The sequence below is a fragment of the Nocardioides sp. NPDC004968 genome (genome assembly GCF_040608935.1).
Classification (GTDB): domain Bacteria; phylum Actinomycetota; class Actinomycetes; order Propionibacteriales; family Nocardioidaceae; genus Nocardioides.
This window is the reverse complement of sequence record NZ_JBEXJF010000015.1, coordinates 55,924-111,362: the sequence shown is the minus strand read 5'-3', so window position 1 is coordinate 111,362 and position 55,439 is coordinate 55,924. Positions and strand designations below refer to the sequence as shown.

The window sequence follows — 55,439 nt, the reverse complement described above, 5'->3', positions numbered from 1 at the left end:
CTGACCCGGTACGCACCTGAGGCTCCGACGCTGATGGGAGCGGTGAACCTAGCGTCCCTCAATCTCGCCAATGCGCTCGGCGCGATCGGCGGCGCCCTCGTCCTCAACGCCGGATGGGGTCCACTTTCGACCGCTTGGGCCGGTCTGGCGCTCACCGCGGCGGGTCTGCTGCTCTTCGCGGTCACGGTGCCTCGCGTGGCCCCACCGCAACCGCTGACCGCCTCCATGTCCGCGACGGCCTGAGGATCCGAACATGCTGTCGTATCGCTCAGAGGACTCGTTCCTGTCGATCTGCTCGAAAGGATCCATCGCGTCGGTCGGCAGGATCGGCTCGATCGCCTCAGTCGGATCCATCGGCGCCGTACTGTCCGTCGGGTCCATCGGATCGTGGGTGTCGTCGATGTCGATGCTGAGCTCTCGGAGCAACTGCTCCATCCTCAGCCGACAGAGCAACTGCTCGGTTCTCAGTTCGCTGAGCAACTGCTCCATCCTCAGCCGTCGAGCCACCTGGGCCATCCTGAACCGCGTCGTCCAACGACACCTCACCAAACCCCCACTTCTGTCGCCGAGGACAGGCCGTGAAGGCGCGCCGCCCGCTCGCCGCGCGAGCAGGCATCCGCGCGCGCTGGAACCCGACCTGGTCGCGGCGACCGAGCATCGACCTCTCGCACATTCCGACATCAAGGAGAACAGATGAACAGCAACAACCCGACCGTCATCCTCGTCCACGGCGCGTTCGTCGACGGATCCGGATGGCAGCCTGTCCACGACATCCTCACGCGCGAGGGTCTCGAGGTCCTGATCACCCAACACTCGACCCGGTCCCTGGCGGAGGACGTGACCGAGGTGCAGCAGGTCATCGAGGCCCAGGACGGGCTCGTGCTGCTCGTGGGTCACTCGTACGGCGGCGTCGTGATCACAGAGGCGGGAACACACTCGCAGGTCGCCGGTCTGGTCTACGTCGCGGCATTCGCGCCCGACGCAGGTGAGTCCGTCGCATCCATGCTCGCCGAGCCTGACCCGGACGCGCCGGCGCCGCCCATCGTTCCCCGCAAGGACGGATCGCTCGTCCTCGAACGTGACCGCTTCCACAACGCGTTCGCTGCCGACCTGCCCGCCAGCCAGGCGCGTTTCATGGCCGACTCCCAGACCGCATGGGGCGGTGCCGCCTTCAGCGGCGGGGTCACCGAACCTGCCTGGCGATCCAAGCCCAGCTGGTACGTCGTCGCCGCCGAGGACCGGATGATCCCTCCGGCCGCTCAGGAGGGTATGGCCGCGCGGGCTGGAGCCTCCGTCGAGACAGTCACAGCCAGCCACTCCGTCTACGTCTCGCAACCCGAAGCTGTCGCCGACCTGATCCGACGTGCCGCCAAGACGGTCGACCTGTAGGGACCGGGCCGCACACATCGCACCAACACCGAAGGGAACACCCGAACAATGAAGATCACTCTCCGCCGCAGCTACGCCCTCGTGGCGATGCTGCTGGCTCTCGTCGTCACGGGCTCGATGCTCGCAACGACGAGCACCGGCGCCTCGGCGACCGGCCATACACTCTCCAAGACAGGCCAGCACGGCTCGAACGTGGGGGCCAAGCCCACGATCGTCATGGTCCACGGTGCCTGGGCCGACGCCTCCGGTTGGCAGGATGAGGTCGGCGAACTCGTGGGCAAGGGCTACCCGGTCATCGCACCGGCGAACCCGCTGCGGGGACTCTCCACCGACGCGGCGTACCTGCGCAGCATCCTCGAGACGATCCCGGGTCCGATAGTCCTCGTCGGTCATTCCTACGGCGGCGCCGTCATCAGCAACGCGGCAACCGGTCTGCCGAACGTCAAAGCCCTCGTCTACATCGCAGCGTTCGTCCCCGACGCCCACGAGCCGGTCGCCCAGCTCGTCCAGCAGTTTCCCGGCACCATGGTCACCGAGGACGCACTGGACCCCCGTCCCTACCCGCTGCCCGGTGGAGACGTCGGTGTCGATCTCTACCTGAAGGCAGGCATCTTCCACGACGCCTTTGCCGGCGACCTCCCCCGCAGCACCACCCGGGTGATGCAGGCCTCCCAGCGTCCGTTCTCACTGGCGGCGTTCACCGAACCGTCCGGGGAGCCCGCGTGGAAGACCATTCCTTCCTGGTATCTCCTGGCAACGGCTGACAAGACCATCCCGCCGGCGGCGCAGGAGTTCATGGCGAAGCGGGCAAGTGCCAAGATCGTGAGGGTGAGGTCGTCGCACGTGGCACACCAGTCACACCCGCGCGAGACCCTCGCCCTCATCGAGAACGCGATTCGTTCGGTCCGCTGAGAGACCTCGCCGAGTCGGCTCTTCCGGCCCCTGCCGGACGAGCCGATAGGCAGAACCACCGGCCGCCTACTCGATGGCCCGTCCGAGCAGCCACATGACCTCTCGCCGAAGCAGGAGGCGCCGCGACGGTGAGCGGTAGGACTCGACGTCGTGGCCCAACGAGTCATACACGGACCGACGTCGACCGTTGTCGCGCAGCCAGGCGGCGGGGTGCCGGACACCGCTCTCCTCGTGCGCGAGGAGGATCGTTGACCCGTCCGCCCGCTCGACGTCGCAGTAGCGCTCGTCGCGCGCCAGGACCACATCGAGTCCGGTCGTGATCGGGTGGTTCTCGACCACGTCGAAGACGCTGTCCCCGAACGGCGGATGGCTGGAAACACCCGGGACCCATCTGGCGCCCAGCAAGTCTGCCCAGTAGGGGCTGTCCGCGAACGTGTTGGCCGACTGGTGCAGGCCGAGGATCGGTCCGCCTGCGTCGGCGTAGCGGTGCAAAAAGGAATGGTGGGCAGCCCAGGCCTCGTCGTCACCGTCGTACGCCGGGTCAGGACGCCCACGGCCGCAGTTCACGATCACCAGCGAGAAGTCCTCCACGTCGGCAAGCGCGGACGGAAAGCTGCTGCGTACCTCGACCTCGCCGACCAGGTCCGCCACGAGCGTCGCCACCTCGTGCGAGGTCGCGGCGTGGTCGTGCCACGGATCGGCGTACCGCCCTCGGCCCGACAGCACCAGCACGCGTTGACTCGACACGCTCATCGACCACCTTCAGTCCAGGAAATGGCGCAGCGCCCCTTCACAACGGGAACGATACCAATTACTGTCGGGTGATATCAATCACACGCGATGATATCGCTTGGTCGATCACTCCCCGAGGAGCACATCATGTCCCCCATCCAGTTCAGCCGGCGCAGCGTCATCCAGATCGGCGCGGCCAGCCTTGCCGCAGCCGCCGTCGCAAGCAATCGGAGCAGCGCGAGCGCGGCACCTCTCAACGAGCCGCAGGTCACCGATCTGGGACCGGCGGTCGTCCAGTTCTCGCTGATGAGCGCGACCCTGGTCGGAGAGACGCTCTACATCGGCTCCCGCAACCTCGACCCGGTCAAGATCATCGGTCTGCACGTACCGACCGGGCGGGTGACCCGCAGCAGCGTGCTCGGCACGGGGCACAGCATCCAGACGATGGCCGCCGACCCGAGCGGCCGCTACCTCTACGCCGGTGTCCTGCAGTCGTCGACCGGTCCGCAGCCCAACCTCTACCGGTGGGACCTGACCACCCCGGAGACGCCGGCCCAGGCGATCGGTCGCATCGGCGACCGCGATGTCCGACACCTCAGCGTCTCCCCCGACGGCCGGCTGTACGCCGTGGGCGGCGGCAGCGGCACGGCTCCCGCCTTGTGGGAGTACGACCCCGCCACCGGCCAAGTCGTCAACCTCGGCGTCCCTGACGCCAAGGCCACCTTGGCCCGCGCGGTGGCCGCGACCGAGACGACGGTCTTCTTCGGCGCCGGGAGCACCCTCGGTGGCGGCGGAAACGTGAGCCGAGCCTGCCTCTACGCCTACGACCGCGCCGCCAAGAGCTTCACCCAGATCACCCCGGCCGAGATGCTGCCCGACCCGAGCATCCGCGACCTCGCGGTGGCCGGCGGCCGGCTGCTGGTCGGGTCCGCGGCCTCGACGGAGGCAGCAAAGGTCGCCTCGATGGACCTCGACGACCTGACCTCGTACGACATCGCGACGTCGATCGGCAAGACGGCCAAGAACTTCTCGACCCTCGGCGAGGGCGTGTACTTCGCCAACGAGGCCGGCATCTGCCGCTACTCCCGCGAAGCCGGCTCCGTCGAGCAGATCACGCTCACCGGCCCGTCGCTCGGCGAGATCTGGGGCGTGGCGCGCTACCAGGGCGGCCTCCTGGTGACCTCGGGCTATGGCTTCGTCGCGAGCATCGATCCGGCCACCGGGGCGTCCACCCAGACCGACCTCACCGAGGCCGGCGCGCCGGCGGGAGCCCAGGTCGTGATGAGCATCGCGGCCGGCGCCGGGTATGTCTATGCGGGCGGCAACGGCGTCATCGCGCGCCACGCATTCCGCGACCGTTCGGTCCTCAACCTCCAGGCACCGGGCGAGGCCAAGGACGCCGTGATCGTGGGTGGCACCCTCTACACGGGCCAGTACAACTCACAGGGGATCTGGGCCCACGACCCCAGCTCGGGTGAGTCGATCAAGCAGGTGGCCACCTTCCCCGGCGAGCAGAACCGGCCACAGGACGTCTGCTGGGACGACGTCAACAAGCTGGTGCTCGTGGCCGCCCAGGCGGACACGGAGGGCGGTGGATCGCTGTGGACGTACGACCCCCGGACCCACGAGACGACGTGCCGCATCAACCCGATCGACGCACAGCAGTACCTCCGCGCCGTCGCGACTCGCGAGGGTGTGGCCTACGTCGGTGGCAGCCTCCAGGGAACCACCGGCCCCGGAACCGTGGTCGCCCTCAACCCGGTGACGGGCGAGGAGCTGTGGCGCCAGGCGCCCCTGCCGGGCGCGAGCGTCTCGGCGCTCGCGACGAGGGGAAAGCATCTCTACGGGCTCACCCGCAAGGGCGGTCTCTTCGTCATCGATGTGACCACGCAGAAGATCGTGCACACCGCCGACATCCGTACGGTGGGCACCGGGTTCATGGCCCTGGTCACCAACCGGGGCGTCGTCTATGCCGCCTCGGAGACCAACGTCTTCTGCTTCGATCCCAAGACCTTCGCCGTGTCGGTCGTGCTCGCGGACACGAAGGGCGGCTGGTACAGCGGCTCCCACATCGTCAAGGACGAGCAGGGCTTCCTCTACACGTTGCGCGAACGAAACCTAGTTCGGATCAACGACATCGCCAGGGGCTGATCGCAATGGCCACGACGATGCCCGCCAGACTCCCCATCTCGACCATCGCGCTGCTCGCAGCGGCGGCTCTGCCGACGATCGCGCCTCAGATGGCCCAGGCCGCACCAGCGCTCGCGCCCGGATCCGGGCACCGGACGTGCACGAGCGCCCAGCTGGACGTCGACTACGAGTCGGGCACGACGGACTCGGGGATCGAGGACCTGACGACCACGCATGCCCCGGCCGCGGATGCGTCGTACGTCGTCCAGGGCGGCGCCCACGGATCAACGCACGCAGTGGCGCACAAGGTGACCTTGGGCGACCCTGGCTACTTCTCGAACGGCGCGTATCGCAGCGAGAGTGCGACCGACCTGCATGAGGCGTCACGCTTCAGGCCGGGCGACACCGATCGCTACGAGTTCAGCACCAAGCTGCCCACCGGCTGGGAGGACTGGAGCGAGGGCGAGTCCGCCAACGGCGAGATCATCTTCCAGGCAAAGCCCGCCAACGCGAACCAGCCGTCATGGCTGATCATGACCAAGCGCAACGAGATCGCGTTCAGGTCACCGGTGCCGAACCTGCAGTACGCCTTGGTCGCGGACTACCGCCCCCACATCGGACAGTGGCTGGACTTCCGGATCGACGTCGGCTGGGCAGCTGACGCCACCGGCTACTACCGCGTGTGGACCAGGCTGCCTGGCCAGTCGACCTACCGCAAGGTTCTCGAGCTGAACGACCTGGTGACCTGGCAGCCGGCGAATCCCGCCGACTTCGGCTACATCAAGTGGGGTCTCTACCGCGCCGCGACGTCACTGGAAGACGGCGACGTGCCGACGCGGGTGATCTACCACGATGACGTACGCGTGCTGGACGGGCCAGGCGCGACGGTCAGCTGATCACCAGATCTGCGTCCGGCTCTCGTGCCCCCACCTCGGCTTCGCTGCCGCACGAGAGCCGGACGCGCAGCTCCCCCCGCAGCATGAGGTAGTGCTGCGGCCGCGCCGGATCGGCAAGTCGCTGGACGAGCAGGGTGACGGCCTCGGCACCCACCGCCGCGCGCGGAGGGGCAACGGCCGACAGGGGCGGGTCCGCGAGACTGGCAAGCTCGTCGTCGTACGCCATGATCGCCAGGTCTTGCGGCACCTTGATGCCGTCGGCACGCAGCCGGCTCACCATCGGGATCGCCAACGAGTCGTTGTGGATGATGACCGCGTCGACGCTGCCCGCCCTGACGTCCGCGGCGAGCTTCTCGCAGGCCTCGTCGAAGGCGCGCTCGTCTCGCTCCTGCAGCACCTCGCCCACGTCCGGCGACGTGGCGCGCAGACCGAGTGCGTCCAGAGCGGCCTCATATCCCTGACGGAGTCTCGGCGCAGTCCTGGTGTCCAGGCTGACGAGACCGATGCGACGACGACCCTGCTCGGCCAGGTGGCGAACCGCCAGGTAGGCCCCGTGCTCATGATCGGTGGCGACGTGCTCGACGGCATCGGTCTCGAGACCGATGCGTCGCTCGGCGAGCACGACTGGCACCGGAATGCCGGCGAGCCAGTCCCGGGTCTCCTGCGACGTGCCCGGATCCGCGATCGTGGTCAGGATGAGTCCGTCGACCCCTGAACGGAGCAGCTGGGCGACCTGAGCGCGTTCCTCGTTGACGGTGTTTCGGGAGACGGCGAGCAGCAGCCGTGCACCCAGCTCGTCTGCCGCGGCCTTCGCGCCTTCCACTACCGCCGGGTAGTAGTACGACGCGTGGGGAACGACCATTCCCAGCGTGAACGTCGCGTCGCCGGTGCGAGCGGTGACCACACCCGAGGCGACCACCGAACTTCCGTCCGAGTTGGCCGGGGCGGCACCGTGGTCCGGGGCGCTCGCCCGCGTCGCTCCTCCGTGGACGCGCCGAATCAGCCCTCGGCGGGCCAGTTCCCGCACGTCCACGCGCAGCGTCACCGCCGCGACGCCGATCTCCTCGGCGAACTCACGGATCGAGATCGATCCGCGCTCGTTCACCGCCGAGACGATCGCTGCCTGTCGCTCGTCCGCACGCATCTGCTCGGTTCCTTCCATGGCAAAGATGATATCACTCAGCGCTGCATTTGGGTGTCATGGGTCACAAGTGACTCTTGACACCCTTCAATAATATCGTACGATGTCATTCAACATCATCTCATCTTTAGGAGCGCCCCCATGAACATCAGGCGCATTTCCGCGGTACTGCTGGCAGCACTCACTCTCCCGTTCGTGGCGGCATGCGGGTCGTCCGGCTCCGACGGCGACCAGGCCACGAGCAGCACCGAGGTCACCTTCTGGTCCTTCCTCAAGGGTTCGGACGCGGTGGCCGAGGCGTTCAACAAGTCTCACCCCGGCATCACGGTCACGTTCGAGACCCAGGCCGGCGGCGCCGAGTACTACACCAAGCTCTCCAACGCGGTCTCCTCCGGCGACGTACCTGACGTCGCGGTGGCCGAGTACATCCGTCTCCCCGAGATCGTCAGCCTCGAGGGTGCCGAAGATCTGAGCGAGCTGTCCGGTGACGTGGTGGCGGACAACTTCCCCGAGGCGACACGCGAGCTCGTCGAGCTGGGCGGTCGCACCTGGGGCGTGCCCCGCGATGCCGCCCCGATGCTCTACTTCTACCGCAAGGACTTCTTCGACCAGCACGGTCTCGAGGTCCCGAAGACCTGGGCGGAGTACGAGGCGCTCGCCGAGAAGGTCAAGGCGATCGACAAGAAGAAGTACGCCGGGATGTACCTGACGGCAGACTCGAACATGTTCTCCGCGCTGTCCTGGCAGGCCGGCGCCTCGTGGTTCGATACCGAGGACGACAGCTGGCAGGTCGGGATCAACGACGAGCCCACCAAGCGGGTCGCCGAGTACTGGCAGCGCCTGGTCCGCAACGACCTGGTGGCTCCGTTCCCGAGCTTCACCGACGAGCTCTACCGCAGCGTCCAGCAGGGCGACCTCGTCGGCTACGTCTGTGCCTCGTGGTGCGCCGGCGGCCTGCAGGCGACCGTTCCGGACCAGAAGGGCAAGTGGGCCGTCGCCGAGCTGCCGAGCTGGGACGGCCAGCCGACCTCGGCCATGTGGGGCGGTTCGTCCTTCATCGTGCCCAAGGGCGCCGAGAACGCAGAGGCTGCAGCGGAGTTCATCGAGTGGATCACCACCGACCCCGAAGGCATCGCCGCGTGGTACGCCGACGGCACGAGCAGCATGTATCCGGCCGACCCGGAGCTGGTTCCCGTCGCCAAGGACGGCTTCGTGACCGACTACTTCGGTGGTCAGGACATCTTCGCCGTCGACAGCGCCTCCTACGACTCCGTCCGGTCAGGTTGGGCCTGGGGCCCGACTATGGCCGCCACCGACCAGGTCTTCGCAGGTGACCTCGGGAAGGTCGTCGATGGATCAGCAGAGCTCGCCGACATCACCGACGACGCCCAGCGGGCCACCGTCGAGGCGATGCGGGGCCGCGGACTCGACGTCACCGAGTGAACCTGCGAGATGACCGGGCGGCAACCAACCATCGAGAAGGGAGCGCGAGATGACCAGCCCAGCGGCACGTAACCAGCGTCGAAGCGCAGCACTGTTCCTGGCACCGTTCCTCCTGCTCTTCGTGGCCACGACGATCGCTCCACTGGCGTACTCCACGTGGCTGAGCCTCTTCAGCGAGCGGTCCTCGGGTCTCGGGTTCGGCGGGACGGAGCGCCTCTTCGTCGGCCTCGGCAACTACACCAAGGCGTTGGGAGACTCGACGTTCCGAGGTGGATTCGTGACGATCGTCGCCTACATCGCCGTCTACGTCCCGATCATGATCGGCGCCGCCCTGGTCATCTCGCTGCTGCTCGACTCCGGCTTGGCCGTGGCCCGGCGCTTCTTCCAGATGGCGCTCTTCCTGCCGCACGCGGTGCCCGGCCTCATCGCAAGCCTGATCTGGCTCTACCTCTACACGCCGAGCCTCAGCCCGGTGGCGGCCTGGCTGGGCGACTCCCATGGTGAGGCGAACATCGCGAGCTCCAGTCCGCTGCTCTCGGTGGTCAACATCGCCGCCTGGCAGTGGATCGGCTACAACGTCGTCATCTTCTACGCCGCACTGCAGGCTGTGCCGCGCGAGGTCCTCGAGGCGGCCCGAGTCGACGGCGCAAGCCGCGTACAGCAGGCATTCAGGATCAAGACCCCACTCATCATGCCGGCGGTCATCATGGCCACCCTGTTCACCATCATCGGCAGCGTCCAGCTCTTCACCGAACCGAAGATCCTGGCCCCCGTCTCGACGACGATCACCAACGCCTGGACTCCCAACCTGTTCGCGCAGGACGCCGCCTTCTCCCAGAACGACTACGGGCTCGCAGCTGCGGCCTCCATTCTCATCGCGGCGGCGGCAGCGAGCATGTCCTTCCTCGTGATGCGGATCGCCTCTCGAAGGAGTGCATCATGACGGCCCCCACTGCCGCGCCCGCTCGCCGGAGCGGCCCCGCCGACGACGTGTCCTCGCCTCTGGCCACGCGCCGGCAACGATCGCCCAGCCGTCAGGGCCGCGGCCGCGACGGCCGGGCCACCCAGCTCCTTCTGTCGGGTGCAGCGGCGAATCTCATCCTGGTGGTCGCGGTGGCCTACACCGTCCTGCCGCTGGTCTGGCTCTTGATGGCCTCGACCAAGGACCTGCGTGACCTCTTCAGCACGAACGGGTTCGCTCCGGGTGCGCGGTTCAGCCTCTGGCAGAACCTCGAGTACCTGTTCACCGCGGACAACGGCATCTACGTCCGGTGGCTCGTCAACAGCCTGCTCTATGCCGGCATCGGGGCGATCCTCGCTGCCCTCCTGAGCGTGATGGCCGGCTACGCGTTCGACAAGTTCGCCTTTCCCGCCAAGGAGAAGTTCTTCGGCTTCGTCCTGCTCGGGGTGATGATCCCGAGCACTGCGATCGCGCTCCCGACCTACCTCCTTGCCTCGAAAGTGGGGTTGGTCAACACCTTCTGGGGCGTGTTCCTACCTGGGCTGGTCTTCCCGTTCGGCGTCTATCTCGCACGAATCTTCAGCACGGCGTACGTCCCCGACGAGGTCATCGAGGCGGCCAGGATGGACGGTGCCGGCGAGGCCCGCATCTTCCGGTCCATCGCCCTGCCCATGATGAGTCCCGGCTTCGTGACGATCGTGTTGTTCCAGTTCACTGCCATCTGGAACAGCTTCTTCATGCCTTTGGTGATGCTCTCCGACGCGAAGCTCTACCCCGTCAACCTCGGGTTGTACGTGTGGAACTCGACGGCCCTCAGCCAAGGCCACCCGGACGACTACCTGCTGGCGATCACCGGTTCCATGGTGGCTGTCCTCCCCCTCGCCGTACTCTTCCTCGCCCTGCAGCGCTTCTGGCGCTCGGGTCTCACCTCGGGAGCCGTGAAATGACCGCACTCTCCAACGCTCAGCAAGCGAGCCAGCTCTCGCGGCGACCGCGTGGCGTACTCGCCATGAGCCAGACCGTCAGAGCGGACGTGTTCTCAACGCCTGAGCTCCTCGATCGTCTCACCCGACTCGTCGACGTCGATCCTGACCTGGTCGTCGACGACTTCTCCTGCGCGGATCTGAGCGACGTGGAGGTGCTGATCACCGGCTGGGGCTGTCCACCCATCGAGGAGAGCGTGCTGTTGCGGGCGCCCGACCTGCGTGCGGTCGTCCACACGGCGGGGACGGTGAAGGAGATCGTCTCTGCCGCGTGCTGGGAGCGCGGGATCACCGTCTCCTCGGCCACGGAGGCCAATGCCATGCCCGTCGCCGAATACACCCTGGCCGCGATCCTGTTCGCCCAGAAGCGCGTGCTCGAGATGGCCCAGACGTACCGGGAGCTGCGAAGCCCGGTCCATTGGACAGCCGAGTTCCCCGACGCCGGCAACTACCAGCGCACGATCGGCATCGTCGGCGCCTCTCGCATCGGTCGGCGCGTCCTGGAGCTTCTGGCGCCGTTCGACTTCGAGGTCCTCGTCTCGGATCCGTACGTCACCGAGCCCGAGGCGCGAGTCATGGGCGCCCGGCTCGTCGACCTCGACGAGCTCCTCGACTTGTCGGACACGGTCTCATTGCACGCGCCGAGTCTGCCGGAGACGCACCACATGATCGACCGTCGGCGCCTGCGACGACTCCGCGACGGCGCCACCTTGATCAACACCGCTCGCGGGTCGCTGATCGACACCGACGCACTGGTGGACGAGCTCTCGAGCGGTCGCATCTTCGCCGTGCTCGACGTGACCGAGCCAGAGGTCCTCCCGCCCTCGTCGCCGCTGTACGACCTGCCCAACGTCCTGCTCACACCGCACATCGCCGGATCGATCGGGCGCGAGCTCGAACGGTTGGCGACGCGTGCCCTCGACGAACTGCAGCGCTACGCGAACGGAGCGCCGTTCGCGTACCCGGTGCTGCCGGACCAGCTGAGCCGGTCCGCCTAACGGCGACCTCACTCCCCGGCGGGATAGGCCGACTGGCCCAGCAGGCCGGCGAGGTGGGCGAGGTTGCGTGCCATGGTCCTGGTCTTGGTCGTGCCCGCGGTCTTCTCCGGCGTCGGCTGGTAACCCGTGAGCATCACGGTCATGCGCCGATCACCGTACGGCCCACCCGCAGGTGCAGGTCCTCGAGCCGGGTGATCTGGTCGCCGGCGCGGCGGATGAGCTCGTCCAGCTGCAGCGGGTCGACACGTGCGTCGTCCTCGGTGGCGGCGCGCAGCAGCTGCCATCCGGCGCGCTTGGCCGTCACCGCGTCACGCAGTGCCTCCAGCTCGAACAGGTCGGAGAGCGGCGAGCGCCGCACAAGCCGTCCGTTCGGCTTGAACCGGCCGGCGAACTCCACCGCCCGCCCCGTCGTGGCGGCGATGCGCGACGGGGTGGCGCCGGTCGCCATGATGATCTGCCGCAGCTGCTCCCGGTCCTCGTTGATCTCGGTCGCCAACTGTCGTACGTGGGCGGCCACGTCGGTGTCGGAGTGCGAGCGGCCGACTCGCTCGAACATCGCGGCCCCGGCGCTGGACCCTGCCCAGTGGTGCTGCAGGTAGGCGTGCAACATGTCGTCGTTCATGGCTGCTCCTTCTCTGGACGTCAGGGTCGCAACGGCGGGAGCTCGCTGCCCGCCTTCGCCGGCATCCCGGACAGGACCGCCTCGAGCGCGTCCATTGCCGAGTGGCGCGGTTGCCAACCGAGGTCCAGCTCCGCGCGGGCGGTCGACATCAGCGGCAGCTGCATGACCGCGTCCAGGAGGCTGCCGGGGACCGGCGCGAGCCGGGCATGCCAGGCACCCTCCAGGCCATGGCGCGCGAGACGCGGCGGGACCTCGACCGTTCGAGCGTCCATCAGCTCGCCGAGCTCGTCGCGGCCGATGACGCCGTCACCGGCCAGGTTGTACGCGCCCGTCACATCGGTGGTCGCTGCCGTGGCCAGGGCCCGGCCGACATCTCCGGCGTGGACGGCCTGGAACCGCAGGCCTGCTGGCACCGGCACCACCGGGATACGCCGCCGATCCAGGAACTCCGGCCGGGCCAGGGCGCCGCCGAAGATGCGTCGTTGCTCGCTGGCCGCCGAGCGCTGGAAGACGAATGCGGGCCGGACCCTGACCAGACGGACCTCGGGGTGGCTGCAGGCGAAGGCGTCCAGAGCCCGTTCGACGTACGCCTTCTCCCGGCAGTACGCGGCGGACGAGGCCCCGTCGGTCTCCCAGGTCTCGTCGACCGGATCGTTGTGACCGACCGGTGAGTAGGCCGCCACCGACGAGGCACACACGAGAGCCGGGACACCTGCCCGAACCACGGCCTCGAGGACCCGGCGCGTACCGACCGCGTTGGTGGCCCAGGTCTCCTCGGGGCGGTGCGTCGGCTGGAACTTCCAGGCGAGGTGCACGACCGCGTCGGCGCCCTCCACCACCGGCTCCAGGTTGGCCGTTGACACATCGGCCACCCGCCATTCGACGGAGGCATGCTCGTTGGTCCGTGGGCCGTCCGGAGCCCGGCGCGCGACGGCGACGACCTTGGCGGCCCCGTCCGCGGTGATTGCCCGGATGGCGGCGCTGCCGAGGTTCCCCGACGCACCGATGACGACCACCTTCATGTTGTCCACCCTCCCTGCGGCCGGTCTGCTGTGTGAGCCTCACCGGTACCCACCGCGAACAGGTTCAGAACTGCCACTCGGCGTCGACTCCTTCGCCACCCACCACCTCCCCCCCCCCCCCTGAGCGAGGCTCCGGAGGCGTACAAGTCCTTCCGGAGAAGGCGACGGGATGGTGAGGGTCGTCTTCAAACCCTGAGCAGCGCCTGGACCGTCAGCCACTCAGGTCCGGGAACACCGCCGCGGCGGTGGAGACGCGGATGACGTCGCGGAGGAATCGGGGGCCGACACGGCGGTCACCTGCGGAGCGGATGCGCTTGATGAGCTTGCTCTGGAAGCGGTCGATCTCCTTCTGCTCCAGCGCCATCCAGTGGTCGCTCGTACGCCGGTGGGGGTCGACGTCGAAGCGCTCGTCGATGGACTCGGCGACGGTGGACAGGGTGGTCGGGAAGACGTCGAGGAGGCGCACCGGTTCGCCGTCGACGAGCGGAAGGCACTTCAGCGGCCGTGGTCGCGAGAAGTCCGGGTGGGTCACGGTCGCGGGGACGACCAGCCCGGTCTGAGCGAGCTCGAGATCGATGAAATCGTCGCTGCACCACTCCAACCGCCTCGGCACCACGACCGTGACGGTGACGTCCCGGAGCCGCTCGGCGGACAGCTCGACACCGTCGACGGTCACGCCGCCCGGACCGCGTCCCGTGCTGATCTCCAGCAATGCGTTGGCGACGGGGAGCACGAAGTTCCTCGCGTAGCCCGCGGCCAGGGCGTTGGCGACCGAGATCTGGGTCAGTGGCGCCTTGAAGAATGTGGTCATCGGGTTGGTCGTCGGGTTCTCCCCCAGCGCCTCGAAGATCGACCTCACCGACAGCAGCCGTTGCTCGACCGTACGTCTGGACGCATCGACGTCGTCGAGGTCCAGGTCCAGGACGTCGAAGATCCGGCTGGCCGGTGACTCCGCGCTCCGGTCCCGGATCACGACGTCTGGAGTGCCGAGACCTTGGGCGACGGTGAGCTCGTAGACGACGGCGGGGTCGGCGTCGGTGACGTCGGCGATCACGACATCGGCGAGCTCGAGCTGCTTGAGATCCTCACCCCTCATTCCGGACGGCTCCGAGACGTACAGAGCGAGGTTCAGCTGTTCCAGCACCGGACGCAGGATCCGCTCGCGGACGATGTCGCGCTGGGCCTCCGTGGTGGTGCTCGGCTGCAGCAGGACACAGCGGCCGCGCGTCGGTCTCACCGCGGCGCCGACGAGGTCCTCCCAGTAGTCGACGATCCGGGCCAGCGGCATCGCAAAGGCCTGGCGGCCGCCCTCGGCCTCGACCTGGATGCCGATCACCGCGCCGGCGAGGTCGCTGTAGACCGCGGCGCCGCTGAACCCGGTGACCGCCAGGGTCGTCGTCTCGTACTGGAAGTAGTAGGCCCACGAGCTGCTGGTGCGCAGGTAGTTCCCGGCGGGCGTCAATACGCCTGTGCCGCCGCTCTGCGCGCTGCGGAGGTTGTCGCCGTAGCCACGCGCGCGCACCAGCCCGTCGGCCTGCGTCACGAGGGTGAACGGCAGTGGCCGCCGGCCGTTCGGCCGATAGAGCCTCAGCACCGCGAAGTCCAGCGCGGCGGGCTTGTCGTGGACCGGCTGGATCACGAACGTCGCGCGCTCGTCGGTCTCGGCATCGGGGAACCTCACCCACACCTCGCCCTGCGACGCGAGGGGTGCGACCACGTGGCCAGCGGTCAGGAGGTGGCCCTCGTCGGTGCCCAGCCAGGCAGTGCCGATCGTACGTCCGTCCTTGCTCGCCCGGACGGCGCAGGTCGCCTGCGCGAGCAGCTCGCCGACACCCATCAGGACCGGTCGAAGTCCCAGGTCAACGTCGCTTTCACCGACCCTTGACCCTGCGACTTGATGACCCATACGCCGGCGCTGCCGGTGAACGAGAACGCGAGCTCCAGCGAGACCGTGCTCGGCCCGTCCGGGGAGGCCGCGAGCGCGCTGCCGAGATCCGCCGAGACGTCCTGGAGCATGCGCTTGAGCGATCCGTAGGCGTCCTCGAGCCGGCTGCTGGTCTCGGTGGTGCCGAACTCGTCGCCGAGCCAGTCGACCCCTGCACCGGGTCCGTCGTCCGACGACTCGATCAGGATGGTCGACGTACCGATCTGAACCGGCGTGTAATCCAACGCGTCCTCCTCGTGATTCGAACCCCGCAACCGTAGGGGAACCGGGAGGGACGCGTGAATGGTTTCGACGAGGCTCCCAGTACGGTTGGCGCGTGATCGACGTACCTGCCGGTGGCACCCTCACGATCGGCGCTCCCAGCCTGGTCCTCCTCGTCGGTCCGTCGGGATCGGGGAAGTCGACCTTCGCCAAGCGAGTCTTCGGGCCGTACGAGGTCATCTCCAGCGACCACTGTCGTGCCCTCATCGCCGACTCCGAAGAGGATCAGTCGGTCACCCCGCAGGCCTTCGAACTCGTCCGCTACATCGCTCAGGCGCGCCTGGAGGCCGGCAGGATCGCGGTCATCGACGCGACCAACGTCCACCAGAGCGCCCGCCGTCGCAACCTCGACCTGGCCGAGAAGGTCGGGGTCGAGACCGTCGCCATCGCCCTCGACGTCTCGCTCGAGGAATGCCTGGCGCGGAACGCCTCACGCCAGGGACGGGTCATCCCCGAGCAGGCCATCCGCGGCCAGCGGGCCGACATGGACAGGACGCTGGCTCACCTCGACGGCGAAGGCTTCGATCTGGTCTACCGCGTCGACGGAACCGCGATGGACTCGGTCAGCCTGGTCCGCCACCAGGGATGACACCGCCGGCTACCCGGCGGCGAGGTAGTCGCGAAGGCTCAGGGGCTCGCGCCCGGTGAGCGTGGCTACGGCGCTGCTGACTCCGTCGAGCTGACCTGCGGCGATCGCAGTGTAGGTGGAGACCCAGGCGTCGTACTGCCAGTCGGGCGCCTCCCAGCGGCGACGCGACGCGTAGGCCTCCTCGATCGTCTCGTCGTGATAGCGCACCTCACTCCCACGATGCTCGGTGAGGATGTCGGCGACCTCGCTCATCGTGAGCGCCTCGGGGCCGGTGAGGTCGTAGGTGAGCCCTCGGTGATGCTGCGGCGCCGTGAGCGTCGCCACCGCGGAGCGCGCCACGTCGGCCCGTGCGACCGCCGCGAAGCGCCCGTTGCCGGCCGGACCCCGGATGACGCCGTCCTCGCCGACCAACGACGGGAGGAAGTCGAGGTAGAAGTTGTCGCGCAGCAGGGTGTAGCCCATCCCGCTCGCCTTGATCCGCTCCTCGGTCGCGAAGTGGTCGCGCGCGAGCGTGAAGACGGCATCCGGCGCGGCACCGAAGAAGGACGTGTAGACGATGTGCTCGACCCCGGCCGAGGCGGCGGCGTCGACGAAGGTGAGGTGCTGTTCCAGGCGGTCGGCCGACTCGGCGGCCGAGACCATGAGCACGGTCTGTACGCCGTCGAGAGCCCGCACCGCGGCCTCTCTGTCACCGTAGGTGACCGCGAACGCGTCGGCTCCGGGGATCTCGGGAGCTCTGGCGGTGTCACGTACGAGAAGTCGGAGTGTGGCGTCTGAGCCGCCGAGCGCACGGGCGACGGCACCGCCGACGAAGCCGGTGGCCCCGGTGACGGCGATGGTGGCTGTCATTCCACGTCATCCCTGAGCGCGGCGAGGGCCTCGTCGGCGTGGATCTCGGCCTTCAGCATCGCCTCGACGACGGTCTTGATCCGTCCGTCGGTGCCGATGGCGAAGGTCGTACGCTGCAGCGGCCCGAGCTTGCCGAGGAGGCTGGGCTTCACGCCGTAGAGCTCGGCGACCGACCCGGCAGGGTCGGAGAGGACCGGATAGTCGAGGTCGTGGTTGGCGGCGAAGCCGGCCTGCTTCTCCACGCTGTCCTTGCTGATCCCGAGCCGGTGGGCGCCGAGCGCCTCGAACTCGCCGGCGAGATCACGGAAGTGGCAGGCCTCCTTGGTGCACACCGCCGTCTCTGCGGCCGGGTAGAAGAAGAGCACCACGGGACCCTTCTCGATCAGTGACGAGAGGGTGACGGACGTACCGTCCTGGGCAGGGAGCGTGAAGTCGGGCGCGACGGCACCGGTCTCGAGCGGCATGGCGCCAACCTACTCGGCACCTCCACGACCTTTGGCCAGATCCGGTGGTGAGGATGAAGCGAATCCCGGACGCCGAGGGCCCACCCACGGCACTATGTCGGGCATGCCCGCCAGCCCAACCCTCCCGCTCGGCGTACGGATCGGCTACGGCTCCGGCTCCGTGGCGACCGGCACGTTCGGCACGATCCCGGGCCTGATGCTGCTCCCCTACCTGACCGACAGCCTCGGCATCGCCGCGCTGGCGGCGGGCTTCATCGTGTTCGCGCCGAAGGCGTGGGATGTCGTGCTGAACCCGATCGCGGGCCGGATCAGCGACCGGACGGTGGATCCGCGAGGCCCGCGGCGGCCGTGGCTGCGCCGGGCCGGGATCGGGCTGGCGGTGACGTTCGCGCTGCTGTTCGCGGCGCCGTCGATGGCGACCGGGCTCGAGGCGCTGTGGGTGCTGGTGCTGTTCCTGGCCTGCGCGACGGCGTACGCGTTCTTCCAAGTGCCCTATGTCGCGATGCCCGCCGAGCTGACCGAGTCCTATGACGAACGCACCCGGCTGATGACCTGGCGGGTCGCGATCCTGGCGCTCACCATCCTGCTCGCCGGCGCGACCGCGCCGATGATCCGGGACGCCGTCGGTGGCCGCGACGGCTACCGGGTGATGGGCGTGGTGATGGCGGTGCTCATCCTGGCCGGGGTCTTCAGTGCGTACGTCGGCACCCGCCGGGCGCCGGTCCACACCGTCCAGCCGGGGCCGGGCAGCCTGCGCGACCAGCTGAGGATCGTCGCGGCGGCGCCCGACTTCCGCCGGCTGCTCATCACGTTCGTGATCCAGGCCGTCGCGTTCGGGGCGATGCTGGCCGGCGTCGACTACCTGGCCGGCGACGTGATCGGCCGCGACGGCGCGGCGACGATCCTGTTCGTCTGCTTCGTCGGCCCCGCGCTGCTGCTCACCCCGGCGTGGGCGGCGCTCGGCGCCAGGATCGGCAAGAAGCACGGGTACGTCGCCGCCTCGGTCGTCCTCGCCGCCGGCGCGCTGCTCGCCGCGACCGCGCAGACCGCACCGGTGGCCCTGGTCTACGCCGCTGTGGTGCTGGTCGGGACCGGGTACGCCGGGTGCCAGGTGTTCCCGATGGCGATGCTTCCCGACGCGGCCGCCGTCGACGCCCGGCGCAGCGGGTCGAGCCGGATCGGCGTCTACACAGGCGTCTGGACCGCCGGCGAGACGCTCGGGCTCGCGCTCGGACCCGGTGTCTACGCCGCGGTGCTCGCGATCGGCGGCTACCGCTCCTCGACCGGGAGCGACGTTGCCCAGCCGGACTCGGCACTGACCGCGATCACGCTCGGTTTCTCGGTGCTGCCGGCCTGCCTGGCTCTCCTCAGCCTGCTCTGGCTGCGGCGCTACTCGCTCACTGCCGACGACGTTGATGGGACCGTGACCGTATGACCGACGCCTTGACCCAGCTCCGCTCGATGCAGGCCGCCGACCTGCCGGTGAACGGCGGCCGCACGCTCGCCTACGTCTACGACTCCGGCCTGCCCGACATAGACCGGATCGGCCGCGAGGCGGTGGCCGCCTACGCCGGCTCGAACGGCCTGGACCCGACCGCGTTCCCGAGCCTGCTCCGGATGGAGAACGAGGTGGTCGGCACGGCCGCCGACCTCCTCGACGCTCCCGAGTCCGTGGTCGGCACGGTCACCTCCGGCGGCACCGAGTCGGTGCTGCTCGCGGTGCAGGCCGCGCGCGACGCCCATCGCGGGATCGAGCGGCCGCGGATGGTGCTCCCCTCGACCGCGCACGCCGCCTTCCACAAGGCAGCGCACTACTTCGGGGTCGAGCCGGTGCTGGTGCCGGTCGGGCCCGACTTCCGGGCGGATCCGGCCGCGATGGCCGCGGCGATGGACGAGCGCACCGTGCTGGTCGTCGCCTCGGCGCCGTCCTACGCGCACGGGGTCGTCGACCCGGTCACCGCGATCGCGGCCGCCGCGGCCGAGCGCGGGATCCGCTGCCACGTCGACGCGTGCATCGGTGGCTGGGTGCTGCCCTACGCGACTCGGCTGGGGCGGGACGTACCGGCCTGGACGTTCGCGGTCGAGGGCGTCACCTCGATCTCGGTCGACCTGCACAAGTACGCCTACGCCCCCAAGGGCACCTCGGTGCTGCTGCACCGCACACCGGAGCTGCGTCGGCCGCAGTTCTTCGCCTCGGCCGCCTGGCCGGGCTACACCATGCTCAACTCCACGATGCAGTCGACGAAGTCGGGCGGACCGCTGGCCGGCGCCTGGGCGGTGATGCGCTCATTGGGCGATGAGGGATACGAGCGGCTCGCCCGCGACGTCTTCGAGGCGGTGGACCGCATCCGCGCCGGCGTCGAGGAGATGCCCGAGCTCGCCGTGGTCAGCACTCCCGACTCGACGCTTCTCGCGCTCACCACCGACGGCAGCTGCGACCCGTTCACGATCTGCGACGAGATGGCGGTGCGAGGCTGGTACGTCCAGCCGCAGATGTCCTTCGCCGGCTCCCCCGCCACCATCCACCTGTCGGTGAGCGCGGCGACGCTCCCCCACGTACCGGAGCTCCTCGCCGCTCTCGACGAGGCGGTCGCGGCCGCCGTGGCGGCAGGCCCGGTCGCCGTCGACCCGGCCGTCGCCACGTTCATCGGCGACCTCGACCCGTTCTCATTGTCGGAGGAGGACTTCGACGGCCTGCTGCTCGCCGCCGGGCTCGTCGGCGCCGCCGGCGCAGAGGGCGACCCTTCGACAAGCTCAGGACACCGCCTCGCGCTGCCGCAGCGGATGGCCGAGGTCAACGCGATGCTCGACCTGGCCTCCGCCGCGATGCGCGAGGCGCTGCTCGTGGCCTTCCTCGACCGGCTGACCCGGCCTACTCGGCGTCGCTGAGCCGGCGGCGCTTCCTCCGGGCCAGCATCAGGATCAGGCTGAGCACGATCGCGGCGACGACGCCGCTCCGGATCTGTACGTCTCGAGACCTGACGGCCACCTGCGTACGCTGCTTGACCTCCTGGGCCTTCTCCTTCCCCCGCGTCTTCACGTCCAGCCGGGAGGCGAGCTCGTCGAGGGTGTCGGCCATCTCGTGCCGGGTGGTGTCCAGCTCGGCCTCGACGGCGGCGATGCTGTCGTCGCCGCCCTCGACCGGCCGGGGCACATGGTGCTGCGTCATGGCGTACTCCTCGGGGTGTGGTCCTCGGCGTGGCGGTGCTTCACGGCGTCCACGTCCCGCCTGAGGTTCTCGGTGGCGCGTTCGGGCTTCATCGGGGTGCCCTCGGAAACCTGCTTCTTCCCGAACAGGGCGATGCCGCCGGCGATGACCAGGAGCACGACTCCGACCAGCACCGCGGCCAGCCAGGCGTCCATGACCAGCGCCAGCGCGATGATCGCCGCGGCGATCAGGGCCGCGACGCCGTAGAGGGCCACCAGGCCCGCGGCGCCGAACGCCCCGGCCCCCTTGCCGGTGTGCTTGGCCTTCTCGGTCAGCTCGAGGCGGGCGAGCTCGAGCTCGCCTCGCATGAGACTGGACATCTCCGTGGATAGTCGGGAGACCAGCTCACCCATCGATGCGTCCGTCTGATGATGAAGCGTCACGACTCCCACCCCCGCGGCATGTCGGTCACTGGGTCCGTGGTGGTGTGGGGACGCGGGGTGCTCAGCGTCGTCTGGGGCGTCGGGGTGGATGCCGAGGACGGCTTGGAGTCGCCAGGCATCTTGTCCTGGATGGTGTGCTTGGCCATGTCCGCCTTCTCCTCGGCCACGATCCGGGCGCGGTGCGCCTTCTCCTGGACCCTCGGGTCGTGCCACAGCTCCTGCGCCTTGGTGACCATCGCGTCGTACCGCTCACGTCCAGCGCGAGCGCCGAGGACGTAGCCGATACCGAAAGCAGCCAGCAATCCTGGTTTCTTGAACATGTGTTCCTCCTCATCGCTGTACAACTGGCCGGTACCCAGGTGGCGAGGAGATAGACGGGCGAACCTAGCGCGGCGGGTCGGCGGTCAGCAGGACGAGCGCGAGATCGGCCAGCTGGGTCTCCAGCGCCTCGCGGCTCGAGCGCGGCTGATGCAGCGCCCAGTCGTAGACGATGGCGGTCACCGCACCCACGAGAGCCAGTGCGGCGAAGCGCCAGTCACGATCGAGGATCTCGCCCCGGCCCACGGAGGCGGTGCACTCGGTGCCCACGATGTCGACCAGGGTCTCGCGGTAGTCGAGCCGGAGCTTCTCGATGCGTGGGCTCGCGCCCATGATCTCCACGAACGCGATCCGGGCGACGCGGGGGTCCTTGAGCATCGGGTCGAGATAGGCCAGCACCGCTGCCGGCACCCGCTCGAAGATCGGCTCACCCGCGGTCGCTCCCAACGATGCCGCCACTCGGGCGTAGGAGTCGGCGGTGATCCGGTCGTAGAGGTCGACGAAGAGATCCTCCTTGCCGGGATAGATCTCGTAGAAGTGCCGCGTCGACACCTTCGAGGCGGCACAGACACCCGGGATCGTGGTCGCCGCGTAGCCCTGCGTGCCGATGATCTCCTTGGCGGTCTCCAGAAGCCGCTGGCGCCGCTGGGCGTCACGCTCCTCGCGGGTCAGCCCGCCGTACGAACGGCCCTCCTGCACCATCAGCCGGGCGACCCGACCGAGCAGACGAAGGGAGCGGCATCGGCCGGGTCGAGCGCGTTCTTCACCAGGTGCCAGACGTTGGTGTCGTAGGCCTCGCCGATGTGGCCGACCGGGTCGTACGGGCAGACGTCCTGCACGTAGGTGTTGGTGACGCCCGGCTCGCGCACGAACGCGGTCTCGGTGGGCGTGACCAGCTCGTCGTACCTCGACTGGATGATCGTGTACGTCACGCCGGGCTGCGCGATCGGGCCGCTCGTCAGGGTGCGTACGGCGCTGCCGTCGGTGACCAGCTGGGTGCAGGCGACGCAGCCGAAGGTCGTCAGGACCCGTCCGACCAGCTCCTCGGCGCCCAGTGCCATGCCGAGCCGGTAGAGACCGGCGAACGTGGTGCCGTGGGTCGGCGGCGCGATGGCGACGACCTTGTCGATCCGATCGGAGATGCCCTGCGTCTTGGTGACGTAGAGGGTCTGGAACCCTCCCTCGGAGTGGCCGACCAGATCGGCCTTCGCGGCGCCGGTCTGCGCCAGCACCTCCTGGACGAAGGCCCTGATCTGAGCAGCCGACCTGGCGATGTCCCCGACGCCTCCGACGAACGGGCCGTACGCACCGGCGCCGTAGGTGAGGCTGTAGGTGCAGTAGCCCTGCGCTGCCACGTCGGCCTGGAGGAAGTTGAGGTCCTCGTCCTTGTTGGCTCCCAGCCCGTGGAGGAAGACGACCGGGTTGGGGTGGTCGGCCGATGGCCGGCACGCGGCGTCGTTGACGCCTCCCGCCGCCTGCGCCGGTGGGGCGATCAGCAAGGTCGATGCCGCGAGCAGCACCACGACGGCACGGATGACAGCAGAACGCTTGACCATGACAGACCACTTCTCTCCAGGCGAACCGGACAACGCCGACCCTAGGACGACCCAGCGAATTTGACAATGCTCATTTTCAGATGGGTCGGCGATCAGGTGTCACAGATGGCCACCCTGCCCGGTCAACTGGGTGTGCACACCTCGATATCGCGACGCCGGGCTTGGTCGTCGACCATCACGCTGAAGCTCGTCATGGCCATCAGCGGCCTGCTGTTCATCGCGTTCGTGCTCGGTCACGTCTACGGCAACCTGAAGGCGTTCAGCGGCCACGATGCCTACAACGAGTACGCCGAGCACCTGCGCACACTGGGCGAGCCGATCTTCCCCCGCTCCGGGCTGCTCTGGATCATGCGCGTCGGGCTGATCGGCGCGCTGGTGGCGCATGTCTCCAGCGCGATCGTCCTCGCCCGCCGCGCCCGCCGTGCAGCGGGCCGCTACGCCGCCCGGCCGCCGCGGCGCGCCTCGTCGCTCGCCTCCCGCACGATGCTCACCGGTGGCCTGGTGATCTTCCTCTTCCTCGGATGGCACCTGGTCAACTTCACGATCGGCAAGGTCAACGTACGCGGAGGCCCGACGAACGACCCGTTCAACCTGGTGGTCGACACGTTCAGCGTCTGGTGGTCCACCGCCCTCTACCTCGCCGCGATGCTCGTCCTCGGGATGCACCTGTGGCACGGCACCTGGAGTTCCCTGCAGACCCTCGGCTGGACGCTGACCGCCAAGCGGCGTCAGGCAGCGAAGGCGGCCGCCATGGCCGTCGCCGTCCTCGTCGCCGGCGGCTTCTCGCTCTCCCCCATCGCCATCCAGCTCGGCCTCATCGGGACGTGAACGTGGCTCGGTCCGAGGTCTCTCGACCTGCGAGCCGATCGGTCCACTCCCGCATCACCGCGGGGTCTGTCGGGCGGGTGAGCAGGCTGACCACGACGTACGCCACGGCGCTGACCGCGAGGCCCGCGTAGACCGGCTCGTTGGCGAGGACGTCGCCGACGATCGCCATCGTCGCCAGGGTCGCGGCGGTGCCGGCGGCCATCGCCGCCACCGCGGCCGCGCCCGTCGCTCGGCGCCAGAGGAAGCCGCCCAGGATCGGGATGAGGAGGCCACCGACGAGGATGTCGTAGGCGATCGTCAGCGCCGAGACGACGTCACTGAGGAGGGAGGCGATGACAACGACGACGATGCCGATCGCGACGACGTAGATCCGGTTGGCCAGCACGTCGTGCTCAGGGTTCTCCGCCTCGTCCTGGACGCGCGCGGGGGTGCGTCCGATCAGCCGGGCGAGGAGCGGCTGTACGTCGGTGCGGGCCACCGTCGCGGTCGCGATCAGGGCACCCGAGGCGGTCGACATCATCGCGGCCACCGCCGCGGCGAGCACCAGGCCGGTGACGCCGACCGGGAGGATCGACTCGGCGATCGTGGCGTAGACGTCGTTGCGGTCCTCGACCGTGACGAACGTGGAGGCCGCGGTGCCGATCAGTGCGCCGGCAACCCCGTAGAGCAGACAGTAGACACCGGCCGCGGTTCCGCCCCAGCGCGCGACCTGCGGCGAGCGGGCGGTGAAGACCCGCTGCCAGATGTCCTGCCCGATCAGCATCCCGAAGGTGTAGACGACGATGTAGGTGATCACGGTGCCGGTGCCGATCGCGCCGAGCTCGAACGCGGAGTCCGCCGCCCGAGCCTTGATCCCGTCGAGGCCGCCGGCGTGGTTCCAGGTGAAGGGCAGCAGCAGGACGAAGATGCCGACGGTCTGCAGGACGAACTGCACCATGTCCGTCAGGGTGATCGACCACATCCCGCCGATGGTGGAGTAGATCACCACGATGACGCCGCCGATCAGCACGGAGACGACTCGGTCGGTCCCGAACAGGACGTTGAACACGGTCGCGTACGCCATCGTGGAGGTGACCGCCAGCATCAGCGTGTAGGCCACCATGACCACGCCCGATGCCGCGGTCGCGCCGACCCCGTAGCGCAGTGCCAGCATCTGGGCCACGGTGAAGATCCGTAGCCGCTGGATCTTCCCGGCGAAGAACAGGCTGAGCGCCAGGACGCCGAGGGCGATCGCGGCCACCAGCCACGCCCCGGAGAGACCGTACTCATAGCCGAGCGCGACCCCGCCGACGGTCGAGGCTCCGCCGAGGACGAGCGCGGACAGGGTGCCGGTGTAGAGCACCGGTCCGAGCCGGCGGCCGGCGACGAGGAAGTCGGAGCTGTCCTTGGTCCGGGACTTGCCCCACCAGCCGAAGGCGACCATGGCGGCGAGGTAGATGACGATGATGGCGAGATCCATGAGAGGTCCGATCAGCTGGGGGCGAACATGCGGAGGACGGTCGGAAGAACCACGACAGCGGGGCCGCTGGTGGCGAAGGTGGCGGCGACGATCTCGCCGACGGTCTCGGGGGTCGCGGCGTGGACGGGGATGCCGAACGCCTCGGCCAGCAGGACGAAGTCGGGACGGGCGAGCTCGGTGGCGGTGGCGGCACCGAAGGCTCCGGTCATGTACTCGCGCAGGATCCCGTAGCCGCCGTCGTCGATGATCAGCCAGGTGACGTCGGCGTCGTGCTGGCGGGCGGTGGCGAGCTCGGCGATGGAGTACATCGCGCCGCCGTCGCCGGTGACCGCGAACGTACGCCGTCCGGTCCCGACGGCTGCGCCTATCGCCGCGGGAAAGGCCGGACCAAGGCCGCCCGACGCCTGCGCGGTGTGGAAGCCGCCGGTGCGTGGGTCCCAGGCCGACCAGGCCCAGTACGCCGCGATGGTCATGTCCCAGAAGGTGTCGATGTCGTCGGGCACGGCCGCACGCAGGTCGGCGAGCAGCCGCTGCTCGGCAGCGAGGTCCTGGGCGTCGAGCCGGGCCTGGACCCGGGTACGCAACTCTTGGGCGACCCGGGCACCGGACCGCCTCGGGCCCGGCTGGGAGCCAGCACCGGGAAGCGCCGCCGCCAGGTCGGTGAGAGCCGCGGCGGCGTCGGCATGGACGCCGAGCACGTCGTGGTTGGAGCCGAGCACGCGAGCTTCGGCGTCCACTTGGATCACCCGGCCACGCGGGACGAAGGTGCCGTAGTTGCTGGTCACCTCGCCGAAGGAGGTGCCGATCGCGAGCAGGACATCCGCGTCGTCGAGCAGGTCGGTGGTGAACCGGTCCTCGATCCACGCGCCCGCGCTCAGCGGGTGCGTGAGCGGGATCGAGCCGTTGCCGCCGGAGGTCGAGACCACCGGCGCATCGAGAAGCTCGGCGATGGCGACCAGCGCCTGCGGGGCTCCGGCGGAGCGGCGTACGCCTCCCCCGGCGAGGATCACCGGGCGCTGGGCCGCTGCCAGCAGCCGAGCGGCCTCCGCGGCGACCTCCGGCCGAGGCCGGCGCGGCGCGGGCACCGCTGCGGTCAGACCGGTGACAGGCGGCACCGTGACGTCCTCGAGGAGGACGTCCTGCGGGATCTCGACCCACACCGGCCCTGCCGGCGTCTCCTGGGCGGTGGCCCACGCATCGGCGAGCACGCCGGGGATGGCGGCAGCGTCCCGGACGACGGCGGTGGTCTTGGTGACGTTGCGGGCGCTGGTCTGCTGGTCGTCGAGCTGGTGCAGGTAGCCCTTCCGGGCACCGCCGAGCCCGTCGCGCGGGATCTGGCTGGTGATCATCAGGATCGGGACGCACGCGGCGTACGCCTCCTGGAGCGCGCCCAGCGCGGTGAGCGCCCCGGGTCCGGTGGAGCAGAACACCACGCCGACCTGGCCGGTCGTACGGGCGTATCCGTCGGCGGCGAAGACCGAGTTGTTCTCGACCCGGGAGGAGACGAAGGACAGGTCGCTGCGGCGGATGGCATCGAAGAGACCCAGCGCGTGCTGGCCCGGGATGCCGAACACGTGCGTCGCACCGAGAGCGGTCAGGCTCTCGACGGTGACATCGCCGCCGTTGCGCCCCATCACACTCCACCCAGATGGCGCATCGCGAGCAGCGAGACCAGGTCGTAGGCCACGTGAGAGGCCGCGACTCCGGTCAGCTCGGCATGGTCGTACGCCGGCGCGACCTCGACCACGTCGGCGCCGATCAGGTTCAGGCCGACGAAGCCGCGCAGGATCTCCAGCAGCTCACGAGAGGTGAGCCCGCCGGCCTCGGGGGTGCCGGTGCCGGGGGCATGCGCCGGGTCGAGGACGTCGATGTCGACCGAGACGTAGACCGGACGGTTGCCGACCCGCTGCTTGATCTTCTCGACGACCTCGTCGACGCCCTGGCGGAAGACGTCGGAGGAGGTGACGATCCCGAAGCCGAAGCGGCGGTCGTCCTCGAGGTCCTTCTTGCCGTAGAGGGGGCCGCGGGTGCCGACGTGGCACAGCGCCTCGGTGTCGAGGATGCCCTCCTCCACCGCCCGCCGGAACGGTGTGCCGTGGGTGTACTCGGCACCGAAGTAGGTGTCCCAGGTGTCCAGGTGGGCGTCGAAGTGCACCAGCGCGACAGGACCGTGACGCTCGGCTGCGGCCCTCAGCAGCGGCAGGGCGATGGTGTGGTCGCCGCCGATCGTCACCAGCCGGGTGCCGCCGGCGGTGAGCTCGAGCGCCGAGGCCTGCACGGTGTCGAGCGCCTCCTCGATGTGGAACGGGTTGGCCGCGATGTCGCCCGCGTCGACCACCTGCGCCGAGGCGAACGGCGAGACGTCCAGCGCCGGGTTGTAGGGACGCAGCAGTCGCGAAGACTCCCGTACGTGCGCCGGGCCGAAGCGGGCACCCGGACGGTAGGAGACGCCGGTGTCGAACGGCACTCCGACGACCGCGATGTCGGCGTGCTCCACCTGGTCGAGGCGGGGCAGCCGCGCGAACGTCGCGAAGCCGGCGTAGCGGGGGTTCTTGGAGGCGTCGACGGGCCCGATGGGCATGGGTGGTTCTCCTTGCATGGTGCGGTGTGGCGGGGTGGATCAGCCGACGACGGTGGCAGCGGGCACGGGCCCGTCGACCGAGGTGACCGGGGTGTTCGCAGCCGGTGCGGTCGGCACCAGCCGGGCTCCTTCGGGACCGTAGGCGTCGCGCGGTTCAGGGAAGGCGAAGAGCAGGCCGAGGTAGAGCAGCGCGCCGAGCCCCATGCCGAGCGGGATGGAGATGTCGACCCCGCCGGGGATCAGCGGTGCGGCCGGACCGACGAACTGGCCGGGCAGGTTCACGAAGGTGAGCGCGACGGCGGCTGCGATCAGCCAGGCGGCCAGGCCGCGCCAGTTCCAGCCGTGGGCGAACCAGTAGCGGCCCCCGCGTTGGCGGCGGTTGAAGACCTGCAGGGAGTCGGAGTCGTACCAGCCGCGCCGGACGTACCAGCCGATCATCATCACCATCATCCAGGGCACTGTGCAGCTGACGATGAGGACGGCGAAGGCAGAGATGCTGGAGACCACGTCGAAGACGAACCGGCCGATGAAGATCACCCCGATCGCGAAGACGCCGATCAGCACCGTCGACTGGACGCGGCTGAAGCGCGGGAAGACGCTGGAGAAGTCCAGCCCGGTGCCGTAGAGCGCGGTGGTGCCGGTCGACATGCCACCGATCAGGGCGATCAGGGCGACCGGGACGAAGTACCAGCCCGGCGCGATCGCGAGCAGGCCGGAGGCGTACGCGCCAGATGCGAAGATCTCGGGCTCGCGGGTGGCGATGATCGTCATGGTGACCAGCCCGAAGCAGAACGGTACGAGGGTGGCGATCTGCGCCAGGAACGCGGCGGCCATCGAGGAGCGTCCGGAGATCTCGCGCGGGATGTAGCGGGCCCAGTCGCCCAGGAAGGCGCCGAAGCTGACCGGGTTGGACATCACGATCAGCGCCGAGCCGACGAAGGCCGCCCAGAAGCCGGGCTCGCCGAACGCCTCCGAACCGGAGCCGAACGCACCGGCGTAGCCGGGGTCGAAGTCGCCGGCGAAGGCGACGATGCCGATCAGGAAGAGCAGGGTCGCGGCGATCACGGCGATCTTGTTGACCAGCAGCATGAACCGGAAGCCGTAGATGCACACGACCAGGACGAGCACGGCGAAGAGGCCGTACGCCAGCGCCAGGGTCAGGTCGTTCTCCGGCAGCCCGACCGCGCGGTTGGCGCCGCCGACGAGCACGTCGCCCGAGCTCCACACCGAGATCGAGAAGAACGCGAGAGCGGTGAGCAGGGAGAGGAACGAGCCGACGATGCGGCCGTGCACGCCGAGGTGGGCCGAGGAGCTGACCGAGTTGCTGGTGCCGTTGCGCGGGCCGAACAGGGCCATCGGGGCGAGGACGACCGCGCCGAGCAGCAGCCCGAGCAGCGTGGCCATCAGGCCGTGCGCGAAGGAGAGCCCGAAGAGGATCGGGAAGCTGCCGAGCACCACGGTGGCGATCGTGTTGGCGCCGCCGAAGGTGAGTCGGAACAGGTCGAGCGGGCGGGCGCTGCGCTCGGGGTCGGGGATCGGCTCGACGCCGTGCTGCTCGACCTCGGTGACCTTGGGCGGCGGCTGGTGCGGCGTGCTGGTGATCGGGTCCATGGGCACCGGGTCTCCTGGGATGCGGGTCGAGGGGGCCGAGATCTGCGTCACTGTAAGAGCACCGGGAACGCCCCCGCAATCGTTTCGTTCTTAACCTGGCTGTAATAGCTGTCGATATGCCGGTCAGATCCAGCGGATCCGTCATAATGGCATCCGATCCACGTCCCAGAGGATCGATCTGACCTTGGAGACGCTCTCAAAAAATGTCGAACGAAATCACGCCCGGCGTCCTCGACAGCACCGATGAGGCGATCCTCGTCCTGCTCGAGGAGGACGGTCGCCTCACCCACCGCGAGATCGCCGCCCAGGTCGGCCTCTCCCGATCAGCCGCGGCCACCCGGGTCCAGCGGCTGCTGACCGAGGGGCACATCGACGTACGCGGCGTCGTCCACCCGGCGGTTCTCGGGCATGACGTGCTCGCCCACGTCTCGGTCACCGTGGACGGCTCCGCGACCCAGGTCGCCCAGGCCGCCGCGGCGCGCGAGGACACCACCCTGGTCTCGATGACCAGCGGTCAGCATGCCCTGGTCCTGGAGCTGCGGGCGACGGACATCGGCCGCATCGACGACGCCCTCGCCGAGGTGCGCGCGATCGACGGCATCGTCACCACCGAGACCCTGCTCTACACCGAGGTCATCCGCGACGTGGCCGCCCCGGTCGGGCCCGCACCCGCCGCCGGCTCGCTCGACGAGACCGACTACGCCCTGCTGCGCGCGCTGCAGACCAACGGCCGCGCCTCCTACGTCGACCTGGCCGCGAGCGTCGGCCTCTCCCCCGCCGGCACCCGCCGACGCGTGGTCCGGCTGCTCGACGGCAACGTCGTCCGGGTCGGCGCGGTCGTGCGTCACTCCGGTCAGGAGCGGCGTACGGCGACCGGGATCGGCCTCCGTCTCGACGGCGCCGCCCACCGCCCGATCGCCGAGCAGCTCGCCCGGCTCCCCTCGGTCACCTTCGTGGCCCGCACCCTGGGTCGCTACGACGCGCTGCTCACGGTCCACACCGCCACCTCCGGCGACCTCGTCGGGGTCCTCGACCACATCCGCGAGCTCGACGGCGTCCGCGAGGTCCAGACCTGGAGCCATCTCCGCTTCGTCAAGGAGACGTACGCCTCCCTGCACCTGGGCGGTGCCTGATACGGAGGCTCAGCCTCTGGGTGGGTGGATGCGCCGGACGGAAACCGCGTCCAGCGTCGCCGCGAGCGCGGCGGTGACATCGTCCGGATTCTCGCGGGCGACGCCGAGGAAGATCGCGTCGACGATCACGAGCTGGGCCATCCGGCTGGACATCGCGCCGTAGCGGAACCGGGTCTCACGGGAGACGGTGGCGAGCGTGGCGTCGGCGAGCTCGGCCAAAGGGGAGTCGGGGAAGTTGGTGACGGCGACGGTGAAGGCGCCCCGGCCGGCGGCGGCGTGCAGCGCGGAGATCGCCTCCTCGGTCTCCCCGGAGTGGGAGAACGCGATGGCCACGGCATCGGCCGGGAGCACCGCGGCGCTGGTGAGGGCGAGGTGGGCGTCGGCCCAGGCGTTGACCTGGTAGCCGATACGACGCAGTTTCTGCTGGAGGTCCTGCGCGGCCAGGCCGCTGGATGCCGATCCGTAGGCGTCCACGACCGAGGCGGTCGTGATCGCCGCCACGACCCGGTCGAGCTCGTCGATGTCGAGTCTCTCGGCGGTCTCTTCGATGGCTCGCGCCTCCTGATAGGCGAGCTTGCGTACGACGTCCCGACTCGTGTCAGCCGGGTCGATGTCCCCTTCGGAGACGCCGAACTCGATCCGGCGGCCGGCCTCGTTCGCACCGGCCCGGGCCAGCGCCAGCCGGAACGCCGAATATCCGTTGAACCCCAGGCTGCGACACAGCCTGGTGACGGTGGCTGTCGAGGATTCGTGCCGACTGGCGAGCTCGGTGATGGTCAGCGCGGCGATCGCGCCCGGATCCGCCAGGGCCGCCTCTGCAAGGCGGCGCTCGCTCGGCCGCAGCCCGGGCAGGGCCTGCCGCAGGCGCACCAGGATGTCTTCGCTCATCGTCTCCTCGTTCGGCTCGACCACAAAAAGTTGTCAATAATTGACCTATGACGGGTCACAGCGGAAACATTTTGTCATAGGGTCGTGAGATCCGCGGGCGCACGCCACTGAAGGTGAGAGCCCGACCTCGTGGCCCCACCCTAGGAGGATCCGTGAGCACGCAGCGACGACACGGACAACGCACCCACGCAACGGTCGCCACCGCCCTCGCGGCCAGCCTGCTCGCAGCCGGCCTCGCGGGCTGCGGCAGCGGCGGCGAAGAGACCGCTGACGCCAACGGCACCCTCGTCTTCGGGATCTCTGCCGACCCAGCGCAGATGGTCCCCTGGACCGCGACGTCGACCCAGTCGATCCAGGTCCTGTCGCAGATCTACAGCCCCCTGCTCAACACCGACGCCGACGGTGTCCCGGAGGCCGGGCTCGCGGAGCTGCCGGAGATCTCGGAGGACGGGAAGACCTACACGTTCACCATCCAGGACGGCGTCACCTTCGGCGACGGGTCCGCCCTCGACTCCGCCGATGTGAAGTACACCTACGAGAAGATCATCGATCCCGCCTCGAGCGCGAGCTCGGCGTCGTACTTCGCTTCTGTGGCCGGCATCGAGGCGCCTGACCCGCAGACCGTCGTGGTGACCCTGAAGCAGCCCGACGCCTCCTTCGTCTCCGGACTCACCGGGGTGAACACCGCGATCGTTCCGTCCGACGTGGACCCGAAGAGCCTGGAGTCCAAGCCGGTCGGTTCGGGGCCCTACCAGTTCAAGAGCCGCACCCCGAACGAGTCGATCACGCTCTCGCGCAACGCCGACTACTTCGCGGGCGAACCCGGCGCGGCGACGGTCGAGTTCCGCGTCATCCCCGACGAGCAGTCGATGGTTTCCTCGCTGAAGACCGGCTCGGTGGACGTGGCGATCTTCGACAACCCGGTGACCGCCAAGACGGCGACCTCGGCCGAGACCACGAGCATGACGGTCGACTCGCTGTCGTACCACGTGCTGCAGCTGCGGGCGACCTCACCGACGCTGTCGGACCCCAACGCCCGGCTCGCGATCCAGTGCGCCATCTCCCGCCAGGACGTGATCGACTCAGCGGCTCTGGGATCGGGTAAGCCGAGCGGACCGATCACCTCGCCGGAGTACCGCTCCGACCCGGAGGCGCAACCGTGCCCCGAGCAGGACCTCGACAAGGCGAAGGACTACCTGGCCAAGGCGGGCAAGCCGAACGGGTTCACGCTGAACCTGATGACCTCCCAGGGTCTCTACTCCACCGCGGTGGACGAGGCGCAGAACCTCCAGGCACAGCTCGGCAAGGTCGGGATCAAGGTCGAGGTCGAGGCGCTGGACTCCAACGCCTACGTCGAGCGTTGGCTGGCGGCCGACTTCGATGCCGCGATCGCGATGAACGGCGGCAGCTCGGACCCGAACACGATGTACGGCCGCTACTTCACCAAGGCGGGCAGCTTCAACAAGGTCGCCGGCTACAGCACGCCGGAGCTCGACAAGCTCTTCGCCGAGGGCATCGCCACGACCGACACCGCTGCCCGCAAGCCGATCTACGCGGAGATCTCCCAGCAGCTGGTCGACCAGGCGGCCTGGGTGTGGCTGTTCACCCCGGAGATGTACGTCGTGACCAACAAGCGCGTCAAGGACCTGGAGGCGCGCACTGACGCCTCGATCGCGACGCTGTGGAAGGCGTCGGTCTCCTGAGCGCCGTATCGAGCCTGACTCACCGGGCCGGCGCTCTCGGGCGCCACCCGGTGGCACGGCGCGCCGGGGAGGCGGCGGTGACGCTCATCGGGGTCTCGATACTCACCTTCGTGCTGCTGCGGGTGGTCCCCGGGGACCAGATCACCGCGGCGTACGGCACGGCTGCAGGTGACCTCTCCCCGGAGCAGCTGCAGGCGCTGGAGGCCTACTACGGTCTCAACGAGCCGCTCCTGTCCCAGTACCTGGGCTGGCTCGGCGGTGTCCTCACCGGCAACCTCGGCGTCTCGGCGACCTCACACCTGAGCGTGCTGTCGATGACCGCCCAGTCGCTGCCGAACACCATCGAGCTGGCCGTGCTCGCCATCGGGATCGGCCTCGTCCTCGGCGTACCGGGCGGGATGCTGGCAGCGAGCCGCCCCGGACGTGCGCGCGACCAGATCAGCCAGCTGACCAGCCTGATCGCACTGTCGGTGCCGTCGTTCCTGCTCGCCGCCGCGGTGTCGAGCTGGCTGGTGAACACGATCGGCTGGTATCCCAACGGCGAGGGCTACCGCACACTCAGCGAGGACCCGGTCCTCAACCTGCAGCAGATGCTGCTACCTGCGCTCGTCCTCGGGATCAGCATCGCCCCGCCGATCCTTCAGACAACTCGCGCCGCGATCCTCACCGTCCGTTCGGAGGACTTCATCCGGACCGCCCGTGCCAAAGGCGTGCCGGCCCGACGGCTGCAGGTGCGACACATCCTCCGCAACGCGTTGATCCCGGTGGTGACGATGAGCGGCCTGCAGTTCGGCTTCCTCCTCGGCGGGGCCCTGGTGGTCGAGCAGATCTTCGCGATCCCCGGCATCGGGCGCCAGGTGCTGCTCGGCCTCGAGCAGAAGGAGTACGCCGTGGTCCAGTCGACGGTGCTGGTGATCGCGGTGATGTTCGTCCTGGTCAACCTCTTCACCGACGTCATCTACCGGCTGGTCGACCCGAGAGTGCGAGTTCAATGAGCGCGGCAGCAGACATGCACGAGGTGCCGGAGCTCTCCACGACGCGGGCCTCCGGCCGGTGGCGCCAGGCGTTTCGTACGCCGGGCGGGATCGTCGGCCTGATCCTGATGGCGATCGTGACGACGCTTGCGCTCCTCGCTGCGGCCGGGGTCGGACCGGACCCGGCCGCCCAGAACGTACCCGACGCCCTTCAGGCTCCCAGCGGGAGCCATTGGTTCGGCACCGACCAGTTCGGCCGGGACATCTTCGCGCGGGTCTGCTCCGGCCTGGCCAACTCGCTGCGCGTCGCCATCGTCTCGGTGACCGTGGCGGCGCTCGGCGGGGTGCTGCTCGGGATCCTGGCCGGCTACTACCAAGGAATCCTCGACCGGGCGGTCGGCGTGATCACCAACGTGCTGTTCGCCTTCCCCTCGCTCCTGCTCGCTCTCGCCCTGGCCGCCACCCTGCGACGCAGCTGGCTGACGGTGGCGATCGCGATCGCCGTGGTCTATCTCCCGATCTTCGCGCGAGTCGCCCGCGGCCCTGTCCTGACGCTGCGCCACGCCGAGTACGTGCTCGCCGCTACGGCCGTCGGCCGCACTCGGCTCTCCACCCTCTTCGTGCACGTGCTCCCGAACATCCTCGGCATCCTGGTCGTCCAGGTCACCCTGTCGCTGTCGTGGGCGATCCTGACCGAGGCGGCGCTCAGCTTCCTCGGTTTCGGCACGCCTCCCCCGGCAGCTTCGCTCGGCGGCATGATCTATGAGGCGCAGACGCTGACCAGCGTCGCTCCGTGGATGCTCTACGCCCCCGGTGCCGCGTTGATCCTCGCCGTGGTGGGCCTGAACCTGCTCGGCGACGGACTCCGGGCCGCGCTCGACCCACGAGGAGGCAGCAAGTGAATCCAGAGGACGAGTCGATGCTCGACGCGCTCACCACCGAGGCATCGAGCCCGCCGCGCGGACCGGAGATCGACCAGCTCTCCGTCACCGACCTAATCACGTTGATGAACGAGCGCGACGCGACGGTCGCCACCGCCGTACGCACCGCGCTGCCCTCGATCGCGGCGGCAGTCACCGCGGCGACCGCTCGGATGCGGGACGGCGGGCGGCTGATCTACGTGGGCGCGGGAACCTCGGGCCGGCTCGGGGTGCTCGACGCCTCGGAGGTGCCGCCCACCTTCGGGCTCGACGACGTCGTCGTCGGCGTCATCGCCGGCGGCCCGGCGGCGCTGCTCAGTGCGGCGGAAGGGATCGAGGACGATGACCAGGCCGGTGCTGCCGACCTGGCCGCGCTCGGGGTCGGGCCGCTCGACACGGTCGTGGGGATCGCCTCCAGCGGACGTACGCCCTATGTCCTCGGCGCCCTCGCGCACGCTGCCGACAACGGTGCGCTCACCATCGGGATCGCCTGCAATCTCGGCACACCAGTGGCGCGCGTCGCCACCCATGGCATCGAGGTGCCGGTCGGCCCCGAGGTCGTCTCCGGGTCGACCCGGCTCGGCGCCGGCACGGCCACGAAGATGGTGCTCAACATGATCTCCACCGCCACCATGGTGCAGCTCGGGAAGACGTACGGGTCGCTGATGATCGACATGAGGGCCAACAACGCCAAGCTTCGGCATCGGGCGGTCCGGATGGTCACCGAGGCCACCGGGGCCGACGACGCGACCGCGGTTCGGGCGCTCGACGAGTCGGGCTGGCATGCCAAGCTGGCGATCGCGACGATCCTCACCGGCCTCTCCCCCGCCGAGGCGTCACAGGCGCTGGAGCTGGCCGGTGGCCGGCTGCGGACCGTCATCGAGGAGCGTGGCTGATGCGCGTGCTCGGCATGATCTCCGGGACCTCCCACGACGGGATCGACGTCGCGATCGTCGACTTCGACATCGACGCGGACGTGCTGCGCGCACGGATCGTCCACCACAGCTCGGTGCCCTACCCGCCCGATCTGAGGAAGCGGCTCATCGAGGCCCTGCCTCCTGCGCCGGTCGGTTTCGACGTCGTGTGCGAGCTCGACACGCGGATCGGACAGGCGTTCGCCGCTGCCGCGAGGCAGGCGGTCGAGGAGGCCGGCTCGGTCGACGTCGTCTGCACCCATGGCCAGACCGCCTTCCACTGGGTCGAGGGCGGCCGAGCGCTCGGCACGCTTCAGATCGGGCAGCCCGCCTGGATCGCCGAGGCAACCGGCGCGACGGTCGTCTCGGACGTACGCTCCGCCGACATCGCCGCCGGCGGGCAGGGTGCACCGCTGGTGCCCCTGCTGGACGTCCGGATGCTGGCGCCGCTGGCCGAGGACGGGACCGTCGCAGCCGCGCTCAACCTCGGCGGTATCGCCAACATCACCGTGTGCCGACCAGCCACGGATCCTGTCGCGTGGGACATCGGGCCCGCCAACGCGCTCATCGACGCCGTGGTGACCGACGCGCCCGGAGCGGCCAGCTTCGACCGCGACGGCGAGCTCGCCGCCGCCGGCACCGTGGTCCCGGTGCTGCTCGACGACCTGCTCGACTCGCCCTTCTTCGGGCAGCCGGCTCCGAAGAGCACCGGCAAGGAGCTGTTCAACCTCGACTACGTCCGGGCCGGCCTCACGCGGACCGGCCTGAAGCCGTCGCTTCCCGACCTGGTCGCGACCCTCACCGAGCTCACCGCGGTCTCCGTGTCCCAGGCGGTCACCCGGGCCGGCGTCGAGGTGCTGGTCGCTTCGGGTGGCGGCGTACGGAACCCGGTTCTGATGCGACGGCTCGGCGAGCTCCTCCCCGGCGTGCGGGTCATCACCAGCGACGCCCTCGGCGTGCCGTCGGACACCAAGGAGGCGATCGCCTTCGCCCTCATCGGATGGGCGAGCGTCCACGGGCTCCCCGGCAACGTGCCCAGCTGCACCGGAGCGATCGGCCTCCGCGTCCTCGGCCAGATCATCCCCGCGAGCGCACCCCCTCCTCGGATCGATGCCTGGCCCGAGACGCTGGTGTTCGAACGATGAGCGGCAGCCAACCCCTCCAGGCGTACGCCGACCGCCTGCTGACCATCGGCGGCGACGGCAGCCACCCGGCCGGCGGAATTCTCGGGCTGCGTACGCCGAACGGGTCGGGGGTCGTGGCCGCCGGCTGGGCACGTCTGCCCTCGACCGACGATGCCGGGGTGCCGATGCGGCCCGACCACATGCTCGACCTCGCCTCGGTCACCAAGCTCGTCGCATCCACAGCGATCACGATGCGGCTGGTCGCCTCCGATGACCTGCGACTCGGCGACCCGGTGAGCCGCCACCTGCCCGCCTTCCGCGGTGCGGGGAAGGACGCCGTCACCATCGAACAGCTGCTGACCCACACCGCCGGCCTTCGACCGTGGTGGCCCCTCTACGCCGAGGCCGACGGCAACCGAAGCGAGGCGATCCAGCTCGTCGAGCGGCTCCCGCTGGCCTACGAGCCCGGCGCCGGTTGGACCTACTCCGACCTCGGCATGATCCTGCTCGGCGCGGTGATCGAGCAGGCCACGACGCTCCGGTTGGACGAGGCGTACGGCCAACTGGTGGCCACACCTCTGGGACTCTCCGCACGCTACGGCCCGGTCGCCCCGGATCGCGCCGCCACCAGCGCGGACAGCGATGCCTATGAGTACGCCATGCTCGCCACCGACGAGCCGCACCCGGTCGGCATCCGTCCGGCTCGTTTCTCCGGATGGCGCGACCATCACCTCCGGGGAGAGGTCAACGACGGCAACACCGCCCACGCCCTCGACGGCGTCGCCGGGCACGCCGGACTGTTCGCCACCGTCGATGACCTGCTGACGTACGGGACTGCTCTGTGCGAGGGGACCTTCGTGCCACGCGAGGTGGTCGACCGCTTCGCGACGCCCCACCCGAAGCATCCTGAGCAGGCGCTGGGCGGCTTCCTCGGCCAGGTCGGCGACGTCCGCTACCTCCAGCATCCCGGCTTCACCGGCACGTACCTCGCCATCGCACCCGACACTGGTGTCGTCGTCGCCGGCGGCGCGACCCGGCTGCACGGTCCGCTCGGCCGGCTCGACCACAACCCCACCCGGCTCCCCGACGTCGTGCCCGGCACCGAGATCATCTCGGTGCTGCTCGACGCGGCCGGCCTCCAGGAGGACCGATGACCCCCGTCCTGTCCGTACGCGGCCTATCGGTCACCTTCGACACCAGCCAAGGACCGGTTCAGGCGCTCGACGACATCTCCCTCGACCTCGCGGCCGGAGAGACCGTCGCCGTCGTCGGCGAGTCCGGCTCCGGCAAGTCCACGCTCGCCTCCTGCCTCAACCGGCTTCTCGCCGACAACGGCCGGATCACTGCCGGCACCATCACCCTCGGCGACCATGACATCACCCGAGCACCCGAGTCGGCCATGACGGAGATCCGTGGCCGACGCATCGGCCTGGTGCCGCAGGACCCGATGACCAACCTCAACCCCGTGATGACCGTCGGCGCACAGATCACCGAGGCGCTGGAGGTCCACGGTCTGGCGTCCGGGCGCAAGGCCCGCGAACGCGCCATCGACCTGCTCGGCCAGGCCGGGATCGACCGCCCCGCCGCCCGCTACCGGCAGTACCCACTCGAGTTCTCCGGCGGGATGCGGCAACGTGTGCTCATCGCGATGGCGCTCGCCTGCCGCCCCGAGGTGCTCCTCGCCGACGAGCCGACCTCTGCGCTCGATGTCACGGTGCAGCGCCGCGTCCTCGACCAGATGACCACGCTCACCACCGAGCTCGGCACCGGCGTGCTCCTCATCACCCACGATCTCGCCCTGGCCGCCGAGCGCGCCGACCGGGTCATCGTCATGCATCGCGGCCGGATCGTCGACAGCGGTGACGCGGCCGCGATCATCGCTTCTCCCCAGCACGAGTACACCCAGCGGTTGCTGGCCGCCGCGCCCGCGATGTCCGAGGTCAAGGTCGCGCCACCGACCACCGCCGAGGAGACCGAGACCCTCCTGGAGGTGTCCGGTGCCGTACGCCGCTACCGGATCCGCGGGCAACGCGAGCCGCTCCGCGCCGTCGACGGCATCGACCTGACCATTTCCAAGGGACGTACGGTCGCCATCGTCGGCGAGTCCGGATCCGGCAAGTCCACCGCCGCCCGGCTCGCGCTTCGCCTCGAACGGGCGGACGCCGGCACCATCCGCTACCGCGGCACCGACCTGGCCGGCCTGCGTGGCAAGGACCTCCTCGCCTATCGGCGCGCCATCCAGCCGGTCTTCCAGAACCCGTACGCCTCCCTCGACCCGCGCTACACGATCGCTCAGGTCATCTCCGAACCGCTGCGCGTCCACGGCGTCGGCGACGCCACCACTCGCCGCAAGACTGTGGAGGCGCTGCTCGACAGGGTTGCCCTGCCCGCCGCGTACGCCGACCGCCGACCGCACGAGCTCTCCGGCGGCCAACGCCAACGCGTCGCGATCGCCCGTGCCCTCGCGCTCGACCCCGAGCTCGTCGTCATGGACGAGGCCGTCAGCGCCCTCGACGTGCTCGTCCAGGAGCAGATCCTCGACCTGATGGTCGGCCTGCAGCGGGACCAGGGCCTCTCCTACCTCTTCATCAGCCACGACCTCGCCGTCGTCCAGCTCGTCGCCCACCACGTCTACGTCATGCGGGCCGGCAAGATCGTCGAGAGCGGCGACCCAGCCACCGTCTTCCACTCCCCGCAGGATCCCTACACCCAGCAGCTCGTCGCCGCCGTACCGCGGCCCCGCCAGCAGGCGTCCTAGCGCTGGCCGCGGGCGGCCGGCTCTAGTCCGCCTCGGAGATCTGACGCAGGGTGGCGACGATCTTGCACTCCGGCCAGTACGTCGCGTGCAGCTGCGCGAACTCTCGCTGCCCGGCGATCGCCTCCTCGAGGGTGTCGTAGCGCGTCAGCGCCCAGCCGCCGACGACCTCCTTGGCCTCGGCGTACGGACCGTCGACCCGGGTGACCTCGCCCTTCGCCACCACGAAGTTCACCGCGTCCTCGCTGCCGTAGAGACCTCCGCCATCGAGGAAGTGTCCAGCCGCCGCCTGCTCGCCGATGTAGTCGTCCATCGCCTTGAACAGGGCCTCCGGCGCCGAGCCGATTCCCTCTTCCATCCTCACGAAGCCCATGAAACGGGGCATGATGTGCTCCTCAGTTCGGGGCCAACCGCTTTTCGGTGGCCGACACATGTGCGTCGAACCTCATCGTTCTCCTTCGACATCGACTTCGAAAGAACTTTTCCGAGCGGCCGCCAGGACACCGATGGACAGCGCTTTCCGGAAGGTATCGCGTCAGTCCCGATCGGCATTGGACGGCCCTCGGCGGCTGACGCGAGCATGACTCCCATGACTCGGAATGAGACGTACGTCACATCTCCCGCACCTTCGACACGGTGGCCTGCTCGCACCGTCGGCGCGGTGATCGCCCTCCTCTGCGCCCTGACCCTCACCGCTCCGTCTGCCGTCGCAGGGCAGGCACCCCCGCCTCCACCGGGCGACCCGACAGACACGTCCAAGGCCTGGGCTCAGGCTGACGAGATCCGTGCCCGGATCAAGCCGCCGACGTTCTCCGAGCGCGAGGTCAGTGTCGTCGACTTCGGTGCCGACCCGTCCGGTCAGACCAAGAGCACCGACGCCTTCAAGGAAGCCATCGCAGCCGTGAACGAGGCGGGCGGTGGACGAGTCGAGGTCCCTGCGGGCGTCTTCCTCACCGGGGCGATCCACCTGAAGAGCAACGTCAACCTCCACCTCGCCGACGACGCGACCATCCGCTTCAGCCGCGACAAGGCGGACTTCCTGCCCGTGGTGAAGACGCGCTACGAGGGCGTCGAGCTCTACAACTACTCCCCCTTCATCTACGCCCACCGGGTGGAGAACGTCGCCGTGACCGGAAACGGGACCCTCGACGGCAACGCCGACGCCGACAACTGGTGGGACTGGAAGGCCGACAGCCCGCGCCCCGAGACTCCGGACCGCAACGAGCTCTTCCGGATGGGTGAGGAGGGCGTGCCCGTCGAGGAGCGGGTCTTCGGCGCCGGTCACTACATCCGGCCGAACTTCGTCGAGTTCTATGAGAGCCGGAACATCCTGGTCCAGGGCGTCACGCTCAACAACTCGCCGATGTGGCTGCTGCACCCCACGCTGTCCGAGAACGTGACCATCGACGGCGTACACCTGGAGAGCCTCGGCCCCAACAACGACGGCGTGAACCCCGAGTCGAGCCGCGACGTACTCATCAAGAACACCTTCTTCAACACCGGCGACGACAACATCGCGATCAAGTCCGGCCGCAACGCCGAAGGCCGCCGCATCGGCGTACCTGCCGAGAACATCCTCATCGAGGGCAACTACATGCAGGCGGGCCACGGCGCGATCGTCGCCGGAAGCGAGATGTCGGGAGGCGTACGCCACGTCTTCGCGCAGGACAACGTCATGGACAGCCCTGATCTCGACCGTGTCGTCCGGATCAAGACCAACTCCGTACGCGGCGGGGTGGTCGAGGACATCTACGTGCGCGACAACGCGGTGCCGCAGCAGGGCGGCCAGGCGGTGTGGGTCGACTTCCGGTACGAGGAGGGCGACGCGGGTGGCTTCACCCCGACGGTCCGCGACATCTACATCGAGGACCTGCACAGCGTCGGCGGCACCCACGCGATCTTCCTCCGTGGCTACGCGCGCTCGCCGATCACCAACATCAACATCCTCAACTCGTCCTTCTCCGGAGTGGCGACCCCGATGCTCACCGAGCACGTCCAGGGTCTGAGGCTGGTCAACACCACCATCAACGCCATCCCGGCCGACACCGTCGCCTGTCAGGGCACCGTGTGGCTGGGAATCCCCGAAGAGCTGGCCAACTCCGGCGTCGATGACCGGGCGGTCGATGGTCGGTGGTGTCTGTCGGAGCAGTTCGCCGAGGAGCACACGTGGACCTCGCCCGGAGCGTTCCGCGCCTACGTCGCCGAGCGAACCTCGACCCTGTTGAAGGCCGGCGTGATCACCGAGACGGAGAAGGAGGCGCTGCAGGAGGCCGCGGCCGCAACCGACATCGGGCGACGCTGACGTCCATCCGAGGCCGCCTCCTGACGTCAGGCTTTGGCGGTCTCGGACTCGGGCGCCGGCTCCGGTGCACCGCCGACCTTGCCCCTGGCTTTCCGCACCGCGATCACGACGATCACCGCGGCAACGGCGAAGAGCAGGCCGTAGGCGGCGACCGACTCGGCGTCGAAGTTGCGCAGCAGCGTACGTCCGTTGGTGACCAGGATGATGCTGCCGACCAGGCCGCCGAGGACCGGCAGCGAGAGGTGCTTGACGAGGTAGGCGGCGAACGGAGCTGCGATCACGCCACCGATGAGAAGGCCGGCGATGACGCGCCAGTCGAGCGCCTCTCCGGCCAGTCCGATGAGGAATCCAACGCTTGCCGAGAGGGTCGTGACGAACTCGGCGGTGGAGACCGAGCCGATCACCTTGCGCGGGTGCAGGGTGCCGCTGGAGATCAGGGTCGGCGTGGTCACCGGACCCCAGCCGCCACCCCCGGTGGCGTCGATGAAGCCGCCGAAGAGACCCAGCGGCGCGAGCAAGCCCAGCCCGGGGCGACGACCCGGGATGAAGACCGGCGGCTTGCCGAAGACGAAGCGGGCGATGATGTAGACGCCCAGGACGAGCAGGAGACCGGCCACCCAGGGCGTGGCGCTCTCGGTGGAGATGCTGGAGAGGACGGTCGCGCCGGCGAAGGCGCCGATGCCGCCCGGGATCGCGATCTTGCCCACGACCTTCCAGTCGACGTTGCCGAGCCTCCAGTGGGACACGCCCGAGACGAACGTCGTGCCGACCTCGGCCAGGTGCACCGATGCCGAGGCGACCGCAGGTGCGACCCCGGTCGCGACCAGCAGAGTGCTCGAAGTGACGCCGTACGCCATGCCCAGCGACCCGTCGACCGCCTGGGCCGCGAGACCGACGAGCGCGAAAATGATGAGCCGCTCCATGCGGACCTCCTCTGTGCGATCGAAAATGTCGAAGTAGTAATGTAACGCTATTTACTACACATAGTTGGATCGGGGTGCTGAGGCGTTTCGATGGGCGGACGGCTCTGCTCGCTCGTCAAACCGCCTTGCCCCGCTGGCCGAGCCGCCTTGCCCCGCTGGTCGAGCCGCCCTTGCCCCGCTGGTCGAGCCGCCGGAGCCGCTAGGCGGAGGCGTGTCGAGACCAACACAGTCGCTTCTTCGGGAAAGCTCGCTTAGCGACTGTTCTTCGTTTCAGGGTTCGCTGACTGCGTAACTGTCATCTGACCAGCACAAATAGGTCGCGCCCGGGTACTCGATCGCATATAATAAGGCGCATGTACGAGACCATCGACCACCTCCTCGCTGGGCCGCCTTCGGGGGCGTCCGAGGCTGAGTTGGTCGACTGGATTGCTGGTCTCGAAGCGGTCAAGTGCACCGCCGAGGCGGTCCAGGCAGAAGCGGCGGTACGTCTCGACGAAGCCGTCCGCGCACGTCAATCAGAGGCCGGGGTGCCTGCCTGGAGGCTTGGCGAGGGCGTCGCTTCGCAGATCGCGCTGGCGCGGCGGGTCTCACCCGAGAAGGGCGCCAAACTGCTCGGGCTGGCGAAGATCCTGATCACCGAGATGCCGCACACCTTCGCGCTGATGAGGGCCGGGCTGTTCTCGCAATGGCAGGCCACCATCCTCGCCCGCGAAACCGCGTGCCTCTCGGTGGACGATCGCCGGGTCATCGACTACGAACTCTGCGCCACAGGCCCGGGCGGTGAACCGGCTCGAGCGGTGTCGATGGGGCTACGCCAACTCGAGAACGCCGCCAAGAAACTCGCCATCACCCTGGACCAAGCCTCCGTCGTCGCCCGGGCGGCGAACGCGACGCGAGACCGCCGGGTCAGCCTGCGGCCGGCGCCGGACACGATGACCTGGCTCGGTGCCCTGCTGCCGGTCAAGGACGGCGTCGCCGTCTTTGCCGCGCTGGACCAAGCGGCCAAGGCCGCTGCGGCCGACGGTGACGAGCGGACCCGGGGTCAGGTCATGGCCGACACCCTCGTCGACCGGATCACCGGCCGTAGCACCACCGATGCGAAGCCCCGGATCGAGGTCAAGATCGTGATGACCGCCGACTCCCTCACCAACACCGGCGATCAGCCGGCCATGGTCGAGGGCTACGGACCCGTCCCCGCCGCCTGGGCCCGCGAAGCCCTCGCCGATGCCGAGGTCTTCGTCCGGCGGCTGTTCACCGACCCGACCGGTCAGTTGGTCGCGATGGAATCCCGCTCACGCAAGGCACCCGAGGGACTGGCCGAGTTCACCGCGACTCGTGACGGCGGGATCTGCCGCACCAACGGCTGCGATGCTCCGATCCGCAACATCGACCACGTCGAATGCCACGCAGACGGCGGCGAAACGAGAGCCGAGAACCTCCAAGGCCTGTGTGAAAGATGCAATCAGGCCAAGGAAGCCCTCGGCTGGCAGGCCAGACCGGGACCCGACGGCACCATCATCACCACCACACCCACCGGGCACACCTACACCAGCCCGCCACCCGACACCTGGGCACAACCCCCACCAACCTGGTCCCGAGCCGAGTTCGGCCTGCGCGACGTACTCCTCGAACATCGCCTGGCGGCCTGAGGTCCGGGCTCTCGAGAACTTTCTTCGGATCGGTGCTTGACCTTGACGCTACGTCAGGGCTGCACGCTTCTTTCACGGCCCCAAACAGGAGCCACCAACCGATCCAAAGGAGCACGACCATGAACAACCTGCTGAGCCGCCTCGTGGGTGACAAGAAGGACTGGAAGCGGATGGAAGCCCGTGCCGCCGAGCTGCCCGCGGACTATCGCACCGTCTACGGAGAGATGAAGAGCTACATGTGGCGCTTCACCGCCGGCGACGGCATGGACATCGTCGAGGTCCTCCGCGAGATCCTCGATCTGTTCGAGACCGAGGCCGCCAACGGAACCTCGGTCATCGAGGTTACCGGGACCGACCTGGCCGCCTTCTGCGACGCACGGCTGCCCGAGCAGCACGACACCTACCGCGCCAAGCTCCGCGCCAACCTCAACGAGGTCGCCCAGAAGCTCGCATGAGCCCGCGATGGTCCCCCACGTCCCCTGTCGCGAGCCGAGAAGGCCGCTCGCGACAGGGGATACGTTCTTCGCGGGTCGAAATGTCGGGATAAGACTGTGGTTCACCTCTTCCGCATGGTCCACTGTGACGCACATCTCACCGGGTCGACCGTGGCGTCGGCCCCGCATGCTGGAGGAACACAGTGAACGACTCGGCCCTACTCTCGGTCGGCCTCCCCATCGCCTTGGCCATCATCATGTTCGGTCTGGGCCTGAGCCTGACCCCGGGAGACTTCCGTCGGGTCGTACGCACTCCGCGAGCCGTCGTCGTCGCGCTCACGCTCCAGATCGTGGTGCTGCCGATGATCGCGTTCGGACTCGTCGTGGTCGCGGACTTGGATCCGCTGATCGCTGTCGGGGTGATGCTGCTGGCCGCCTCGCCGGGCGGGACGACGGCGAACCTGTTCAGCCACCTGTTCCGTGGCGACGTCGCGCTCAACGTGACGCTGACGGCGGTCAACTCGGTGCTCGCGGCGGTCTCGATCCCGTTGATCACCAACGCGGCGATCAACTACTTCGACGCCGGCGACACCCTGGGGCTGCAGTTCGGCAAGGTCATCCAGGTCATCGCGATCGTGCTGGTTCCGGTCGGCATCGGGATGCTGGTGCGGAGCCGGTCAGCGACGTTCGCCGCGCGGGCGGATCGTCCGGTGCGGATCTTCTCGATCGTCGTACTGGTCATGGTCTCGGTCGGCGCGATCCTCGGTGAGCGGGAGAACATCGCCGACTACCTCCGCGAGGTCGGCGTGGTCGTGACGCTGTTCTGCTGCGCGAGCCTCTGCCTCGGCTACCTCGGCGCTCGGGTGTTCAAGCTCGGCCAGGCGCAGGCGATCGCCACCTCGATGGAGGTCGGGATCCACAACACCACCGTGGCCCTCACCATCGCGCTCAGCGTGCTCGACAACACCACCGTCGCGATCCCGGCCGCGGTCTACAGCATCGTGATGTACGTCCTCGCCACCGCCTTCGGCTTCCTCATCACCCGTTCGCGAATAGCACGACCCGCCGCGCCGCACGACGTCACCACCTGACCCCCGGATCGCATCCTCGACATCGCCTCGGCGCGGGAACGAGTACCAGGCTCCGACCGCGCCGAGGGCGAGGAGGAACAGGCAGACCAGCGTGAAGGCCGCGTTGACCGCCTCGACACCATCGGCCGGGACCTTGGCGGCGAGCACCGCCTCACCGAGCCCGGGCGGCAGGATCGCGGTGAGAAGCGTGAGGGCGACGGCAAGGCTGAGTACGTTGCCGGTGTTCTGCAGCATCAGCCGAGTCGCGTTGACGACGCCCAGCGCGTCCTCGGGTGCGCGTTCCAGGAGGACGGTGGCATTGGTGCCGATGAACAGACCGGTCGCCAGGCCGACGATCGCGAGCGTCCCCATCACCATCCAGGTCAGCTCGAGATGGATGGCGAGCGCCACCAGGGCGACGCCACACGTACCCACCACCGATCCTCCGGACATGATCTGATGCGGCGTCCAGCGGCGCGAGAGCCAACCGAGTGTCAGTGAGGCACTGATCATCCCGACCGGCATCGGCAGCAGCATCATCCCCGCCGTCCCCGGGGCGACGCCGACGACGCTCTGGAAGTAGAGGCTGGCCAGCACGATCAGCGGGAACCTTCCGGCCCCCGTGAAGAAGCCCGCGAGAAAGAGCTTCCCGACACGGCGCATGACGGTGATGTCGAGCACCGGCGCGGTCGCTCGCCGTTCGACGAATAGCAGGACCGGGACCAGGAGGACCGATCCGAGGACGCATCCGATGACCAGGGGGTGCAGCCACCCGAGGTCGGTCAGCGACGTGATCCCGAGGGTCAGCATGACCACGCCGACCATGATCACCAGGTTGCCGGGGAGGTCGAGACCGCCGGCGCGCTTGACCACCACAGGGCGCGGCAGAAGCACATGTCCCGCCACCAGCGCGATCAGGCAGACCGGCACGTTGAACCAGAACACCCACTGCCAGCCGACGTGGTCGACGATCAGCCCGCCGACCGTCGGCCCGACCAGATTGGCGGTGGGGAACGAGGCGGCGTACAGGCCCATCGCGCCTCCGAGGGCGGAGCGCGGGAAAGCCTGATGGATGAGGGTGGCGCCGTTGCCGATGAGCACCGCGCCGCCGATCGCGGCGACCACCCGGAGCCCGATGAGCACCTCGACGTTCGGAGCGAAGCCGGCCAGCAAGCTCGCCAGCGAGAAGAGGACCAGTCCGCCCAGGTACAGGCTCCGCTGCCCCCAGACGTCGCTGAGGCGGCCGAAGAGGAGCAGGCAGGCGGTGTTGGCGACCATGTAGGAGAGCAGGAGCCAGCTCCCCTCCGCCGAGCTCACCTCGAACTCCCGGCTCAGCGTCGGCAGCGCGACATTGAGAGAGCTCGCGTTGAGCGCCATCACCGCGCTGACCAGGCAGACCACGATCAGGGTGGAACGCGCGGCTCCCGTCACTTCGGTGGGTTCGGACTCGCTCATTCCACCTCCCGCGCCGTCCGAGACGGCGCCACCTGCGTCGTACGTCACGGCACGACGCTGCGCCGAACGGGTGTCACGAGAAGAAAGTCCGATATCCGGATTGTGACCCTTGACACACTCGTTTGGCGACCCAATGATGAATCTCATCCTAGAGCGTGATTCTAGATTGAGCCACCAACATCGGCGACCGACAGCCGGTCGCGGACACGAACGGGAGGGTCCGATATGAGAGCACCAACTGGGTCCGCGAATGAGCCGCTTCTGCGCATCGAGGACCTCCACGTGGAGTTTCGGACCGGGGGCGGGACGGTCGAGGCGCTCAACGCCGTCGACCTCTGGATCGATGCGGGCGAGACCGTCGCCGTCGTCGGTGAGTCCGGCTCCGGCAAGAGCGTCACGGCGCTCGCTGTGCTCGGCCTTCTGGGAAACGGCCGGGTCAGCGGCGGTCGGATCACCTGGGACGGCAGGGACATCACCGGAGCCGACAACCACGACATGCGCGCCGTGCGGGGCAAGGACATCTCGGTGATCTTCCAGGACCCGATGACCTCTCTCGACCCCCTCTTCACGATCGGGCACCAGCTCGTCGAGGCCTACCGGATCCACCACGACGTCTCGAAGCGGAAGGCACGCGAGCGCGCGGTCGAGCTGCTGGACCTCGTCGGCATCCCCGAGCCCGAGACCAAGTTCAAGGCGTACCCCCACCAGCTCTCGGGCGGCCAGCGGCAGCGGGTCATGATCGCCGGCGCGCTCGCGTGCGACCCGCGCCTGCTCATCGCCGACGAGCCGACCACCGCCCTCGACGTCACCGTCGAGGCCCAGGTCCTGGCGCTGATCCGCGACCTCCAGGACCGGACCGGGGTCGGGCTGATGCTGATCACCCACGACATGGGGGTGGTGGCCGAGATGGCCGACCGGGTGGTCGTCTTCTACGCCGGACAGGTCGTCGAGACCGGCACCGCCGACGAGATCCTCGACCGGCCGCAGCACCCCTACACCCAGGCGCTGCTCGATGCGATCCCGCGACGCGACACCCCGCGCGATGAGGAGATGCCGGCGATCCCGGGCGCCGTGCCTGCGCTCAACGAGATGCCCAGCGGCTGCCGCTTCGTCACCCGCTGCTCCGAGGCCGGCCCCGAGTGCGACGCGCCCCAGCCGTTGCGCGACGTCGCCGGGCGACAGGTCCGCTGCTGGCGTCCGGACGAGGAGCGCGGTGCCCTCGCGCCGATGGCGGAGGTGGCCCGATGATCGTCCCCGGCGCCGCTCCCCTCGTCGAGGCACACGATCTCGTCAAGCACTTCGGCGACGGCAAGGGACTGTTCACCCCGAACCGCCCACCCGTACGCGCCGTCGACGGCGTCTCCCTGACCATCAGGCGCGGCGAGACCCTCGGTCTGGTCGGAGAGTCGGGCTCCGGCAAGTCGACACTCGGGCGTCTGATCCTCCGGCTGATCGAGCCGACCAGCGGTTCGGTCACCTTCGACGGTCAAGACATCGCCACACTGCCGAAGAACAGGCTGACGCAGCTCCGCAAGCGGATGCAGCTCGTCTTCCAGGACCCGTTCAGCTCCTTCAATCCACGGATGACCATCGCCCAGGTGCTGACCGAGCCGATGGTGGTCCACGGCATGGGCGACAGGGCCGGCCGGATGAAACGCGCCAAGGAGCTGCTCGACCTGGTCGGCCTCCCCTCGTTCGCGCTGGAGCGCTACCCCCACCAGTTCTCCGGCGGCCAGGCGCAGCGCATCGGGATCGCCCGAGCGCTCGCCACCGACCCCGACCTCATCGTCTGCGACGAGGCGGTCAGCGCACTCGACGTCTCCGTCCAGGCGCAGGTGCTCAACCTGCTCAAGGAGGTCCAGCGCGAGCTCGGGCTCTCCTATCTCTTCATCGCGCACGACCTCAACGTGGTGCGCTACATCTCCGACCGCGTCTGCGTGATGTACCTCGGCAAGCTCGCCGAGGTGGCCCACGCCGACGACATCAGCGAGCGGCCGAGACATCCCTACTCACAGGCCCTGATGGCGTCGATCCCCTCCCCCGACGCCCATCACCAGCTGCGTACGCCCCTCGCCGGCGAGATCCCCAGCCCACGACGGCCCCCGTCGGGCTGCCGGTTCCACCCACGCTGCAACCAGAGCGTCGACGGCTGCGACCGCGACGAGCCGGAGCTGCTGACCATCGGCAGCTCGAGCGACGCCCGCAGCGTCGCCTGCCACCTCTTCGACCCCACTTCAGCGAGGTGATCGCATGCTTCTCTACGCCGGACGACGCCTGACCTACGGCCTGCTCGTGCTCGCCCTGGTCGCCACTCTGGTTTTCCTCATCATCCGACTGATCCCCGGCGACGCCGTCCGGCTCCAGCTTGCCGACGCCCCCGGTGTCACTCAGGCCCAGATCGACCAGCGCACCGCCGAGCTCGGCCTGGACGAGCCGATCCTGACCCAGTTCGGCCACTTCGTGGGCGGGCTGGTCCAGGGCGACCTGGGCGACTCGTTCGACGACGAGCGGCCCGTCACGACCAAGATCCTCGAGCGCCTTCCCGCCACCCTCGAGCTCGGTCTGCTGGCCATCCTCTTCGGGATCCTGCTCGGCGTGCCGTTCGGCATGCTCTCGGCGATCCGCCATCACAGCGTCGTCGACAACGTCATGCGCTTCCTGGCGGTCATCGGCATGTCGCTGCCGAACTTCTGGCTGGCGCTCCTCCTGATCACCTTCCTGGCCCTGTGGTTCGGCTGGTCCCCACCACTGGTGTACGCCTCCCCCACCGAGGATCTCGCCCAGAACCTCATCCACATGGCACTCCCGGCGATCGCCCTGGGCGCCGCGACGATGGCCAGCATCGCCCGGATGCTGCGCTCCTCCCTGCTGGAGGTGCTCGGCTCCAACTTCATCCGCACCATCCGCTCCCGCGGCGCCTCCGAGCGAGTCGTCGTCCTCAAGCACGCAGGCCGCAGCTCGCTGATCCCGGTCTTCACCGTGCTCGGTCTGCAGGTCGGTCACATCCTGGGCGGCACCGTCATCCTCGAACGGATCTTCGCCATCCCGGGGATGGGATCGCTGATCTTCGAGGCGGTCGGGCAGCGCGACTACCCGGTCATCCTCGGCTGCGTCATCTTCTACGGCGCCATCTTCATCCTCGTCAACGTCGTGGTCGACCTGCTCTACGCGGTCATCGACCCGCGGATCCGTTACGAAGGAGCCTCCGCATGAGCATCGCCATCTCCGGGACCGCCCGTGCGGCCCGCCGACCACGATCCCGCAGCGGTCTGGTCCGGTTCACCAGGGAGCAGCCCCTCGGGGCCATCGCGCTCTTCCTGATCACGCTCTTCGTCGTGGTCGCCGTGCTGGCACCCTGGATCGCGCCGTACGACCCGCTCGCCCAGGACCGGGTCAACATCCTGACCGCTCCGGGGGTCGGCGGCCATCTCGCCGGCACCGACGAGCTCGGCCGGGACGTCTTGAGCCGGTCGCTCTACGGTGCCCGGACCTCCCTGCTGATAGCGGTCGCCACGCTCGCTCTCGGCGGTGCGATCGGCCTGATCGTCGGTGTCGTGTCGGGCTACTTCGGCGGCACCTGGATCGACTCCGTGCTCCAGCGCATCATGGACGCGCTGATGGCGATCCCGTCGATCGTGCTGCTGCTGTTCGTGGCCGCCCTGCTCGGCCCGAGCGTACGCAACACCGTGATCGCCCTCAGCCTGCTGGTGATCCCCTCGATCAACCGCGTCGCACGCGGCGAGATGCTCCGCATCCGCGAGGAGCCGTACGTCGAGGCCGCCCGCTCGGTCGGCTGCGGCACCCCACGGATCCTGCTCCGCTACGGCCTGCCCAACCTGATGGCCCCGCTCTTCGTGATGGGCTCGCTGCTCTTCGCGGTCATCCTCATCGCCGAGTCCGCCCTGAGCTTCCTGGGCATCGGCACCCCGCCACCGACACCCTCGTGGGGCCGGATGCTGAGCGAGGGCCGCAGCCAGCTCGAGATCGCCCCGTGGATGACCGTCGTTCCCGGTCTGATCCTCTCCGTGTCCGTCCTGGCGTTCAACCTGCTCGGCGACGCCATGCGCGACTTCCTCGACCCCAAACAGCGCCGCTAGCCCCATCCCACCCAAGGAGTCCGTGATGTCCCACCCCATGCTTCGCCTCACGAGATCACAGGTCCGGACCGCCGGTGCGGTCGCGGCCGCTGCCTGCCTCGCCCTGACCGCCGCCTGCGGAGCGGGCGGAACCGCCGCAGGGAAAGGCAAGATCGTCGAGGACGCCGGACCGCCCCAGGACGGCGGCATCCTGCACACCGCGGCCACCGCCGACGCGCCTTCGCTGGACATCCAGAAGGAGGCGTCCTACATGACCCATGTCGCGGTCGGAACGGTCTACAGCCGGCTGGTCGCACCGAAGACCGGCAAGGACGTCGAGTACGGCTCGAGCGAGCTCGAGGGCGACCTGGCCGAGAAGTGGTCGAAATCGGAGGACCTGAAGACCTGGACCTTCAACCTCCGACAGGGCGTCAAGTTCCACGACAAGCCGCCGGTCGACGGGCGCGAGTTCACCTCGGCCGACGTCAAGTGCACGGTCGACCGGATCAAGACCCTGCCCGGCCACCAGCTCGGACTGGTCGCCGGCGTCACCGAGGTGGAGACCCCGGACCCCTACACCGTGGTCTTCACGCTCGGGTCGGCGAACACCGCCTTCGACCAGACGATGGCCAACCCGTTCATGGCGATCCTCCCCTGCGAGGGCACCAAGGGCGAGTTCAACCTGGCCGAGGAGGCGATCGGCACCGGCCCGTTCATGCTGAAGAGCTGGAAGCGTGACCAGGAGCGGGTGATGGAGAAGAACCCCGACTACTTCGTCGAGGGCCTCCCTCACCTCGACGGCATCCAGACCACCGTGCTCCCCGACGCCCAGGCGCAGATCGCCGCGCTGCGCAGCGGCAAGCTCGACATGATCTCCTCGCTCTCCACCGAGAAGCGCCAGGTCGACCAGCTCCTCAGCCAGATCGACGGGCTGCAGCTGCGTACGGAGAAGGGGATCACCCAGACCCGGGTCTTCATGAACGCGCAGGAGGGGCCGTTCAGCAAGCTGGAGGTCCGCCGCGCGGTCGCGCACGCGATCGACAAGGAGGGCATGATCAAGGCCCTGCGCTCGGGCGGGTCGCTCACCGGTCCGATCTCGCCGACCCTCTTCGGGGCGCTGCCCCAGGACGAGGTCGACGGGCTGCTGGAGTACGACCCCGAGAAGGCCAAGAAGCTCCTGGCCGACGCCGGCTACCCCAACGGCTTCTCGGCCGACCTGGTCGCCACCGACGGCTACGGCGAGACCATCCTGCGCGAGGCCCAGTGGGTCCAGGAGGACCTCGCCAAGATCGGCATCAAGCTGACCATCGACCAGCAGGACTACGCCACCTACGTCAGCTCGACCTGGCCCGAGACGAAGTACGACATCATGTACGGCCTGCAGACCCCGATGCTGACGGCCGACGAGTACCTCACCTCGGAGTACACCAGCACCGGCACCCGCAACTGGTCGAAGGTCGACGACCCGGAGCTCGACGAGATGGTCGCCGCCCAGCGCGTCATCACCGACGAGGCGCAGCGGGAGAAGGCGCTGCAGGACATCGAGCGCTACATCATGGAGAACGTCTCCACCCCGCTGCCGCTCTACGCCTACGACACCCAGACGCTGTACTCGGGCAAGGTCCACGACTACTACCCGCACCCGGACTACAGCTCCCGCGAGCTCCAGAACGTCTGGATGGAGCAGGAGTGAGCAGCGGCCCTCCCGTCCAGAACGAGTACCGTCGGGACGACTCCTGCCGCATCGACGCGATCTGGGACGTCGGCGGGGCACCGCCGCGACCTGAGGAGCCGGTGGAGGTCACCGATGGCGTCCACCTGCTCCTCGCGCCGAACGCCAACCACTGGACGTACGAGGGCACCAACACCTGGATCGTCGTCGGGGAGCGTCGGGCCGTGGTCATCGACCCCGGTCCGACCGACCCCGACCACCTGGACCGGATCGACGAGGTGGTGCGAGGAGCCGGGGCCCGCGTCGAGACGATCCTCCTCAGCCACCATCACGGCGACCACTCCCAGGCCGCCCATGCGGTGGCCGAGCGATGGCAGGCGCCCATCAGGCCACGGATCCAGCACGGGATCATCCCCGACGGGACCCGGATCGACCTGGGCCGGCGCACCGAGATCCGCACCCTCACGACTCCCGGGCACACCTCCGACGGGGTGAGCTTCTCGCTCGGCGACCGCCGCGTGATGCTCACCGGGGACACCGTGCTGGCCCGGTTCAACCCCTATATCTCGCACCCCGACGGCACCATCGCGGACATGCTCGGCTCGATGGCCCGGATCGCCGGCCTGGTCGACGACGACTGGATCCTCCTCCCGGGACACGGGCCGGCGGTGCGTGAGCCCACGACGTACCTGCGGGCGCGGATCGCCGACAGGCAGCGCCGGATCGACCAGGTCGCCGGCCTGCTGGCCGACGGCGTGGCCCGCGAGCAGGTGACCGACCACGTCTACGCCAAGGTCGACGACCAGCGTCGTCCGGCCGCCCGGGCCTCGGTCGAGGCCATCCTCCATTACCTCGACACTCGCGCCCTCGGGAAGCGGGAGAAAGGCAGCACCGTATGAGTACGACTCACCCCGAGGTCTCTCCAGAGGCACGGTTCGCGCCGCGGGCGACCCCGGAGACCCAGCCCTACTGGGACGCCACCGCCGCCGGCAGGCTCGACCTGCCGAGGTGCCGGCCCTGCGACCAGGTCTTCTTCTACCCACGCTCCTCGTGCCCTAGGTGCGGCTCAGCCGACCTCGAGTGGGTCACCTGCTCCGGCAGGGGCCGGCTGCACACGTACGTCGTCTCCCACCGTCCCGCGCCCGGCTTCCCGGTGCCGACCGTGATCGCCGTGGTCGAGCTCGAGGAGGGTCCACGGATGATGACCAACCTGGTCGACGCAGATCCGGGCGCCCTCGAGCTCGACATGCCGGTGGAGGTGCGCTTCGAGCAGCGCACCGGCGTCGCCGTGCCCGTCTTCGCCCCGGTGAAGGAGTACGCCCGATGAGCCGCGACGTCGTCATCATGGGTGCTGCCGAGACCGACATCGGCAAGCTGCCCACCACCTCGACCCTCGAGCTGCACGTCGAGGGCGCCCGCCGGGCTCTCGCAGACGCGAACCTGACCAAGGACCAGGTCGACGGCATCGCATCGGTCTCGATCCCCGGCCCGATCCAGGTCGCGCACAGCCTGGGGATCACCCCGACCTACATCGACGGCACGGGCGTCGGCGGCTCCTCGTTCCTCTTCCACGTACGTCACGCCACAGCAGCGATCAAGGCGGGCTACGCCGACGTGGTGCTGGTGACCCACGGCGAGTCCGGCCGGTCCCGGGTGGGCGCGCCGATGCATCCGCGCGCCAACGACTCGGTGATGGCGCAGTTCGAGATGCCGTACGGGATCACCGGTCCACCGACGAGCTTCACCGTGCCTGCCCGACGGTTCCTGCACGAGACCGACAACACCCTCGAGCAGCTCGCCGAGGTCGCGGTCGCCCAGCGGCGCTGGGCCTCCCGCAACCCTCGCGCCATGTTCCGGGAGGAGGTCAGCGTCGACGACGTCCTCGGCGCCAAGATGATCGCCGACCCGTTCACCCTGCTGATGTGCTGCCTGGTGACCGACGGCGGTGGCGCGCTGGTCGTCGCTTCCCGCGAGTTCGCCGAGGCGCACGGGAGCGACAAGCCGCTGGTCCACATCCTCGGCACCGGCGAGGCGGCCACCACGCCGCTGATCTCGCAGATGGAGGACATGACCCGCTGCAAGCAGTTCACGTTGTCCAGCCAGGCGGCGTTCAAGGAGTCGGACACCTCCCCGTCCGACATCGACCACCTGATGATCTACGACGCC

55 protein-coding genes and 1 pseudogene (2 of these 56 only partly in view) are annotated in these 55,439 nt (G+C 69.1%); 34 read left to right on the top strand and 22 right to left on the bottom strand.

Features of this window, described 5'->3' with window-relative positions; genetic code table 11:
* From ABZU72_RS16195 to ABZU72_RS16180, 4 genes are all read left to right on the top strand, one after another.
* Positions 1–243: part of an MFS transporter coding region (locus tag ABZU72_RS16195; protein ID WP_355019859.1), annotated on the top strand (this coding region is incomplete at its 5' end). 311 nt of the annotated region lie to the left of the window's left edge; the window shows 243 of its 554 annotated nt.
* A gap of 10 nt (positions 244–253) precedes the next feature.
* Positions 254–697: a hypothetical protein gene (locus ABZU72_RS16190; protein WP_355019858.1), complete on the top strand. Its 444-nt coding sequence runs from the start codon at positions 254–256 to the stop codon at positions 695–697.
* Entirely contained in the window at positions 694–1,389 is a 696-nt protein-coding gene (locus ABZU72_RS16185) for an alpha/beta hydrolase (protein ID WP_355019857.1), read from the top strand. The genes ABZU72_RS16190 and ABZU72_RS16185 overlap by 4 nt, the downstream gene beginning before the upstream one ends.
* 48 nt (positions 1,390–1,437) lie before the next feature.
* A complete protein-coding gene (locus ABZU72_RS16180) occupies positions 1,438–2,301 on the top strand; it encodes an alpha/beta hydrolase (RefSeq protein ID WP_355019856.1) in 864 nt (287 codons plus the stop codon).
* Positions 2,302–2,367: 66 nt separating this feature from the next.
* On the opposite strand, the gene ABZU72_RS16175 is transcribed toward ABZU72_RS16180, so the two are convergent.
* Positions 2,368–3,054 carry a ThuA domain-containing protein gene (locus ABZU72_RS16175; RefSeq protein WP_355019855.1) on the bottom strand — a complete coding sequence of 229 codons (687 nt, stop codon included), beginning with the start codon at positions 3,052–3,054 and terminating at the stop codon, positions 2,368–2,370.
* Between the two features lie 126 nt (positions 3,055–3,180).
* On the opposite strand from ABZU72_RS16175, the gene ABZU72_RS16170 reads away from it, so the two are divergent.
* Both ABZU72_RS16170 and ABZU72_RS16165 read left to right on the top strand, forming a co-directional pair.
* On the top strand, positions 3,181–5,184 hold the full coding sequence (locus ABZU72_RS16170; RefSeq protein ID WP_355019854.1) for a PQQ-binding-like beta-propeller repeat protein: 2,004 nt from the start codon (positions 3,181–3,183) through the stop codon (positions 5,182–5,184).
* A 17-nt stretch (positions 5,185–5,201) separates the two neighbouring features.
* The gene (locus tag ABZU72_RS16165; protein WP_355019853.1) at positions 5,202–6,059 is read left to right on the top strand and encodes a heparin lyase I family protein; all 858 of its coding nucleotides are present in this window, start codon (positions 5,202–5,204) and stop codon (positions 6,057–6,059) included.
* Here ABZU72_RS16165 and ABZU72_RS16160 read toward each other — a convergent pair.
* Positions 6,052–7,221, bottom strand: a complete 1,170-nt coding sequence (locus ABZU72_RS16160; RefSeq protein ID WP_355019852.1) for a substrate-binding domain-containing protein — start codon at positions 7,219–7,221, stop codon at positions 6,052–6,054. The genes ABZU72_RS16165 and ABZU72_RS16160 overlap by 8 nt on opposite strands.
* A gap of 120 nt (positions 7,222–7,341) precedes the next feature.
* Between ABZU72_RS16160 and ABZU72_RS16155 the strand changes: the two genes are divergently transcribed.
* Genes ABZU72_RS16155 through ABZU72_RS16140 form a run of 4 tightly spaced genes read left to right on the top strand, consistent with a single transcriptional unit; the run spans position 7,342 to position 11,585 of the window.
* The gene (locus tag ABZU72_RS16155; RefSeq protein ID WP_355019851.1) at positions 7,342–8,643 is read left to right on the top strand and encodes an extracellular solute-binding protein; all 1,302 of its coding nucleotides are present in this window, start codon (positions 7,342–7,344) and stop codon (positions 8,641–8,643) included.
* Positions 8,644–8,692: 49 nt separating this feature from the next.
* The gene (locus ABZU72_RS16150; protein ID WP_355019850.1) at positions 8,693–9,586 is read left to right on the top strand and encodes a sugar ABC transporter permease; all 894 of its coding nucleotides are present in this window, start codon (positions 8,693–8,695) and stop codon (positions 9,584–9,586) included.
* The gene (locus ABZU72_RS16145) at positions 9,583–10,551 is read left to right on the top strand and encodes a carbohydrate ABC transporter permease (RefSeq protein ID WP_355019849.1); all 969 of its coding nucleotides are present in this window, start codon (positions 9,583–9,585) and stop codon (positions 10,549–10,551) included. Before ABZU72_RS16150 ends, ABZU72_RS16145 begins: the two co-directional genes overlap by 4 nt.
* Positions 10,548–11,585 (top strand): hydroxyacid dehydrogenase, encoded by a 1,038-nt coding sequence (locus tag ABZU72_RS16140; RefSeq protein ID WP_355019848.1) that lies wholly within the window; start codon positions 10,548–10,550, stop codon positions 11,583–11,585. The genes ABZU72_RS16145 and ABZU72_RS16140 overlap by 4 nt, the downstream gene beginning before the upstream one ends.
* Before the next feature lie 8 nt (positions 11,586–11,593).
* Here ABZU72_RS16140 and ABZU72_RS16135 read toward each other — a convergent pair whose 3' ends face one another.
* The 5 genes from ABZU72_RS16135 to ABZU72_RS16115 form a co-directional block, all read right to left on the bottom strand.
* A complete protein-coding gene (locus tag ABZU72_RS16135) occupies positions 11,594–11,728 on the bottom strand; it encodes a hypothetical protein (protein WP_355019847.1) in 135 nt (44 codons plus the stop codon).
* Positions 11,725–12,207, bottom strand: a complete 483-nt coding sequence (locus ABZU72_RS16130) for a hypothetical protein (RefSeq protein WP_355019846.1) — start codon at positions 12,205–12,207, stop codon at positions 11,725–11,727. Before ABZU72_RS16130 ends, ABZU72_RS16135 begins: the two co-directional genes overlap by 4 nt.
* 20 nt (positions 12,208–12,227) lie before the next feature.
* A complete protein-coding gene (locus tag ABZU72_RS16125; RefSeq protein WP_355019845.1) occupies positions 12,228–13,229 on the bottom strand; it encodes an NAD-dependent epimerase/dehydratase family protein in 1,002 nt (333 codons plus the stop codon).
* Positions 13,230–13,440: 211 nt separating this feature from the next.
* A complete protein-coding gene (locus tag ABZU72_RS16120) occupies positions 13,441–15,066 on the bottom strand; it encodes an STING domain-containing protein (RefSeq protein WP_355019844.1) in 1,626 nt (541 codons plus the stop codon).
* Positions 15,066–15,398, bottom strand: coding sequence for a CU044_2847 family protein (locus tag ABZU72_RS16115; protein WP_355019843.1), 333 nt, complete (start codon positions 15,396–15,398; stop codon positions 15,066–15,068). Before ABZU72_RS16115 ends, ABZU72_RS16120 begins: the two co-directional genes overlap by 1 nt.
* Before the next feature lie 92 nt (positions 15,399–15,490).
* Between ABZU72_RS16115 and ABZU72_RS16110 the strand changes: the two genes are divergently transcribed.
* Positions 15,491–16,024: an AAA family ATPase gene (locus tag ABZU72_RS16110; protein WP_355019842.1), complete on the top strand. Its 534-nt coding sequence runs from the start codon at positions 15,491–15,493 to the stop codon at positions 16,022–16,024.
* Positions 16,025–16,033: 9 nt separating this feature from the next.
* Here the strand turns inward: ABZU72_RS16110 and ABZU72_RS16105 are convergent, their stop codons facing one another.
* Both ABZU72_RS16105 and ABZU72_RS16100 read right to left on the bottom strand, forming a co-directional pair.
* On the bottom strand, positions 16,034–16,873 hold the full coding sequence (locus ABZU72_RS16105) for an SDR family oxidoreductase (protein WP_355019841.1): 840 nt from the start codon (positions 16,871–16,873) through the stop codon (positions 16,034–16,036).
* Entirely contained in the window at positions 16,870–17,337 is a 468-nt protein-coding gene (locus ABZU72_RS16100) for a peroxiredoxin (RefSeq protein WP_355019840.1), read from the bottom strand. The genes ABZU72_RS16105 and ABZU72_RS16100 overlap by 4 nt, the downstream gene beginning before the upstream one ends.
* 103 nt (positions 17,338–17,440) lie before the next feature.
* Between ABZU72_RS16100 and ABZU72_RS16095 the strand changes: the two genes are divergently transcribed.
* The gene (locus ABZU72_RS16095; protein ID WP_355019839.1) at positions 17,441–18,772 is read left to right on the top strand and encodes an MFS transporter; all 1,332 of its coding nucleotides are present in this window, start codon (positions 17,441–17,443) and stop codon (positions 18,770–18,772) included.
* On the top strand, positions 18,769–20,226 hold the full coding sequence (locus tag ABZU72_RS16090) for an aminotransferase class V-fold PLP-dependent enzyme (RefSeq protein ID WP_355019838.1): 1,458 nt from the start codon (positions 18,769–18,771) through the stop codon (positions 20,224–20,226). Before ABZU72_RS16095 ends, ABZU72_RS16090 begins: the two co-directional genes overlap by 4 nt.
* On the opposite strand, the gene ABZU72_RS16085 is transcribed toward ABZU72_RS16090, so the two are convergent.
* From ABZU72_RS16085 to ABZU72_RS16065, 5 genes are all read right to left on the bottom strand, one after another.
* Positions 20,210–20,506, bottom strand: coding sequence for a DUF3618 domain-containing protein (locus ABZU72_RS16085; RefSeq protein ID WP_355019837.1), 297 nt, complete (start codon positions 20,504–20,506; stop codon positions 20,210–20,212). The genes ABZU72_RS16090 and ABZU72_RS16085 overlap by 17 nt on opposite strands.
* Positions 20,503–20,898, bottom strand: coding sequence for a phage holin family protein (locus ABZU72_RS16080; protein ID WP_355019863.1), 396 nt, complete (start codon positions 20,896–20,898; stop codon positions 20,503–20,505). The genes ABZU72_RS16085 and ABZU72_RS16080 overlap by 4 nt, the downstream gene beginning before the upstream one ends.
* Before the next feature lie 26 nt (positions 20,899–20,924).
* Positions 20,925–21,248 carry a hypothetical protein gene (locus ABZU72_RS16075; RefSeq protein WP_355019836.1) on the bottom strand — a complete coding sequence of 108 codons (324 nt, stop codon included), beginning with the start codon at positions 21,246–21,248 and terminating at the stop codon, positions 20,925–20,927.
* Positions 21,249–21,312: 64 nt separating this feature from the next.
* Positions 21,313–21,948 (bottom strand): TetR/AcrR family transcriptional regulator, encoded by a 636-nt coding sequence (locus tag ABZU72_RS16070; RefSeq protein ID WP_355019835.1) that lies wholly within the window; start codon positions 21,946–21,948, stop codon positions 21,313–21,315.
* A complete protein-coding gene (locus ABZU72_RS16065; RefSeq protein ID WP_355019834.1) occupies positions 21,948–22,802 on the bottom strand; it encodes an alpha/beta fold hydrolase in 855 nt (284 codons plus the stop codon). Before ABZU72_RS16065 ends, ABZU72_RS16070 begins: the two co-directional genes overlap by 1 nt.
* A 105-nt stretch (positions 22,803–22,907) precedes the next feature.
* Here ABZU72_RS16065 and ABZU72_RS16060 point away from each other — a divergent pair, with 105 nt between their 5' ends.
* Positions 22,908–23,630: a succinate dehydrogenase cytochrome b subunit gene (locus ABZU72_RS16060; RefSeq protein WP_355019833.1), complete on the top strand. Its 723-nt coding sequence runs from the start codon at positions 22,908–22,910 to the stop codon at positions 23,628–23,630.
* Here the strand turns inward: ABZU72_RS16060 and ABZU72_RS16055 are convergent.
* The 4 genes from ABZU72_RS16055 to ABZU72_RS16040 are packed head-to-tail and all read right to left on the bottom strand — an operon-like array spanning position 23,617 to position 29,281.
* On the bottom strand, positions 23,617–25,089 hold the full coding sequence (locus ABZU72_RS16055) for a sodium:solute symporter (protein WP_355019832.1): 1,473 nt from the start codon (positions 25,087–25,089) through the stop codon (positions 23,617–23,619). The two genes, ABZU72_RS16060 and ABZU72_RS16055, sit on opposite strands and share 14 nt — an antisense overlap.
* Positions 25,090–25,100: 11 nt before the next feature.
* A complete protein-coding gene (locus ABZU72_RS16050; protein WP_355019831.1) occupies positions 25,101–26,723 on the bottom strand; it encodes a thiamine pyrophosphate-binding protein in 1,623 nt (540 codons plus the stop codon).
* Positions 26,723–27,670, bottom strand: a complete 948-nt coding sequence (gene speB / locus ABZU72_RS16045; RefSeq protein WP_355019830.1) for an agmatinase — start codon at positions 27,668–27,670, stop codon at positions 26,723–26,725. Before speB ends, ABZU72_RS16050 begins: the two co-directional genes overlap by 1 nt.
* Before the next feature lie 39 nt (positions 27,671–27,709).
* Entirely contained in the window at positions 27,710–29,281 is a 1,572-nt protein-coding gene (locus ABZU72_RS16040; protein ID WP_355019829.1) for a cytosine permease, read from the bottom strand.
* 203 nt (positions 29,282–29,484) lie between these two features.
* Here ABZU72_RS16040 and ABZU72_RS16035 point away from each other — a divergent pair, with 203 nt between their 5' ends.
* Complete coding sequence (locus ABZU72_RS16035) at positions 29,485–30,414, top strand: Lrp/AsnC family transcriptional regulator (protein ID WP_355019828.1); 930 nt, start codon at positions 29,485–29,487, stop codon at positions 30,412–30,414.
* A 9-nt stretch (positions 30,415–30,423) separates the two neighbouring features.
* Here ABZU72_RS16035 and ABZU72_RS16030 read toward each other — a convergent pair whose 3' ends face one another.
* The gene (locus tag ABZU72_RS16030; RefSeq protein WP_355019827.1) at positions 30,424–31,302 is read right to left on the bottom strand and encodes a MurR/RpiR family transcriptional regulator; all 879 of its coding nucleotides are present in this window, start codon (positions 31,300–31,302) and stop codon (positions 30,424–30,426) included.
* Positions 31,303–31,454: 152 nt separating this feature from the next.
* Between ABZU72_RS16030 and ABZU72_RS16025 the strand changes: the two genes are divergently transcribed.
* From ABZU72_RS16025 to ABZU72_RS15995, 7 genes are read left to right on the top strand one after another with little or no spacing between them, the layout of a single operon-like run.
* Positions 31,455–33,005: an ABC transporter substrate-binding protein gene (locus ABZU72_RS16025; protein ID WP_355019826.1), complete on the top strand. Its 1,551-nt coding sequence runs from the start codon at positions 31,455–31,457 to the stop codon at positions 33,003–33,005.
* Entirely contained in the window at positions 32,984–34,000 is a 1,017-nt protein-coding gene (locus tag ABZU72_RS16020; protein WP_355019825.1) for an ABC transporter permease, read from the top strand. Before ABZU72_RS16025 ends, ABZU72_RS16020 begins: the two co-directional genes overlap by 22 nt.
* Positions 33,997–34,881 carry an ABC transporter permease gene (locus ABZU72_RS16015; protein ID WP_355019824.1) on the top strand — a complete coding sequence of 295 codons (885 nt, stop codon included), beginning with the start codon at positions 33,997–33,999 and terminating at the stop codon, positions 34,879–34,881. Before ABZU72_RS16020 ends, ABZU72_RS16015 begins: the two co-directional genes overlap by 4 nt.
* A gap of 17 nt (positions 34,882–34,898) precedes the next feature.
* Positions 34,899–35,795 (top strand): N-acetylmuramic acid 6-phosphate etherase, encoded by an 897-nt coding sequence (gene murQ / locus ABZU72_RS16010; RefSeq protein ID WP_355019862.1) that lies wholly within the window; start codon positions 34,899–34,901, stop codon positions 35,793–35,795.
* Complete coding sequence (locus ABZU72_RS16005) at positions 35,795–36,958, top strand: anhydro-N-acetylmuramic acid kinase (RefSeq protein WP_355019823.1); 1,164 nt, start codon at positions 35,795–35,797, stop codon at positions 36,956–36,958. The genes murQ and ABZU72_RS16005 overlap by 1 nt, the downstream gene beginning before the upstream one ends.
* The gene (locus ABZU72_RS16000) at positions 36,955–38,091 is read left to right on the top strand and encodes a serine hydrolase domain-containing protein (RefSeq protein WP_355019822.1); all 1,137 of its coding nucleotides are present in this window, start codon (positions 36,955–36,957) and stop codon (positions 38,089–38,091) included. The genes ABZU72_RS16005 and ABZU72_RS16000 overlap by 4 nt, the downstream gene beginning before the upstream one ends.
* Positions 38,088–39,695: an ABC transporter ATP-binding protein gene (locus ABZU72_RS15995; RefSeq protein WP_355019821.1), complete on the top strand. Its 1,608-nt coding sequence runs from the start codon at positions 38,088–38,090 to the stop codon at positions 39,693–39,695. The genes ABZU72_RS16000 and ABZU72_RS15995 overlap by 4 nt, the downstream gene beginning before the upstream one ends.
* A gap of 22 nt (positions 39,696–39,717) precedes the next feature.
* Here ABZU72_RS15995 and ABZU72_RS15990 read toward each other — a convergent pair whose 3' ends face one another.
* Entirely contained in the window at positions 39,718–40,077 is a 360-nt protein-coding gene (locus ABZU72_RS15990) for a YciI family protein (protein ID WP_355019820.1), read from the bottom strand.
* Positions 40,078–40,281: 204 nt separating this feature from the next.
* Here ABZU72_RS15990 and ABZU72_RS15985 point away from each other — a divergent pair, with 204 nt between their 5' ends.
* Complete coding sequence (locus tag ABZU72_RS15985) at positions 40,282–41,994, top strand: glycoside hydrolase family 28 protein (RefSeq protein WP_355019819.1); 1,713 nt, start codon at positions 40,282–40,284, stop codon at positions 41,992–41,994.
* 26 nt (positions 41,995–42,020) lie between these two features.
* Here ABZU72_RS15985 and ABZU72_RS15980 read toward each other — a convergent pair whose 3' ends face one another.
* Positions 42,021–42,917, bottom strand: coding sequence for a sulfite exporter TauE/SafE family protein (locus ABZU72_RS15980; RefSeq protein ID WP_355019818.1), 897 nt, complete (start codon positions 42,915–42,917; stop codon positions 42,021–42,023).
* A 353-nt stretch (positions 42,918–43,270) separates the two neighbouring features.
* On the opposite strand from ABZU72_RS15980, the gene ABZU72_RS15975 reads away from it, so the two are divergent.
* The 3 genes from ABZU72_RS15975 (at position 43,271) to ABZU72_RS15965 (ending at position 46,091) form a co-directional block, all read left to right on the top strand.
* The gene (locus tag ABZU72_RS15975) at positions 43,271–44,566 is read left to right on the top strand and encodes a DUF222 domain-containing protein (protein ID WP_355019817.1); all 1,296 of its coding nucleotides are present in this window, start codon (positions 43,271–43,273) and stop codon (positions 44,564–44,566) included.
* A 119-nt stretch (positions 44,567–44,685) separates the two neighbouring features.
* Positions 44,686–45,021, top strand: a complete 336-nt coding sequence (locus tag ABZU72_RS15970; RefSeq protein ID WP_355019816.1) for a DUF1048 domain-containing protein — start codon at positions 44,686–44,688, stop codon at positions 45,019–45,021.
* A gap of 182 nt (positions 45,022–45,203) precedes the next feature.
* Positions 45,204–46,091, top strand: a complete 888-nt coding sequence (locus tag ABZU72_RS15965; RefSeq protein WP_355019815.1) for a bile acid:sodium symporter family protein — start codon at positions 45,204–45,206, stop codon at positions 46,089–46,091.
* Positions 46,092–46,310: 219 nt separating this feature from the next.
* Here ABZU72_RS15965 and ABZU72_RS15960 read toward each other — a convergent pair.
* Positions 46,311–47,525, bottom strand: a pseudogene (locus ABZU72_RS15960) (MFS transporter); the annotation flags it as partial.
* A 282-nt stretch (positions 47,526–47,807) separates the two neighbouring features.
* On the opposite strand from ABZU72_RS15960, the gene ABZU72_RS15955 reads away from it, so the two are divergent.
* The 8 genes in view from ABZU72_RS15955 to ABZU72_RS15920 are tightly spaced (at most 25 nt apart) and all read left to right on the top strand, a layout consistent with a single transcriptional unit that may run on beyond the window.
* Entirely contained in the window at positions 47,808–48,773 is a 966-nt protein-coding gene (locus tag ABZU72_RS15955; RefSeq protein WP_355019814.1) for an ABC transporter ATP-binding protein, read from the top strand.
* On the top strand, positions 48,770–49,771 hold the full coding sequence (locus tag ABZU72_RS15950; RefSeq protein WP_355019813.1) for an ABC transporter ATP-binding protein: 1,002 nt from the start codon (positions 48,770–48,772) through the stop codon (positions 49,769–49,771). Before ABZU72_RS15955 ends, ABZU72_RS15950 begins: the two co-directional genes overlap by 4 nt.
* Positions 49,772–49,775: 4 nt before the next feature.
* Complete coding sequence (locus ABZU72_RS15945; RefSeq protein WP_355019812.1) at positions 49,776–50,738, top strand: ABC transporter permease; 963 nt, start codon at positions 49,776–49,778, stop codon at positions 50,736–50,738.
* Positions 50,735–51,622 (top strand): ABC transporter permease, encoded by an 888-nt coding sequence (locus tag ABZU72_RS15940; RefSeq protein ID WP_355019811.1) that lies wholly within the window; start codon positions 50,735–50,737, stop codon positions 51,620–51,622. Before ABZU72_RS15945 ends, ABZU72_RS15940 begins: the two co-directional genes overlap by 4 nt.
* Before the next feature lie 25 nt (positions 51,623–51,647).
* Positions 51,648–53,294 (top strand): ABC transporter substrate-binding protein, encoded by a 1,647-nt coding sequence (locus ABZU72_RS15935; RefSeq protein ID WP_355019810.1) that lies wholly within the window; start codon positions 51,648–51,650, stop codon positions 53,292–53,294.
* Positions 53,291–54,172, top strand: coding sequence for an MBL fold metallo-hydrolase (locus ABZU72_RS15930; protein ID WP_355019809.1), 882 nt, complete (start codon positions 53,291–53,293; stop codon positions 54,170–54,172). The genes ABZU72_RS15935 and ABZU72_RS15930 overlap by 4 nt, the downstream gene beginning before the upstream one ends.
* Complete coding sequence (locus ABZU72_RS15925) at positions 54,169–54,600, top strand: Zn-ribbon domain-containing OB-fold protein (RefSeq protein WP_355019808.1); 432 nt, start codon at positions 54,169–54,171, stop codon at positions 54,598–54,600. The genes ABZU72_RS15930 and ABZU72_RS15925 overlap by 4 nt, the downstream gene beginning before the upstream one ends.
* On the top strand, positions 54,597–55,439 hold the 5' portion of the coding sequence (locus ABZU72_RS15920) for a thiolase (protein ID WP_355019807.1). It continues 300 nt past the right edge of the window; only the first 843 of its 1,143 coding nucleotides appear in the window; it begins with the start codon at positions 54,597–54,599; its stop codon lies beyond the right edge, outside the window. The genes ABZU72_RS15925 and ABZU72_RS15920 overlap by 4 nt, the downstream gene beginning before the upstream one ends.

Bases quoted from the DNA above. Each gene is read 5' to 3' on its own strand.
- ABZU72_RS15995 (WP_355019821.1), top strand. From the start codon at position 38,088: ATGACCCCCGTCCTGTCCGTACGCGGCCTATCGGTCACCTTCGACACC.
- ABZU72_RS16165 (WP_355019853.1), top strand. From the start codon at position 5,202: ATGCCCGCCAGACTCCCCATCTCGACCATCGCGCTGCTCGCAGCGGCG.
- ABZU72_RS16140 (WP_355019848.1), top strand. From the start codon at position 10,548: ATGACCGCACTCTCCAACGCTCAGCAAGCGAGCCAGCTCTCGCGGCGA.
- ABZU72_RS15950 (WP_355019813.1), top strand. From the start codon at position 48,770: ATGATCGTCCCCGGCGCCGCTCCCCTCGTCGAGGCACACGATCTCGTC.
- ABZU72_RS16125 (WP_355019845.1), bottom strand. From the start codon at position 13,229: ATGAAGGTGGTCGTCATCGGTGCGTCGGGGAACCTCGGCAGCGCCGCC.
- ABZU72_RS16185 (WP_355019857.1), top strand. From the start codon at position 694: ATGAACAGCAACAACCCGACCGTCATCCTCGTCCACGGCGCGTTCGTC.
- ABZU72_RS16005 (WP_355019823.1), top strand. From the start codon at position 35,795: ATGCGCGTGCTCGGCATGATCTCCGGGACCTCCCACGACGGGATCGAC.
- ABZU72_RS16130 (WP_355019846.1), bottom strand. From the start codon at position 12,207: ATGAACGACGACATGTTGCACGCCTACCTGCAGCACCACTGGGCAGGG.
- ABZU72_RS16160 (WP_355019852.1), bottom strand. From the start codon at position 7,221: ATGGAAGGAACCGAGCAGATGCGTGCGGACGAGCGACAGGCAGCGATC.
- ABZU72_RS16040 (WP_355019829.1), bottom strand. From the start codon at position 29,281: ATGGACCCGATCACCAGCACGCCGCACCAGCCGCCGCCCAAGGTCACC.
- ABZU72_RS15990 (WP_355019820.1), bottom strand. From the start codon at position 40,077: ATGCCCCGTTTCATGGGCTTCGTGAGGATGGAAGAGGGAATCGGCTCG.
- ABZU72_RS16120 (WP_355019844.1), bottom strand. From the start codon at position 15,066: ATGGGTGTCGGCGAGCTGCTCGCGCAGGCGACCTGCGCCGTCCGGGCG.
- ABZU72_RS16030 (WP_355019827.1), bottom strand. From the start codon at position 31,302: ATGAGCGAAGACATCCTGGTGCGCCTGCGGCAGGCCCTGCCCGGGCTG.
- ABZU72_RS15925 (WP_355019808.1), top strand. From the start codon at position 54,169: ATGAGTACGACTCACCCCGAGGTCTCTCCAGAGGCACGGTTCGCGCCG.
- ABZU72_RS16070 (WP_355019835.1), bottom strand. From the start codon at position 21,948: ATGGTGCAGGAGGGCCGTTCGTACGGCGGGCTGACCCGCGAGGAGCGT.
- ABZU72_RS16180 (WP_355019856.1), top strand. From the start codon at position 1,438: ATGAAGATCACTCTCCGCCGCAGCTACGCCCTCGTGGCGATGCTGCTG.
- ABZU72_RS16105 (WP_355019841.1), bottom strand. From the start codon at position 16,873: ATGACAGCCACCATCGCCGTCACCGGGGCCACCGGCTTCGTCGGCGGT.
- speB (WP_355019830.1), bottom strand. From the start codon at position 27,670: ATGCCCATCGGGCCCGTCGACGCCTCCAAGAACCCCCGCTACGCCGGC.
- ABZU72_RS15980 (WP_355019818.1), bottom strand. From the start codon at position 42,917: ATGGAGCGGCTCATCATTTTCGCGCTCGTCGGTCTCGCGGCCCAGGCG.
- ABZU72_RS16095 (WP_355019839.1), top strand. From the start codon at position 17,441: ATGCCCGCCAGCCCAACCCTCCCGCTCGGCGTACGGATCGGCTACGGC.
- ABZU72_RS16090 (WP_355019838.1), top strand. From the start codon at position 18,769: ATGACCGACGCCTTGACCCAGCTCCGCTCGATGCAGGCCGCCGACCTG.
- ABZU72_RS15940 (WP_355019811.1), top strand. From the start codon at position 50,735: ATGAGCATCGCCATCTCCGGGACCGCCCGTGCGGCCCGCCGACCACGA.
- ABZU72_RS16085 (WP_355019837.1), bottom strand. From the start codon at position 20,506: ATGACGCAGCACCATGTGCCCCGGCCGGTCGAGGGCGGCGACGACAGC.
- ABZU72_RS16135 (WP_355019847.1), bottom strand. From the start codon at position 11,728: ATGACCGTGATGCTCACGGGTTACCAGCCGACGCCGGAGAAGACCGCG.
- ABZU72_RS16060 (WP_355019833.1), top strand. From the start codon at position 22,908: ATGGCCACCCTGCCCGGTCAACTGGGTGTGCACACCTCGATATCGCGA.
- ABZU72_RS15970 (WP_355019816.1), top strand. From the start codon at position 44,686: ATGAACAACCTGCTGAGCCGCCTCGTGGGTGACAAGAAGGACTGGAAG.
- ABZU72_RS16015 (WP_355019824.1), top strand. From the start codon at position 33,997: ATGAGCGCGGCAGCAGACATGCACGAGGTGCCGGAGCTCTCCACGACG.
- ABZU72_RS16035 (WP_355019828.1), top strand. From the start codon at position 29,485: ATGTCGAACGAAATCACGCCCGGCGTCCTCGACAGCACCGATGAGGCG.
- ABZU72_RS16100 (WP_355019840.1), bottom strand. From the start codon at position 17,337: ATGCCGCTCGAGACCGGTGCCGTCGCGCCCGACTTCACGCTCCCTGCC.
- ABZU72_RS16065 (WP_355019834.1), bottom strand. From the start codon at position 22,802: ATGGTCAAGCGTTCTGCTGTCATCCGTGCCGTCGTGGTGCTGCTCGCG.
- ABZU72_RS16150 (WP_355019850.1), top strand. From the start codon at position 8,693: ATGACCAGCCCAGCGGCACGTAACCAGCGTCGAAGCGCAGCACTGTTC.
- murQ (WP_355019862.1), top strand. From the start codon at position 34,899: ATGCTCGACGCGCTCACCACCGAGGCATCGAGCCCGCCGCGCGGACCG.
- ABZU72_RS15985 (WP_355019819.1), top strand. From the start codon at position 40,282: ATGACTCGGAATGAGACGTACGTCACATCTCCCGCACCTTCGACACGG.
- ABZU72_RS16050 (WP_355019831.1), bottom strand. From the start codon at position 26,723: ATGGGGCGCAACGGCGGCGATGTCACCGTCGAGAGCCTGACCGCTCTC.
- ABZU72_RS15975 (WP_355019817.1), top strand. From the start codon at position 43,271: ATGTACGAGACCATCGACCACCTCCTCGCTGGGCCGCCTTCGGGGGCG.
- ABZU72_RS15945 (WP_355019812.1), top strand. From the start codon at position 49,776: ATGCTTCTCTACGCCGGACGACGCCTGACCTACGGCCTGCTCGTGCTC.
- ABZU72_RS16055 (WP_355019832.1), bottom strand. From the start codon at position 25,089: ATGGATCTCGCCATCATCGTCATCTACCTCGCCGCCATGGTCGCCTTC.
- ABZU72_RS16145 (WP_355019849.1), top strand. From the start codon at position 9,583: ATGACGGCCCCCACTGCCGCGCCCGCTCGCCGGAGCGGCCCCGCCGAC.
- ABZU72_RS16190 (WP_355019858.1), top strand. From the start codon at position 254: ATGCTGTCGTATCGCTCAGAGGACTCGTTCCTGTCGATCTGCTCGAAA.
- ABZU72_RS16000 (WP_355019822.1), top strand. From the start codon at position 36,955: ATGAGCGGCAGCCAACCCCTCCAGGCGTACGCCGACCGCCTGCTGACC.
- ABZU72_RS16155 (WP_355019851.1), top strand. From the start codon at position 7,342: ATGAACATCAGGCGCATTTCCGCGGTACTGCTGGCAGCACTCACTCTC.
- ABZU72_RS15935 (WP_355019810.1), top strand. From the start codon at position 51,648: ATGTCCCACCCCATGCTTCGCCTCACGAGATCACAGGTCCGGACCGCC.
- ABZU72_RS16080 (WP_355019863.1), bottom strand. From the start codon at position 20,898: ATGGGTGAGCTGGTCTCCCGACTATCCACGGAGATGTCCAGTCTCATG.
- ABZU72_RS16170 (WP_355019854.1), top strand. From the start codon at position 3,181: ATGTCCCCCATCCAGTTCAGCCGGCGCAGCGTCATCCAGATCGGCGCG.
- ABZU72_RS16075 (WP_355019836.1), bottom strand. From the start codon at position 21,248: ATGTTCAAGAAACCAGGATTGCTGGCTGCTTTCGGTATCGGCTACGTC.
- ABZU72_RS16175 (WP_355019855.1), bottom strand. From the start codon at position 3,054: ATGAGCGTGTCGAGTCAACGCGTGCTGGTGCTGTCGGGCCGAGGGCGG.